The organism is Stagnihabitans lacustris (genome assembly GCF_025950525.1).
Lineage (GTDB): Bacteria > Pseudomonadota > Alphaproteobacteria > Rhodobacterales > Rhodobacteraceae > Stagnihabitans.
This window is the reverse complement of record NZ_JAPDGS010000002.1, coordinates 57,212-114,882: the sequence shown is the minus strand read 5'-3', so window position 1 is coordinate 114,882 and position 57,671 is coordinate 57,212. Positions and strand designations below refer to the sequence as shown.

The 57,671-nt window shown below is 64.8% G+C and carries 44 protein-coding genes and 1 CRISPR repeat array (2 of these 45 running past the window's edge); of the genes, 15 read left to right on the top strand and 29 right to left on the bottom strand.

What is annotated here, in order from left to right; all coding sequences use genetic code 11:
* Both NX862_RS05175 and NX862_RS05170 read left to right on the top strand, forming a co-directional pair.
* On the top strand, nucleotides 1-720 hold the 3' portion of the coding sequence (locus tag NX862_RS05175) for an NADH:flavin oxidoreductase/NADH oxidase (protein WP_264492824.1). Its footprint begins 369 nt before the window's first position; 720 of the gene's 1,089 nt are visible here — the last part of the coding sequence; its start codon lies off the left edge, out of view; its stop codon occupies nucleotides 718-720.
* Nucleotides 717-1,514: an SDR family NAD(P)-dependent oxidoreductase gene (locus NX862_RS05170; RefSeq protein WP_264492823.1), complete on the top strand. Its 798-nt coding sequence runs from the start codon at nucleotides 717-719 to the stop codon at nucleotides 1,512-1,514. Before NX862_RS05175 ends, NX862_RS05170 begins: the two co-directional genes overlap by 4 nt.
* On the opposite strand, the gene NX862_RS05165 is transcribed toward NX862_RS05170, so the two are convergent.
* The gene (locus NX862_RS05165; protein ID WP_264492822.1) at nucleotides 1,511-2,494 is read right to left on the bottom strand and encodes a LacI family DNA-binding transcriptional regulator; all 984 of its coding nucleotides are present in this window, start codon (nucleotides 2,492-2,494) and stop codon (nucleotides 1,511-1,513) included. The two genes, NX862_RS05170 and NX862_RS05165, sit on opposite strands and share 4 nt — an antisense overlap.
* A complete protein-coding gene (locus tag NX862_RS05160) occupies nucleotides 2,487-3,503 on the bottom strand; it encodes a Gfo/Idh/MocA family protein (RefSeq protein WP_264492821.1) in 1,017 nt (338 codons plus the stop codon). The genes NX862_RS05165 and NX862_RS05160 overlap by 8 nt, the downstream gene beginning before the upstream one ends.
* A gap of 151 nt (nucleotides 3,504-3,654) precedes the next feature.
* On the opposite strand from NX862_RS05160, the gene NX862_RS05155 reads away from it, so the two are divergent.
* The 6 genes from NX862_RS05155 to NX862_RS05130 all read left to right on the top strand — a co-directional run bounded on the left by NX862_RS05155 (nucleotide 3,655) and on the right by NX862_RS05130 (nucleotide 8,869).
* Nucleotides 3,655-4,941 (top strand): ABC transporter substrate-binding protein, encoded by a 1,287-nt coding sequence (locus tag NX862_RS05155; RefSeq protein ID WP_264492820.1) that lies wholly within the window; start codon nucleotides 3,655-3,657, stop codon nucleotides 4,939-4,941.
* A gap of 87 nt (nucleotides 4,942-5,028) precedes the next feature.
* Nucleotides 5,029-5,907, top strand: a complete 879-nt coding sequence (locus NX862_RS05150; RefSeq protein ID WP_264492819.1) for a carbohydrate ABC transporter permease — start codon at nucleotides 5,029-5,031, stop codon at nucleotides 5,905-5,907.
* 1 nt (nucleotide 5,908) lies between these two features.
* Complete coding sequence (locus tag NX862_RS05145) at nucleotides 5,909-6,793, top strand: carbohydrate ABC transporter permease (protein ID WP_264492818.1); 885 nt, start codon at nucleotides 5,909-5,911, stop codon at nucleotides 6,791-6,793.
* A gap of 11 nt (nucleotides 6,794-6,804) precedes the next feature.
* The gene (locus NX862_RS05140; protein WP_264492817.1) at nucleotides 6,805-7,533 is read left to right on the top strand and encodes a ThuA domain-containing protein; all 729 of its coding nucleotides are present in this window, start codon (nucleotides 6,805-6,807) and stop codon (nucleotides 7,531-7,533) included.
* 6 nt (nucleotides 7,534-7,539) lie between these two features.
* Nucleotides 7,540-8,610 carry an ABC transporter ATP-binding protein gene (locus tag NX862_RS05135; protein ID WP_264492816.1) on the top strand — a complete coding sequence of 357 codons (1,071 nt, stop codon included), beginning with the start codon at nucleotides 7,540-7,542 and terminating at the stop codon, nucleotides 8,608-8,610.
* 76 nt (nucleotides 8,611-8,686) lie between these two features.
* Nucleotides 8,687-8,869 (top strand): RrF2 family transcriptional regulator, encoded by a 183-nt coding sequence (locus NX862_RS05130; RefSeq protein WP_264492815.1) that lies wholly within the window; start codon nucleotides 8,687-8,689, stop codon nucleotides 8,867-8,869.
* Between the two features lie 126 nt (nucleotides 8,870-8,995).
* Here the strand turns inward: NX862_RS05130 and NX862_RS05125 are convergent, their stop codons facing one another.
* The 13 genes from NX862_RS05125 to NX862_RS05065 form a co-directional block, all read right to left on the bottom strand.
* Entirely contained in the window at nucleotides 8,996-9,622 is a 627-nt protein-coding gene (locus tag NX862_RS05125) for an FAD/NAD(P)-binding protein (RefSeq protein WP_264492814.1), read from the bottom strand.
* 126 nt (nucleotides 9,623-9,748) lie between these two features.
* Nucleotides 9,749-10,846: an MsnO8 family LLM class oxidoreductase gene (locus tag NX862_RS05120; RefSeq protein WP_264492813.1), complete on the bottom strand. Its 1,098-nt coding sequence runs from the start codon at nucleotides 10,844-10,846 to the stop codon at nucleotides 9,749-9,751.
* 746 nt (nucleotides 10,847-11,592) lie between these two features.
* Nucleotides 11,593-12,841: a CRISPR direct-repeat array (repeat unit 29 nt; unit sequence CGGGTCATCCCCGCGGGGGCGGGGAACAG).
* A gap of 326 nt (nucleotides 12,842-13,167) precedes the next feature.
* A complete protein-coding gene (cas2e, locus tag NX862_RS05115) occupies nucleotides 13,168-13,425 on the bottom strand; it encodes a type I-E CRISPR-associated endoribonuclease Cas2e (RefSeq protein ID WP_264492812.1) in 258 nt (85 codons plus the stop codon).
* Nucleotides 13,313-14,407 (bottom strand): type I-E CRISPR-associated endonuclease Cas1e, encoded by a 1,095-nt coding sequence (gene cas1e, locus NX862_RS05110; RefSeq protein WP_264492811.1) that lies wholly within the window; start codon nucleotides 14,405-14,407, stop codon nucleotides 13,313-13,315. The genes cas2e and cas1e overlap by 113 nt, the downstream gene beginning before the upstream one ends.
* Nucleotides 14,404-15,072, bottom strand: a complete 669-nt coding sequence (gene cas6e, locus NX862_RS05105) for a type I-E CRISPR-associated protein Cas6/Cse3/CasE (protein WP_264492810.1) — start codon at nucleotides 15,070-15,072, stop codon at nucleotides 14,404-14,406. The genes cas1e and cas6e overlap by 4 nt, the downstream gene beginning before the upstream one ends.
* Nucleotides 15,069-15,752, bottom strand: a complete 684-nt coding sequence (gene cas5e, locus NX862_RS05100) for a type I-E CRISPR-associated protein Cas5/CasD (RefSeq protein ID WP_264492809.1) — start codon at nucleotides 15,750-15,752, stop codon at nucleotides 15,069-15,071. The genes cas6e and cas5e overlap by 4 nt, the downstream gene beginning before the upstream one ends.
* On the bottom strand, nucleotides 15,752-16,819 hold the full coding sequence (gene cas7e, locus NX862_RS05095) for a type I-E CRISPR-associated protein Cas7/Cse4/CasC (protein ID WP_264492808.1): 1,068 nt from the start codon (nucleotides 16,817-16,819) through the stop codon (nucleotides 15,752-15,754). Before cas7e ends, cas5e begins: the two co-directional genes overlap by 1 nt.
* Nucleotides 16,816-17,337 carry a type I-E CRISPR-associated protein Cse2/CasB gene (gene casB, locus NX862_RS05090; RefSeq protein WP_264492807.1) on the bottom strand — a complete coding sequence of 174 codons (522 nt, stop codon included), beginning with the start codon at nucleotides 17,335-17,337 and terminating at the stop codon, nucleotides 16,816-16,818. The genes cas7e and casB overlap by 4 nt, the downstream gene beginning before the upstream one ends.
* A complete protein-coding gene (gene casA, locus NX862_RS05085) occupies nucleotides 17,334-18,803 on the bottom strand; it encodes a type I-E CRISPR-associated protein Cse1/CasA (RefSeq protein ID WP_264492806.1) in 1,470 nt (489 codons plus the stop codon). The genes casB and casA overlap by 4 nt, the downstream gene beginning before the upstream one ends.
* Before the next feature lie 399 nt (nucleotides 18,804-19,202).
* Nucleotides 19,203-21,671, bottom strand: coding sequence for a CRISPR-associated helicase Cas3' (gene cas3, locus NX862_RS05080; RefSeq protein ID WP_264492805.1), 2,469 nt, complete (start codon nucleotides 21,669-21,671; stop codon nucleotides 19,203-19,205).
* 359 nt (nucleotides 21,672-22,030) lie between these two features.
* On the bottom strand, nucleotides 22,031-22,231 hold the full coding sequence (locus NX862_RS05075) for a hypothetical protein (protein ID WP_264492804.1): 201 nt from the start codon (nucleotides 22,229-22,231) through the stop codon (nucleotides 22,031-22,033).
* Nucleotides 22,232-22,495: 264 nt separating this feature from the next.
* Complete coding sequence (locus NX862_RS05070) at nucleotides 22,496-27,886, bottom strand: hypothetical protein (RefSeq protein WP_264492803.1); 5,391 nt, start codon at nucleotides 27,884-27,886, stop codon at nucleotides 22,496-22,498.
* Complete coding sequence (locus tag NX862_RS05065; RefSeq protein ID WP_264492802.1) at nucleotides 27,876-36,026, bottom strand: hypothetical protein; 8,151 nt, start codon at nucleotides 36,024-36,026, stop codon at nucleotides 27,876-27,878. Before NX862_RS05065 ends, NX862_RS05070 begins: the two co-directional genes overlap by 11 nt.
* 366 nt (nucleotides 36,027-36,392) lie before the next feature.
* Here NX862_RS05065 and NX862_RS05060 point away from each other — a divergent pair, with 366 nt between their 5' ends.
* Complete coding sequence (locus NX862_RS05060; protein WP_264492801.1) at nucleotides 36,393-36,752, top strand: hypothetical protein; 360 nt, start codon at nucleotides 36,393-36,395, stop codon at nucleotides 36,750-36,752.
* A 306-nt stretch (nucleotides 36,753-37,058) separates the two neighbouring features.
* Nucleotides 37,059-37,649: a hypothetical protein gene (locus NX862_RS05055; RefSeq protein ID WP_264492800.1), complete on the top strand. Its 591-nt coding sequence runs from the start codon at nucleotides 37,059-37,061 to the stop codon at nucleotides 37,647-37,649.
* Nucleotides 37,650-37,804: 155 nt separating this feature from the next.
* Here NX862_RS05055 and NX862_RS05050 read toward each other — a convergent pair whose 3' ends face one another.
* On the bottom strand, nucleotides 37,805-38,698 hold the full coding sequence (locus tag NX862_RS05050; protein ID WP_264492799.1) for a LysR family transcriptional regulator: 894 nt from the start codon (nucleotides 38,696-38,698) through the stop codon (nucleotides 37,805-37,807).
* Nucleotides 38,699-38,805: 107 nt separating this feature from the next.
* Here NX862_RS05050 and NX862_RS05045 point away from each other — a divergent pair, with 107 nt between their 5' ends.
* The 3 genes from NX862_RS05045 to NX862_RS05035 all read left to right on the top strand — a co-directional run bounded on the left by NX862_RS05045 (nucleotide 38,806) and on the right by NX862_RS05035 (nucleotide 41,877).
* A complete protein-coding gene (locus tag NX862_RS05045) occupies nucleotides 38,806-39,153 on the top strand; it encodes a cyclophilin-like fold protein (RefSeq protein ID WP_264492798.1) in 348 nt (115 codons plus the stop codon).
* 14 nt (nucleotides 39,154-39,167) lie between these two features.
* Entirely contained in the window at nucleotides 39,168-40,184 is a 1,017-nt protein-coding gene (locus tag NX862_RS05040; RefSeq protein ID WP_264492797.1) for a zinc-dependent alcohol dehydrogenase family protein, read from the top strand.
* 76 nt (nucleotides 40,185-40,260) lie between these two features.
* The gene (locus NX862_RS05035; protein WP_264492796.1) at nucleotides 40,261-41,877 is read left to right on the top strand and encodes an MFS transporter; all 1,617 of its coding nucleotides are present in this window, start codon (nucleotides 40,261-40,263) and stop codon (nucleotides 41,875-41,877) included.
* Between the two features lie 10 nt (nucleotides 41,878-41,887).
* Here NX862_RS05035 and NX862_RS05030 read toward each other — a convergent pair whose 3' ends face one another.
* The 3 genes from NX862_RS05030 to NX862_RS05020 are packed head-to-tail and all read right to left on the bottom strand — an operon-like array spanning nucleotide 41,888 to nucleotide 44,937.
* A complete protein-coding gene (locus tag NX862_RS05030) occupies nucleotides 41,888-42,304 on the bottom strand; it encodes a cyclophilin-like fold protein (RefSeq protein ID WP_264492795.1) in 417 nt (138 codons plus the stop codon).
* 45 nt (nucleotides 42,305-42,349) lie between these two features.
* Entirely contained in the window at nucleotides 42,350-44,482 is a 2,133-nt protein-coding gene (locus tag NX862_RS05025) for a xanthine dehydrogenase family protein molybdopterin-binding subunit (RefSeq protein WP_264492794.1), read from the bottom strand.
* 8 nt (nucleotides 44,483-44,490) lie between these two features.
* Complete coding sequence (locus tag NX862_RS05020) at nucleotides 44,491-44,937, bottom strand: (2Fe-2S)-binding protein (protein WP_264492793.1); 447 nt, start codon at nucleotides 44,935-44,937, stop codon at nucleotides 44,491-44,493.
* Nucleotides 44,938-45,097: 160 nt separating this feature from the next.
* Between NX862_RS05020 and NX862_RS05015 the strand changes: the two genes are divergently transcribed.
* On the top strand, nucleotides 45,098-45,997 hold the full coding sequence (locus NX862_RS05015; RefSeq protein WP_264492792.1) for a LysR family transcriptional regulator: 900 nt from the start codon (nucleotides 45,098-45,100) through the stop codon (nucleotides 45,995-45,997).
* A gap of 20 nt (nucleotides 45,998-46,017) precedes the next feature.
* Here NX862_RS05015 and NX862_RS05010 read toward each other — a convergent pair whose 3' ends face one another.
* The 8 genes from NX862_RS05010 to NX862_RS04975 all read right to left on the bottom strand — a co-directional run bounded on the left by NX862_RS05010 (nucleotide 46,018) and on the right by NX862_RS04975 (nucleotide 55,370).
* Complete coding sequence (locus NX862_RS05010; RefSeq protein ID WP_264492791.1) at nucleotides 46,018-47,175, bottom strand: ABC transporter permease; 1,158 nt, start codon at nucleotides 47,173-47,175, stop codon at nucleotides 46,018-46,020.
* Nucleotides 47,176-47,181: 6 nt separating this feature from the next.
* Entirely contained in the window at nucleotides 47,182-48,717 is a 1,536-nt protein-coding gene (locus NX862_RS05005) for a sugar ABC transporter ATP-binding protein (protein ID WP_264492790.1), read from the bottom strand.
* 240 nt (nucleotides 48,718-48,957) lie between these two features.
* Nucleotides 48,958-50,394, bottom strand: coding sequence for an NAD-dependent succinate-semialdehyde dehydrogenase (locus NX862_RS05000; protein ID WP_264492789.1), 1,437 nt, complete (start codon nucleotides 50,392-50,394; stop codon nucleotides 48,958-48,960).
* A 1-nt stretch (nucleotide 50,395) separates the two neighbouring features.
* Nucleotides 50,396-51,379 carry an amidohydrolase family protein gene (locus NX862_RS04995; RefSeq protein WP_264492788.1) on the bottom strand — a complete coding sequence of 328 codons (984 nt, stop codon included), beginning with the start codon at nucleotides 51,377-51,379 and terminating at the stop codon, nucleotides 50,396-50,398.
* Complete coding sequence (locus tag NX862_RS04990; RefSeq protein WP_264492787.1) at nucleotides 51,376-51,921, bottom strand: carboxymuconolactone decarboxylase family protein; 546 nt, start codon at nucleotides 51,919-51,921, stop codon at nucleotides 51,376-51,378. The genes NX862_RS04995 and NX862_RS04990 overlap by 4 nt, the downstream gene beginning before the upstream one ends.
* On the bottom strand, nucleotides 51,918-52,790 hold the full coding sequence (locus NX862_RS04985) for a beta-keto acid cleavage family enzyme (protein ID WP_264492786.1): 873 nt from the start codon (nucleotides 52,788-52,790) through the stop codon (nucleotides 51,918-51,920). The genes NX862_RS04990 and NX862_RS04985 overlap by 4 nt, the downstream gene beginning before the upstream one ends.
* Before the next feature lie 10 nt (nucleotides 52,791-52,800).
* Entirely contained in the window at nucleotides 52,801-53,622 is an 822-nt protein-coding gene (locus NX862_RS04980; RefSeq protein ID WP_264492785.1) for an SDR family NAD(P)-dependent oxidoreductase, read from the bottom strand.
* Nucleotides 53,622-55,370, bottom strand: a complete 1,749-nt coding sequence (locus tag NX862_RS04975) for a flavin-containing monooxygenase (protein WP_264492784.1) — start codon at nucleotides 55,368-55,370, stop codon at nucleotides 53,622-53,624. Before NX862_RS04975 ends, NX862_RS04980 begins: the two co-directional genes overlap by 1 nt.
* Nucleotides 55,371-55,524: 154 nt before the next feature.
* Between NX862_RS04975 and NX862_RS04970 the strand changes: the two genes are divergently transcribed.
* Complete coding sequence (locus NX862_RS04970; protein WP_264492783.1) at nucleotides 55,525-56,331, top strand: aspartate/glutamate racemase family protein; 807 nt, start codon at nucleotides 55,525-55,527, stop codon at nucleotides 56,329-56,331.
* Here the strand turns inward: NX862_RS04970 and NX862_RS04965 are convergent.
* Nucleotides 56,328-57,596: an NAD(P)-dependent oxidoreductase gene (locus tag NX862_RS04965; RefSeq protein ID WP_264492782.1), complete on the bottom strand. Its 1,269-nt coding sequence runs from the start codon at nucleotides 57,594-57,596 to the stop codon at nucleotides 56,328-56,330. The genes NX862_RS04970 and NX862_RS04965 overlap by 4 nt on opposite strands.
* Nucleotides 57,593-57,671: the final stretch of a YciI family protein gene (locus NX862_RS04960; RefSeq protein ID WP_264492781.1), read on the bottom strand. 224 nt of this gene lie beyond the right edge of the window; 79 of the gene's 303 nt are visible here — the last part of the coding sequence; the start codon falls outside the window, past its right edge — the gene reads right to left on this strand; its stop codon occupies nucleotides 57,593-57,595. Before NX862_RS04960 ends, NX862_RS04965 begins: the two co-directional genes overlap by 4 nt.

Below are 57,671 nucleotides of genomic sequence, written 5' to 3'. Positions count from 1 at the left end.
ATGTGGCAGCCCGTGGCGCCCTCGGCCCTGGCGCATGGGCCCGACGCCCAGGTGCCGCGGGAGCTGACGGGGGATGAGGTGGCGGGCCTGCCGCAGGTCTTTGCCGAAGCGGCGGAGCGCGCGCTGCGGGCGGGCTTTGACTTCGTCGAAATCCACGGCGCGCATGGCTATTTGCTGAACCAGTTCCTGTCGCCCTTGGCCAATCACCGGACGGATGACTGGGGCGGGTCACGCGAAAACCGGATGCGCCTGCCCTTGGCCGTCATCGCGGCGGTGCGGGCGGTCTGGCCTGCGGATCGGCCGCTCTTCCTGCGGCTTTCGGCGGTGGATGGGGTCGAGGGCGGCGTGACGCTGGAGGATTCGATTGTCTTTTGCCAGAAGGCCGCGGCGCTGGGGGTCGATGTGTTCGACGTCTCGGCCACGGGCTTTGCGGGGGCCAAGGTCGCGCCGGGGCCGGGGATGTTCCTGCCCTTTGCCTCCGCCATCCGTCAGGCCACCGGCAAGCCGGTGATGGCCGTGGGGATGATGGATGATGTGGCCTTGGCCGCCGATGCCCTGGCCCGCGAAAAGGCCGATCTGGTGGCCATCGGGCGCGGCGCGCTGGATGATCCGAACTGGGCCTCTCATGCGGCCTTGGCTTGCGGCACGACGCCGCGCCAGGCCTGGACGAAACAAGTGGGCTATGCGCTGGAGCGCCGCCCTGTCAGGAGTGCGACATGACCTTTGCCATCGGACCGAACCAGACCGCCATCGTGACCGGAGCCGCCTCGGGCATCGGGCGCGCCGCCTGCATGGCCTTGGCCAAGAGGGGGATGCAGGTCGTGCTGGTCGACCTGCCCAGCCGGGCGCTGACCCAGGCCGCCCTCGCCTGCAACGGACGCGCCATCGCGGCCGATGTGGGCGACCGCGCGGGGCTGCAGTCTGTCGCGTCGCAGGTGGCCGACCTGCCGCCCGTGACCCTGGTGATGAACAATGCCGGCATGGGAGGGGACTCGGCCTGCCTGGGTGATCCGGGAGCCTTCGAGCGGACGCTGCGGACCAATCTTTGGGGGGTGATCAACGGGGCCCAGGTCTTCGGGCCTTTGGTCACAGAGGGGATGATCGTCAACACCGGGTCGAAACAGGGGATCACCACACCGCCCGGCAATCCGGCCTATAACGTCTCCAAGGCGGCGGTGAAGGCCTTTACCGAGGCCTTGGCCCATGAACTGCGGAACACAAGGCCCGAGGTCAGCGCCCACCTGCTGATCCCCGGTTGGGTCCATACCGGCATGACGGCGGCATCCGGCGCGCCGAAACCCGCTGGCGCCTGGACGCCCGAACAGACCGTCGATTTCCTGCTGGAAAGCCTGGCGCGGGGGGACTTCTATATCCTCTGCCCCGACAACGACACGCCCCGCGCGCTGGACGAGGCGCGGATCGCCTGGGCCGCGGGCGACATCATCCACAACCGCCCGGCGCTGTCGCGTTGGCATCCCGACCATGCCGAGGTCTTCAAGGCCAGCCTGGGCTAAAGCGTCGCGCCCCAGCGGACATGACAGTCGATCACGATGCGCGGGGTCTGATCGCCCCCCGCGCGTTGTTCCTCGATCAGGGACAGGATCGCGCGGACATAGGCCTTTTGGTCCAGCGCAAGCGACGTCAGGTCATGACAGGCCCAGCCGGCAATCTGGATGCCGTCCTGACCCACGATCCCCAGGTCGTCAGGCACCTTGCGGCCCATCAACCGCTCGGCCGCGTCGCGAAAGCCCACGGCCATGACATCATTGCCGCAGATCACCGCATCCAGCCTTTGACGCAGCATCACCACGGCCTCTTTATACCCGCTGTCATAGGTGTAATCGCCATGCCCCTCGGCCAGAAAGCCAAGGCCATGGGCGCCCAGCGCATCGGCAAACCACTGGCGGCGTTTCTTGTCGATATAGCTGGAGGCCCTTCCGCCCAGATAACCGAAGGCGCGGCGCCCCTGCGCCGCCGCCCGGTCGATGATGGCCCGCGCCGCCGCAGCGCCTTCGACCGCGATTTGCGCGGCCCGGGCGCTGTCCAGCGGCTGCGACGACACAATGATCGGCCGCGCGGTGCGAAAGATGCTGACCGCGTCATCCAGTGTCACCAGGTCGGAAAACACCACCACATGATCCACCTGATAGGTCGAAGCCAGCCGCATCAGCTGCAACCGGTCCTCATGCGCGCCACAGCACAGGACAATCGGCATCAGCGCCATCGCCTGCAGATGCACGATCAGCTCTTGCAGCTGTTCGGCCTCGGTCGGGTTCTGCACGGCATTGACCACCAAGGCCACAAGGCCCGAGCGTTGGTTGTTCAGCGACCGCGCCAGCGCATTGGGTTGGTAGTCATGCTGCGCCGCCAGCGACAGGATATGGCTGCGCGTCGCATCAGAGATCTTGGACTCCGGCGTGAAGGCCCGGCTGATCGTCGCCGAAGAGACCCCCGCCAGCCGCGCCAATTCCTTGGAGGTGATCCGCCTATTCATCCACCCGCACCGATTCCCCATCCCTGCTGGCCGAAAGCTTTATCGCATCCCAGAGCCTTGCGAAACGCAAGCCGTTCTGGATGGTCGAGGGGTTGGGGATCGCGCCCCGCCGCACCGCCAGAAAGGTGCGCATCGGGTTGTCGGTGATCTCGTCCTCTTCGCGGGTCCAGACACCGTTGCCATAGGAGATTTCGCGGCTGCCGCCCCAGGCGTCGATCCGCACCAGGGCGTTTTGGAAGAACAGCGTCATATGGCTGAAACAGCCCTTGGGCCCCTCGCCGGCCGCGTTCAGCGTTACCAAAACGCCGGATTTCGTCCGAGCGGATACCGCGCAGGTGATGTCCACCGGCTTGCCCCGGTTGTTCATATAGGCCGAGACGCGGTCGAAATCGGCGTCCAGCAGCTGACAGATCGTGTTCATCATATGGGCGCCGGTGTCGAACATGAAACCGCCGCCGCTGATGGCCGGGTCCTGTTTCCAGCCGCCGTTGTAGGCGTCCTTCCAGCCCTCCCAGATCGAACCCGAGACGCTGACGAGGGCGCCGAATTCGCCAGCCTCGATCCGGGCGCGGGTGTCGCGCACCAGCGGCGACAGCCCGCCGTTGAAGGCCACGACGATCAGGTTTCCGATGCGGTTCTGGGCGGCAATCAGCGCCTTGGCCTCGGCCACGGTCGTGACCATCGGCTTTTCCAGAAACAGGTCCAGCCCCGCTTCGGTCACGGCTAGGGCCTGTTCGCCATGCAGCACATGCGGGGTCGAGACATAGACCATGTCCAGATCCTTGCGACATTCCGTCAGCATCTGGCGGTAATCGGCATAGGCGCGGGGGCTGCCGCCGCTGACAGCGGCCAGCCGCGCGCAGGCCTGGGCCGACACATCCGCCACGGCCACAAAGCGCAGGTCCGGCATCTTGGCCCAACTGGCGGCATAGTCCACCGCCTTGCCGCCCGCCCCGATGACGCCGATGCGCAACTGCTCCATCTTCTCCCCCAGTGTAACCGTGTGCATGACCTTGGATAGGCGAAACTCGCGCCCCATCGCAAGCAAAATCAGGATAGGACAGAGGCTCTGACCGGGTTTCAAAACCCTCTTGTCAGATGATTGTAACCGTGTGCATGATCCTTGCGACTCGGAGGAGTCACCCAAGGGAGGAAATCACATGTTCAAGAAACCGCTTTTGGCGGCCGTGAGCCTTATTGCCCTGACCGCGCTTGCGGCTCAGGCCGAGACGATCCGCATCGCCGAACACCGCCAGGCCCGCATCGACGCGCTGAAAGCCGTGGCCCCCGCCATCGAGGCCAAGCTTGGGGTGACGATCGAGGTCATCGAATATCCGGCGCCGGAAAAGGACTATATGTCCAAGCTGCTGACCGAGCTGGGCGCGGGCAATGCGCCGGACGTCTTTACCGTGCCGGGCGACAGCGATGTGCCCGACCTGGCCACGGCAGGCTATGTCGCGCCGGTGACCGAGGCCTTTGCGGCCTGGGAGGGCGCGGCCCATACATTCGACGTGGCGAAAAGCCTGGCGACCGGGGCGGATGGCGTCATGTATGCCGTGCCGACCATGTTGTCGGTGCAGCAGATCTATTTCCGCCGCGATGTGCTGGAAAAGGCCGGGATTTCGACCGATCAGCCGAAGGATTGGGCCGACCTGATGGCCCGCGCCAAGGAGATCAAGGACAAGACCGGGCAATATGCGCTGCTGTTCCCGATGGGCGCCTCCTGGGGCGGCGGGGCCTTTGGCGAGGGGTTCCAATACATGCTCGCCGGCACCGATACGCCGCAACTGGTGGCGGCGGGTGGCAAGCTGGACCTGTCCAGCACCGGGGTCAAGGATGTGCTGACCTTCTATGCCGACCTGGTCAATGCCGATCTGATGCCGGTCGATCCCCTACTGGGGCCAGAGCCCTGGGTGATCCCGAAGTATGAGATGTTCCCGGCCGGTCAACTGGTTGCGACGACCTGCGGGACCTGGTGCTATATCTATGACTGGGGCCCCGAGTCCAAGAACCCGATCCCTGATGTGACCAAAGCCGTCGGCACCTGGGAGGTTCCGGGCAAGGCGGGCGGCAATGGCCATGTGATGGTGTCCTTGAACTCGCCCTGGTTGGTCAATGCCAATGCCTCGCCGCTGGCGACCCAAGTCGCGCTGGAACTGGGCTCGGTCGCGGCCGATGTCGCCTATGCCAGCCGTCTGGGCAATATCCCCGCCCGCCGCGATGCCGGCGACGACGCCGAGTTCCAGAAGCTGACGGCCCTTGTGCCGGTGCTGAAGGCGGTCGAGAACGGGACTTACCTGCAGGCCTCGGCGGGCTTCAGTGCGGTGTCCGAGGGCGTGGCGCGGGCGACCGAAGCCATCCTGCGCAAAGAGACCGACGGCGCGGGCGCACAGAAGATCCTGGTCGACTATGTCACCGACGTTCTGGGCCCCGACGCGGTCCAGTGACGTCGTAAGGCGGGCGCGGCTCCTCCCGCGCCCGCCGCTTTCTCGGCAAACCCCTATCTCGGCAAACCCCCATCCCCGGCAACCCTAGTGACCTATCAATCCCGCGCCCAATGGCAGCTGCGGCTGATCCTTCTGCCCTCGGCGGCGCTGCTTTTGGCGCTGGTGATCTGGCCCGCGCTTTATGCCGTCTGGCTTTCGTTCACCAATGCGGCGCTGGTCGGCCCCGGAGCCGCCAATCCCCGCTTTGTCGGTCTGCGCAACTATGCGCGACTGGTGGGAGATGGTGATTTCTGGAACTCGCTGATGGTAACGGGGCTTTTCGTCCTGGGCTCGGCCATCATCGGGCAATTCGTGCTGGGCCTGGTTTCGGCGGTGCTGTTGAACCGGCCTTTGCGGTTCCGCGCGGTGTTCAACGCGATCATCCTTTTGCCCAATGCGGTGCCCGAGGTCGTGGCGGGGTTCCTGTGGATTTCCATGCTGGCGGGCGGCGAAAGGGGCGTCCTGTCGCGGATCGTCATGGGCCTGGGGTTACAGCCGCAAGACTGGCTGAACACCTTCCCCCTGACCATGATCATCGTCGTCAACACCTGGCGCGGGATTGCCACGGCGATGATCCTCCTGACGGCGGGCCTCTCCTCGGTGCCGAAAGAGGTCCATGAGGCCGCCGTGATGGACGGCGCAAAGCCGGGGCAGATCTTTCGCATGATCACCCTGCCGCTGATCCTGCCGACGATCTTTCTGTATATGCTGATCTCGACCGTTTCGACGATCTCGATCTTTGGCTTCGTCTATGCCCTGACCCGAGGCGGCCCGGGCGGCGCGACCGAAATCTTGGGGATTTACCTGTATAATCAAAGCTTCACCGCCTATCAGCTGGGCTATGGCGCGGCTGTGGCCGTGGTGTCGCTGGTCTTCTCGCTGATCGTGGGGGTGATCTATGTCCGCGCCCTGAAGGTTGAGGTCTGACATGGCCAAACGCCCGCAGCTGATGGCCTATGCCACCTTGTCGCTGATCTCGGCCTATTGCGCCTTGCCCTTCTTTTGGGCGGCGCTGGCCTCGTTCGACGGCAACGCCAGCCTGTTCCTGAAATGGCCCGAGGATTGGACGACCGCCAATTACACCCGCATCTTCACGGTGGAAAACGGCCTGACATGGTTCATGAATTCGCTGATCGTGGTGGGGGCGGCGACCGTGCTGACCATGGTTCTGGGGGGGCTGGGCGGCTATGCGCTGTCGCGCAGCAACGCCTGGTGGAAGCGGCCCTTCCTGTATACGATCCTGCTGATCCGGGTCGTGCCGCCGCCCGCGCTGATCGTGCCGCTTTACAAGGTGCTTCTGACCGCCAACCGCGCCGTCCAAGAGGTCCTGCGCGCCGTCCTGCCGCCCGACATGCTGCGCCCGGCGATGCGGGTCTTTGGGCTGGTGGACGGCTATCTGGGCATGATCCTGATCCTGACCGCGCTGCAACTGCCGCTGGCGCTGTGGATACTCAAGACCTTCTTCGACACGGTGTCGCGCGATTACGACGAGGCTGCGCTTTTGGACGGCGCCAGCCTGATGCAGCGCATCCGCCTGGTGCTTTTGCCGCTGGCCCTGCCGGGCTTGGCGGCGGCGGGGCTCTTCGCCTTTATCTCGGCCTGGGGCGATTTCCTGATGCCGCTGATCTTCATCTCTTCGCCCGAGCTGCAGATGCTGCCCCTCGGGCTTTTCCGCGCGTTTTTGCGCGTCAACACGGTGGACTGGGGGTTCCTGACGGCGCTCGCGGTTCTGTATATGGTGCCTTCGGTCGTGGCCTTTGGCTTCGCCCGCGGGTTCCTGGTCCGCACCTTTGGGGGCGGGGTCAAAGGATGAAAGGAACCGACATGATCAACGTGACCATCTGGAACGAGGGCCGCCACGAAAAGCGCGATGCCCCGGTGGCGGCGATATACCCCGACCGCATCGACGGAGCCATCGCGGCGGGGCTGGTGGGCGATTTCGCCATCACCCGCGTGACGCTGGACGACCCGGAACAGGGCCTGCCGCAGGACCTTTTGGACCGGACCGATGTGCTGCTGTGGTGGGGGCATCTGGCGCATGACGAGGTGTCCGATGACCTGGTCTCCCGCATCCAGCAGCGCATCGTGGCTGGCATGGGGCTTGTGGTGCTGCACTCGGGCCACCACTCGAAACTCTTTGGCCGCATGATGGGGACCAATGCCAACCTGTCCTGGCGCGAATTGCCCGAAGGCGACCTGGAACGTGTCTGGGTCATCGACCCCGCGCATCCCATCGCCGAGGGCCTGCCGCCCTATTTCGAAATCCCCGCCTCGGAGATGTATGGCGAGCCCTTTGACATCCCCCAGCCCGACGAGCTGATCTTTCTGTCGTGGTATTCCGGAGGCGAGGTCTTTCGGTCGGGTTGCACCTTCAAACGCGGGCGGGGGCGGATCTTTTTCTTCAGCCCGGGGCATGAGACCTTTCCGATCTATCATGACGCGCATGTTCACCGGGTGATCAGCAATGGCATCCGTTGGGCGCATCAACCGCATCGGGATGGCCGCATCCTGGCCAATTGGCACCGCGCCGCGCCGCTTCACCCCAAGCCCTGAGGCATCATGACCGGCCTGCAACTGACCAACCTGTCGAAATCCTATGGCGGTCATCGGGTGATCCATGACGCCAGCCTGACCGTGCATCCGGGGGAATTCGTCGTCTTTGTCGGCCCCTCGGGCTGCGGGAAGTCGACGCTGTTGCGGATGATCGCGGGACTGGAAGAGATCACATCTGGAAGCCTGCAGATCGGCGGCCAGGTGATGAACGACGTCAACCCGGCAGAGCGCGGCGTGGGCATGGTATTTCAAAGCTATGCTTTGTATCCCCATATGACGGTGGCGCAGAATATGGGGTTTTCGCTGCGAGTGGCGGGCAAGCCCCCGGCCGAAATCGCCGCCCGTGTGGCAGAGGTGGCCCAGACCCTGCAACTGACCCCGCTGTTGGACCGCCGGCCTGCGGCCCTGTCGGGCGGTCAGCGTCAGCGCGTGGCCATCGGGCGGGCGATCCTGCGGCGGCCCAAGGTCTTCCTGTTCGACGAGCCCCTGTCGAACCTGGATGCCGAACTGCGCGTCACCATGCGGATCGAGATTGCCCGCCTGCACCGCCAATTGGGCGCCACGGTGGTCTATGTGACCCATGACCAGACCGAGGCCATGACGCTGGCCACCCGCATCGTCGTTTTGCGCGCCGGCCGGATCGAGCAGGTCGGCGCGCCCTTGGACCTGTATCACGACCCGGCCAATACCTTTGTCGCGGGCTTTATCGGCAGCCCGCGGATGAACCTGATCCCGGCCGAGGTTCTGGGGGTCTCGGCCGCTGGGTTGGACCTGGCGCTGACCGGGCTGGATGCGCGGGTGACGGTGCCGGGGCGGGCTGCGGTCGGCGACCGCGTGACGCTGGGCCTGCGCCCCGAGGATTTCGACCCCTTGGGCGCGGCCGAACTGACGCTAGAGGTCGATGTGGTCGAACACCTGGGCGCCGAAAGCTTTGCCTATGCAAGGGGCGGGGACCTGACCCTGATCCTGTCGGCCCGCGGGGTGCCAGAGGTCAAGCCCGGCCAGGGCTGCACCGCCCGCTTCGACCCCGCCCGGGCGCTTTTGTTCGACGCGTCGGGCCAGCGGCTGCGCCCCTGATCCGGGGCGCGGTTGACTTGGGCCAGGTCAGCGCAAAGTCTGCTTCCGGTTTCAAACAAGCGGCACCCTGCTGACGATGCGGGCGAAATACGGGTTGAAGGCCATGTCGGACCTTGCCCAACTGGACAGAGGCGCGGTCCTGCAAAGCCGCGAGATCGCAGAACGGCGGGGGATTTCCAAGAAATTCCTGAATGCGATCTTTGCCGATCTGCGGGTCGCGGGGCTGGTCTCCAGCCGCAAAGGGCCGGGGGGCGGCTAGATGCTGACCCGCCCGGCCAAGAATGTGTCGGTGGGCGAGATCGTGCGACTTCTGGACGGGCCGCTGGCGCCAGGGCATGACCCGAAGGCGCTGTGGCAATGCCCAGCCGCGTGCGGTCCGACCCGATCAGCCCCAGCCGCACAAGGCTGGCCCCGTGGCCAGAACGACGCGGTCGACCGTCAGGCGGCGCAACTCGGCCTGACCCCGCGGACGGACGGTCAGGCTCAGGTCCGCACGGCCCTCGGCCGAGATCAGCCGCGCGGCCATGGTTTCCAACGGCCCCGCGGCGGTCAGCGCCTCGGCGGCAGCCGCGGTTTGCGGCGCGATGCGAAAGCGGTGGATGTCCCACAGGCTGCGCAGGTGGCGGATCAGACGCAGGCGCTTGACCACGGGCAAAGCGCCCCAGACCGCGGGCCCCTGCGCCCGCAGCGTGGCCAGGATATCCGAAGCCGTCAGCCCATTGCCGATGATCGCCAGCCGGTCGTTCGCCCCGATGACCTCCAGCGCGCCGGGCGCCAGAGGGTCGGCCACATAATCGCCAAACCGCGCGCGGGAGGTAAAGGCATCGCCATTCGCCGCGCGGTCTGCCGGTCCAATCTGCGGCAAGGCCTGACGCTTCAGCCAACGGGCGTAGTCGTCGGGAATCTCGGTGCGCAGCGTCATCTTGGCATCGGGCACGTTCAACCTGTGCTCCGGGTCGGTGGCGGAATTGGCCAGGCCCGCCCCCAGCCGCGGCCTTGGTTCGACCTCCACGATGCGCAGGCCGAAATTGCCCTGGCCCCATTGTGCCGCGCCGGGTGGAAGGCGACCCCGGCGCCCGAAAGGCCTCCGCCCAGGATGGCCACGGTCAGGGGGGGCACACTTTGGGAGCCCATGTTTTCAGGACGATGACCGCGCGTTTGATCTCGGCCAGCGCGTCGGGCTGAAAGGCCGGATCGACCGAGCCGATCCTAGCCAAAAGCGGGCTGTCGCCGACGATCTCGGCAATCGTGTCATTGGGGAGATGCTGGATGGGCGTATGGCGAGACCGGCTTCAGCCAAGAGTTCGATGACATTCAGACGTGCGACCGGGTCGGCTACGGCCAAGTCCAGGATGAATTCGGGGACACCAAGGCGCTGATGCAGCACATCCAGCTCGGCGCGCACATCGGCGCTGGCGCCGGTCAGGACCGAGGGCTTGCGGGCCTTGACCCTATAGCTCTGGCCGCCCGACTGGCGCGCAAACTCGGCCGCGGCCTCTTCGCCCGGCAGGTTGACCTTGGTGCCATCGGCCAAAGTCACCTTCAGGATGCAATGGTCCGCACCCTGCGCTTCGGCCTCGGCGCGGGTCGGCGCGATGATGGCCGCCAAAGCCAGCGAGGGCTTGCCCCCAAAGGCCGCAAAAGCGCAGGAGATCGCCCCGGGATTGCCGTCGTGATGCCCGGCATAGGTGAAGCCCCAACCCAGCCGCGCAGCCAAGGCGGCGCTGTCCGACGAGGCGCCCAGAAGAAAGCGCTGCACCACGCCTTGCGGCTGCACCAGGGCGCCGTTCAGCGGATGGTCCGCCGGAAGGGTGCCCCGCAGGAAATGCGTGAGCTCCTGAAGCTTGGTCACGAAATCACGGCGGGTCCCGTGTTCGGACTGCGGCGCCCTTGTGCCATGCAGCATGCCGCCGGGTGCCTTGCCGATCCCCAGATCGACCCGACCGGGCGCCAGCGTGCCGAAGACCTCGGCCCCCTTGTAGGGGCTGTAATGCTGCAACAGGACCCCGCCCGTGCCGATGCGGATGCGCTTGGTGACGGCCAGAAGATGCGCCGCCCGGATATCGGGGGCCGAGCTGGCGCGTTGCGGCACGCCATGATGTTCGGCAAGCCACAGGCGGTGATAGCCCAAACGCTCTGCCGCCTTGGCGAAGGCGATCGAGGTTTGCAGGGCCTCGGCGGCGGTGCCCTTGGGGGCAACCGGGCCCTTGTCGAGGAGAGAGATGACATAGGGCATGACAGAGATGCTTTCGCAGCAGCTGGGGGGGGCGCGCTAAAAGTCTATCAATTTGGTAGACAGCTTGAAGGAAAGCATGAAATCAGGATTTTCTTTGTGCGGCCGATTTCTGTGGCGCTCTTCTGTTCTGGATGAGGTTTCGAGAATAAACTCCCCCATGCGGCGAATAATCCAAGTCGCGGGGGTTTCGCGCAGCTGACGGGAAGAGATGAGGGATGACGGAATAGTCTATATAAATGAAAGTCCAATCAGGGTCTTCGGGTGTCATCCCGGGGAAGCGGTGTGGAAATCTCTGCCCTTTCCCCGCGTCCAAAACCAAAGATCACCGAGCCGGAAAGAGGCGCCTGCCCTGGCTGCGACAGGATCACCCAACCTGTCCCGCCGAAACGCCCCCCGGAAACGCCTCATGAAACGCAACCCACCTCGTCCACCGACAGAAGCTTGACCGCAAGCCGAACAGGGCCGCCCGAAAGGGCCCAAGCACGGCGAAAGAGAGAGGTGGAGGTTGACCCAAGGCGATGCAACCGCAAGGCCTCGCCAAGGTTCAGACCAAAGACGCGCAGGAAACCTGTGCCCTCCGAGAGGAAATCAGACAGGCCCCCGACAATCGCGGGAACCAAGTTGCCCAAGCCCGACCGCGCAGGAGCAGACCGGGGTTCGTCCGTCACGACGCCATGATCCCCGCCCAAACCGCCCAATGGGGAAAGCGAACGAGCCAGGCGAAAGCCCAAACCTTTGAAAGCCACAACCTCATCCCCGCGGGGGCGGGGAACAGATTTTCGAACGGGGATCGACACCGGCCAGACCCGGGTCATCCCTGCGGAGGCGAGGAACAGGGCAATCCCTACCGGCTCAAGGTGTTCAAAGCCGGGTCATCCCCGCGGGGGCGGGGAACAGGCCCTCGGAGTCCGCGCCATTGTTCAGCGAGGCGGGTCATCCCCGCGGGGGCGGGGAACAGGGCAACCGTCGATTTGGGCGGTGGCGGCGGGTCGGGTCATCCCCGCGGGGGCGGGGAACAGTGCTGATCGACGGCGCAATCCTGATCCTGGTGCGGGTCATCCCCGCGGGGGCGGGGAACAGCTCGTCCAAACCCCAATCCAGTAGGTGACGCCCGGGTCATCCCCGCGGGGGCGGGGAACAGGCGGCACTCGGACACGACGTTTGGTCGTGCGACGGGTCATCCCCGCGGGGGCGGGGAACAGTGAGCGCAATCCACCGCGCCCCACCTGGCCCGCGGGTCATCCCCGCGGGGGCGGGGAACAGCGGATGGACGGGCGGCAACAATCGGCAGTCAGCGGGTCATCCCCGCGGGGGCGGGGAACAGGGGTTGCCTATCTCGCGCTTGAGGTCCGCAAGCGGGTCATCCCCGCGGGGGCGGGGAACAGTGCCCTGCGCAGCCTGTCCAGCACGGTCGGCTCGGGTCATCCCCGCGGGGGCGGGGAACAGGAGTGCTGGTTGGCCATTTCGTGTGTCTCGGGCGGGTCATCCCCGCGGGGGCGGGGAACAGGCAGTCATGCCGGGGAGCCAAGCGATATCCCACGGGTCATCCCCGCGGGGGCGGGGAACAGGGCCGAAGCGCCGCCAGAGGCCGCGCCTACCTCGGGTCATCCCCGCGGGGGCGGGGAACAGCCACGTCGCGCCGCCGAAATACTGCATGACCGCGGGTCATCCCCGCGGGGGCGGGGAACAGTGTGGGTGCCGAATGCGCTTTTGCCTGAAGGTCGGGTCATCCCCGCGGGGGCGGGGAACAGTTGTCCACGATGCGGGTCATTGCGGCGATCTGCGGGTCATCCCCGCGGGGGCGGGGAACAGCACCCCGGTAATATGGGTCATGGGGATTGCCTCGGGTCATCCCCGCGGGGGCGGGGAACAGTGCGCCCGCTCAGACTTGCTGATCCCGGACGTCGGGTCATCCCCGCGGGGGCGGGGAACAGTCCCTGCGCTGTCTTTATCCGTGACGTCTATGCGGGTCATCCCCGCGGGGGCGGGGAACAGTCTTCGTGGAAACTATTGATCTCACGTAATATTCACGATGTCAAAGAGCGCACCGAAATTTTGGCGTCGAAAACGGGCTTGCCGGGCGGCCCTCCGGACTTGGGAGTCACGGTCTTGGGGCTGGTCGTCCTCCCTCAAGGGGGGAGTTGTGTCCTGGTCAGGGGTTCATCCGGTCAAGAGGTTTGGGCCCCAGGCTTCCGGTCTCAGGCTTCCGGTCTCAGGCTTCCGGTCTCAGGCTTCCGGTCTCAGGCTTCCGGTCGGGGTCCGCATGAAGGCCCCCGCTTTCGGGGCCAGCTTTCGGGGCCTGCCCGACACCAGACTTGACGTCATCGCTTTCTGGCCTCCTCGGGCAGGAAGCTGACGAGGGTCATCCCATCGAAATCGGTGGGCACGCGGCGGTTCCGGCCATGGGTGCGAAAGGCAAAGCCCTGGTCGGTCGGTGCCTTCCAGGCCATCACCGCGTCGCCCTCGTCAATGAAGGACACGACCTGATCCCAGATCATCTCGCGGGTCTTGGCCGAGTAGTCGCCGACATAGACCCCGGCCCGCAGCTCGAGCAGCCAGGCGGTCAGGCGGCCGCGCAACCGGGGCGGCGCGTTTGTCACCACGACGACCATCACGTTGGGCCGCCCCCGCGGTGGCCTCATCCCCGGCGGGCTTGTCGGTGAAAGAGGGCGCGATGGCCTCGGGGGCGGGGTCGGGACGCGGCAGATCGCCGGCGGACAGGACCTCTTCGATGGCGGGGATGATCTTTTGCAACAGGCCCGTGCTGCGAAAGGCATCGCGGCAGGCCAGGCGGACGGCGCGATCCGGCGCCATGTCCAGCTTGCCCTTGGCGGCCAGCCCCGCGATGCGGAAGGCCTCGGGGACCACGGTCTGGAGTTTATACAGGTCGGCGATGTCATAGACGAAAGACAGCGGCCGGCCGCGGTGCAAAAAGCCGATGGCGGGGGCATAGCCTGCGGCAAGGACGGCGGCTTCGGTCAGGCCATGCAGGCAGGCGGTGGCGGCGGAGAGGCAGCGGTTGGGGATATCGCCCGCCTCCCAATCGGCGGCATCATAGGCGCGGCGCTTCCAGTCGACGCCGTATTGCCGGGCCAGAAGCGCATAGGTTTCGCGGACCCGGACGCCCTCGATGCCGCGCAGCTGATCGACCGAACGGCGCTGGGGCGCGTCCTCGCCAAAGCGCAGGGCGAACATCTTGCGCACGACACGCAGGCGGGCGGATTCGTCCAGGGCGATGGCGGCTTGCCACAAAAGGCGGTCGGCCCGGGCGCCTCCGGGTTGGCCGGCCGAGTAAAGCCGGACGCCGCCTTCGCCGACCCAGGTGATCAGCGTGCCGACCCGGGCCGCCAAAGCCACGGCGGCATGAGAGATCCGCGCGCCGGGTTCCAGCATCAGGCCCGCCAATCCGCCCACCGGGATCTGGGTGCGCGTGCCATCAGCGTTCACCGCCACAAAGGCGCCGTCCAGCACATCCAGTTGCGCGCGTTCCACAAAGACCAGCGAGGCGCGATCCTTGATCGGGATCGGGGCGGGGGGCGGCAGGCCTGCACCTTCGCTCATGCCCGGCGGATCAGCATGAGGCCGCAGCCATAGGACTTGGCGCGACCGAAGCCCTGCGAAAGCGCCGCGACGAAGGCCGCGGGATCGGTGACGGTCAGCATGCCGGTCATGTCCAGGATGCCGAACTGCGGCTGATCCTTGCGCGGGCCACGATGGCCCGGCAGGGCTGCGACGGAATAGTCGCCGACCTGCAAGGACAGGATGGAAAAGCCGGATTTCGCGCCCTGGCGGTCCATCCAGGCGCGGCCCTCGGTCTGGGCAAGCTCCATCCGCCGGGCGGCGCGCTCGGCCTGGGGCAGGCCATGCAGCGCATCCATCACCACATCGACGCGGCCCTTGCCCTTGCGGTCACGGGTCGCATTGGCCCGAAGCGCAAAGGCCAAGCGGTCGCCCTCGGCCAGCTGGGGGGCGAAGTCGCGGGTCTCGGGCGGGGCAAAGAGGTTTGACGGTTCTGGCGGGCGGGCGGAGAGGGTCATGAAGGCGCCGGGGGCCTCTTCGCGCCACAAAAAATCGCGGCGGCGGTCGGGGCCATCGGTGAAGGCCGCCCACAAAAGCCGGTGGTGGGCGTCCATGCGGCGGGCGGGGTCCTCGGGGTTCAGGATGGCGTTCAGCGCCGCCGTCTGGGGCGCCTTGGAGAGGGAAAGGCGCGAGAGGTAAAGCGTCATGCGGCACCTTTGGGCAAGTCGATGCGAGAGATAGCCACGCGGCGGGAGGCAAAGTGCCACAGGCCCCGGTCGATGGCGCGGTCGTGGCGGGTTTCGACATGGGCAGCGGCGTCGGCGGCGTCGGTGATCCATTGCGCCTGGGTCGGGCGCGACAGCCAGGCGGGCAGCTGCAGCGCGGTCAGCGCCTCTTGTGGGGTGGCGCAAGTCACGATCCGTGGCGCGGTCGGGGCTGAAAGCGGGCAGGATTTGCGCCCGAAATACAGGGTGAAATGCGGGTGTTGCAGGGCCTGGGCCAGGGGCTCCAAATCCCCACCCCAGACCACGACGCCACAGGCCACGCCCACCCGGTAATCGCGCAGGGTGATCGTCGTATTGGCGCGCAATCCGGCCTCGCGCAGCGCCTGGGGCCGGGAGTTCGGGCGTTTCACCGCCGCAGAGGGCACGGTTTGCACGGTGTGATAATCGCGCAACGGAGCGCCGGGATCGAGGACGGCCACAGCGACCGAAAGGGCCTCCAGGGCGCTGAAATCCTCATCGCGGCGGATGCCAAGCGCCGCGCCCAAGAGGCCCAGGACGGCAGAGCGCCCCGGCCAGACGAGAGAGCCGCGCCGCTCATGCCCCGCAAGGTCTCCCATCGCCGCAAGGGTCGCGGCGAGGGTAAAGACAAGATGGGGTTGCATCACGGCTCCCCGATGGAGGCGGCGGCAAAGGTGGCGATCTCGGCCAGGGTGCCGGACAGGCCCACCTGCATCACGGCGCGGTCGTCCCAGGTCCGGCCATAGGCCTGGTCGATGGCATCGGCAGTCTTTTCCAGTGCGGCGACCGAGGTTTCAAGCCAGGGCTGCGCCTTGATCGGGGCAAAGAAAGCGCCGGTCAGGTCGCGCGGCGCCCCAGTGCCCCGCTCGGCCCGGATGTAATGGGCGCGGGGGTGGTGGGCATGGGAATTCTGCTTGCCCTTGGGGGTCGAGGTCGCCAAGGCGCGGGCAAGCGCCTCCAGCCCCTTGGCGGCCAGTTCGCGGTCGCCGCCGAGGTTTTCCACCAGAAGGTCGACGTTGACGCAGACATATTGATAATAGATTCCCGAGCCGAAACCGCTTTCCCCCAGGTGCCCTGCCCCGGTGTCCTCGGCCTTGTTCAGGTCATCGACGGCGGAATACCAATCCTCTTCGGCCTGGGCCGCATGGGTGGTGATGGCATGGGCGACCTGCACCGCAGCATCGCGGTTGAACTCGGCGTCATCGGCCAGCATCCGGCCGAACATGGCGATATCCAGCGCGCCATCGGCCTTGCGCAGGACCAGCTTTTTCAGGTCCTTGTCCTTGGGCAGCGCCTCGCCGCTGGCGGCCTTGACCGCCAATTCCTCGGCCAGCGCCCATTCGGCGGGCGAGATGAAGGCGAGCGTCGTGGCCACGCGTTCCTCGGGGGCGTCCTTTTTCGGGGTGTCCAGCTTGCCAAAGATGCTGGCCACCTCTTCGGCGGCCTTTTGCACGGCAGCGGGGGGCAGGTCGCGGGCCAGAAGCGCGGTCTTCAGCTTTTCAAACAGCCGCTTGGTCCGCGTGCCCTGATGATCGGCCAGGTCCAGCGCAAAGAAGGTGCTTTCGCGCAAGGCCCGCTTCACGGACTGAGAGGACATGCGCAGGCGGGGGGCGCCGCCCACCATGGCCTGTTTCGGCCGCCCCTGGTCATCGCGGTTCGGGTTCGAGGGGCCATAGCTGGTCAGAATATGGAACTGAAGGAAGGTGGTCATTGGGAAATCTCCTCGGTCTTGTTGGCTTGAGGGGCCAGAATCTGAGGGGCCGGCGCCCCGTAATAGTGAAAGCACCAGCGCATGCGGGTGGCCTCGGACCAGTCCAAGAGGTCAGGGCCAAGGGCCGCCACGTTGCAAACCCCGTCGGCCATGGCGATGGCGCGGCGCATGAGGGCGGTCAATTCCGGCTCTTCGGCGCGGAGCAGTTTCTGGAAACGCAGGGTGGACAGGATGGGATCGGTGCCACCCAAGCGCTGCGCCAGGCTTTGGTTCGAATGTTCACGCACCTCGGCCAGAAGGCAGGCCAGCCGCGCCAGCGCCACGCCGTCGCGCAGGTTCAGCGCGCGGGACAGGTCGTGCACCTCGCCCTCGGCCAGGGCCGCCACCGGATCGGCGCGGCGCAGCCTTGCGGCCAGCGCCTTCGCCCGGCCGGTCTCGCGTTTGCCAAGATGGGTGGACCACCAGCCCAGGATGATGGCGCCCCGGGATTTTTCGGGGGATTGCGGGGGCTCGGTCATGCCGCTTTGCCTTTCTTGGGTTTTTCGGGCTTGGTCAGCTCCAGCGCCGTGAAAATCTTGTCACCATAGGCGCCATAGCCCTTGAAGGCCGCGCCCAGATAGCCACGCGCCTTGACGATGGCTTCGATCCGGTCGGTCTCGCGCTGATCCAGGCCAGGAAGCGCCAGGGCGTCAAATTGGCGCATGGCTTGGGCGGACAGGTCGGCAAGCCAGGCCTCGGCCACCGCAGCGCCACCTTTCAGCGCCGCGAAATGCGACAAAAAGGCCGCCTCGGTCGCCTGGTAAAAGGCCTCGCGTTCCGCCTCGCGGGCCTCGCCGCCGGCCAGCACGGGTTCCAGGGCCGAACGCAGGGCCAGCGCCGCCTGCTCCGCCGCCTGGATCATGCCACGCAGAGAATCGGTGCCTTCGGGCGACAGATCCACCATGGGCTGGACCGACCAGGTGAAATCGCGGGGCTTCATGTTGTCCATCGCCCAACCGGCCAGGATCACCTTGGCCGCGGCCCCGGTTTCCTTGGACCGCGAGTCCCAGTCGCGCAGGCAAGTGGCCAGATCGCGCAAGCCGTCCTGACCGACCTCGGCCAGGATGCCCAGCCAATGCCGATAGCCGAAGATCCCGGCGCGGGGATGGACTGGCAGCAGCTCGGTCCCTGGTTTCTGGCGGTAATAGGGCGTCAGAGGATGGGTCCAGAACGCGTAATTCGTGCCCCAGGGCTTTTGGACCACCCCATTCACGGCCGCCTCACCGATCAGCCGCAACCGGCGCGGCATGCCGAAAAAGGCCTCGACCGAAGGGGCTTTGGTGGGCGGCAGGGTCTCGGCGCCCTTGTCCGACACCCGGGTGGCGCGCGTCCAGGGCAGGTCGGCGGGTTTGCCGGGGGTGCCCTCGGGGACATTGGCCCAAATCAGCGACCACAGCCCCTGCCCCGGGTCGACCAGCGTCACCAGAGGCCCGCCGCCGCGCATCGAGGTGCGGTTGCCCGCGCCCCCGGCTGGCGCATGGGCCTGAAAGGCGAACAGCGCCATGGCAGCCAGCGGCAGGTCCAGCGACGGGTAGCGCGCGCGGTGGACCATCAGATCGGCGTTGTTCTTGGCCGCATTGGCCCCCGCGCTGTCGATGAACAGCATGTCGGGCGGGTTTGGCTCGCCCTCCAGCTTTTCCAGGTCTTGCAGGAAAAGCGGGCCGTCCCCCAGCAGGTTGAAGGCGGGGGCAAAGGGGGCGAGCCTTTCGCGCAGGCGGTCGGGGTCGGGCGGCTGGCGGGTGATCCAATCGCCAAGATCAGCGGGCGGATCAGCCATGAAAACCAGGCCGATGAGAAGCTCCAGGCAAGCGATGTTCAGATCGGCCCGGGGCCAATCGGGGAAAGACAGGCGCGCGTCGGCCATCTGCCAGGGGGCGATGAGCCGACGCGCGCCGTGCTGATCCAGAACGGGGATCCAGGCGTCGGAAATGAGGTTCAGTGACATGGGGGGCCTTTGAAATGCGCAATCTTCAGGAGAAGTTCACCATGACGAATCGCGTGAGGGAAGAGGGGGACATGGGGTGGATGACAGGATTTGTCGCGGATAAGGCGGCGCAAGTCCCGGGCTGCGCCTCAAGGACTTGTGCTGGATGGGGCAGAGCCTTGGGACGTTGTATCGGGGAGCGGGCTGGGTCAAACCCTGCCCTCCACGACCTTGAACAGCGGACTTTTGATCGACCCTGGTTCCGGTCCGTTCACGGCCAAGCCATCACCGGACCTGCTGCCGCGCCAAGACGGTCCTGGCCGCAACGCGTCTATGACCGGGCGGAGTGGGGGTCGGCCTGAGCGGATCGCACCGCGCCGGGAACATGCAAGGCAAATAGCCAACTGCGGGCCATCCCCGTCAGGACGGGGCCGGATAGACCATCCCCAGATCGGGGTCATAGCGCAAGCCCTCACAGATGGTGCCGTCGGCGGCCAGGGGCAGGACTGTCACCGTCTCTTGGCGCCATTTGGGCCAAGTGGCCCTGAGGGCCAGGATATCGGGGCGGGACTGATCCGGCACAGGCAGCGCGGCCAGCCTGCGGGTCGACAGGGTCAGTTCGGACAGCGCAAGCGGCTCGTCCGGGAAAAGCGGGGTCAGCGCCTCGCCTTGGCGCGCCAGCACCACGGTGGTTTGCGGCTCTCCCAAACGGGTGGGATAGCTGGCGTCGTCGTCGCCCCGCCCCTCGGCCCGGTAAGTTTTGCTGGCGTCCACCACATTCTGCCAGGCCAGCGCGCCCTTGGCCTGATCCTGGCCCCAGGCCTCGATCTCGGCGCGTTCCAGCAGAGGAGGAACGGCGGGTATGTCGCCATGCGCGGCCTCGATCAACCCGCGCAGGCCCGAAGGCGCGACAATCTGCCCCGCGGCAAAGAGGTGATGCGCCGTCCGCCACAGCAGGGCCTGGGGATAGACCCAGGCGCCACGGTCCAGCACCTGATGCAGCCAACGCGCGGTCGTGACCTGCGCCGGATCGGGCGAGACCACGTGCAGGACGGGCCGGGGCACAGGGCGGGTGGCCAAAGGTCGGCGGTCCATATGCCGCCAAAGCCGCCCGGCCCGCTGGATCAAGGCCGCCATGGGGGCGAGATCGCTGACCATCACATCGAAATCCAGGTTCAACGAGGATTCCAGAACCTGGGTCCCCACCAGGACACGGCCTGCCCTGCCCTCTCCGTCCGGGCCAAAGCGGCCCAGCTGATCCGCCTCGATCCGCTTGCGGTCCCCCAGGGCATAGCGCGCGTGCAAAAGCGCCGCCGGAACGCCCGCCGCCCGCAGCGCCTGCACCGCCGCGATGGCGTCATCGACCGCGTTGCGCACCCAGACGCAGGCGGCACCCTTGGCCGCGGCCTCGGTCAGCAGGCGGATCGCGGCATCGGCATCGGGCAGCCGCTCGACCGCCACCGCCCCCTTCGCGCCGGTCTTTTGCGGCAGATCGCGGCGGCGCGCGCCTTTGGCGATGGTCAGGGCGGGATAGGCCGGATCAGGGTCCGGCCCATGATCATAGATGTCCAACAGCGCCTGGCGCTGGTTCAGGGGCAGCGTCGCGGTCATCAGGATGGCAGAGCCCGCGGCCGCGCGGTGCATGGTCAGAACCTGGCGCAAGATGCGGTCGATATAGGGCTCTCCCATCTCGTGGACCTCGTCGACGATCAGGATCTTGGATGACAGGCCGTAATGCCGCAGCGTCTGCCATTTCACCGGAAGCGCCGACAAAAGCGCCTGGTCGATGGTGCCGACGCCGATTTCGGCCAGCAAAGCGCGGCGGCGGCTTTCGGCCAGCCATTCGGTGCAGCCCTGATCCTCGGGCGCGTTGGGCCGGGGCTGCACCAGATCGCGGAAGGTCTGGGACAGCGCCGCACGCCCATGAGCCAGGGTCAGGGTCGGGGCGCCGTGAAACATCGCCCGCAAGTGACGCGCCGAGCGGGCAAACATCGAATCCGCCGTGGCCATGGTGGGAAGGGCAAAGAACAGCCCCCTGCCCTTGCCTGCCAGAAGCATGCGTTGCGCCAGCAGCATCGCGGCCTCGGTCTTGCCCGATCCGGTCTCGTCCTCGATCACCGCCAGCATCGGACCTTCGGGCAGGGGAAGGCCGGCGCAGGCCTCTTGCATGGGGCGCAGGGAGGGCAGCGACAGAAAGCTGTGGTCCGAAGCCCGCGCGCCGCCCAGCCCAGCCCATTGGACAGCCACCATGGCCTTGGCGCGCGCCTGGGTCAGATAGTCGGCCAGGGGCAGCGGATCGGCGCAGGGCGGGAACCAGTCGACATTCGACCCGATCCAGTCCGCGGCCGAGGTCAGCCCCGGCAGCCACCAGGACAGCCGCCGCGCCTCGGCCTCGGTCAGTCCCGCCAGCGCGGCATCGGGCCAAAGGGCAAGGACCGCGTGCAGGAAGGCCAAAGCATCGGCCTGGGCCTCGGGTCCTGCATGTTTCAACGCTTTGCGCCGCTCGGTGTCGTTTTGCAAACCTGGCTCGGAGGGGCGCCCGTGATGGCCGGAGACGGCCTCGATCAGGGGGATCAGCACGGCGGTCCCCGGGCGCAAGGCCGCGGCAAGCACGGCACGGTTGTGCAGCAAAAGGACCTCGCTGACCTCCCAATGACGCCTGCCCTGAGGTCGCGCCCCCGCGATCATCGCCCGGAAGTCGGCGTTGAACTTGCCGATATCATGCAGCGCGACCAACACGGTGAGGGCGGATTTCAGCGGTGCCGCAAGGGGTTCGGGCGCAAGAAGGCGCTCGGCAACGGCGGCCACGTCCAGCATGTGATAGGCCGCAGGGTGCTGCGGGCCACCCGGGATCAAGGCGCTTTTACCGGGCCAGTCAAGGATTGCCACGGAATGTCTCCTGCAAATCGGCGGCGTGTCGGGGAAATGGGGCGGGAAGGGAAGCAGGGGTTATCGGACCAGGGTGGTCCGGCAGCACGGGATGTGATGATGGGGGGTAAAGGGTGACATTCCCTGTCATGTCCAGATCGGGTGGTCGCGTCGCGATGCCACGGCCATGGACGGATTTTCGGATGGACTGGCACAGGGCAATTCGACAGGCGCCCGACGAAGGCGTCGCGGTCCCGGCTTGTTCCCGTCTGAAAGTCGGGACCGCAACGCAATGATGTGGGGGCTGCAACCCGACCCTGAAAGACGGTGCAGCCCCCGGACTCGCGATGGCCGAAGTGACCCCGCGTTACTCCGGCTTGTTACTCCGGCTTGGCGGCGACCCATGTGATACTGCCGAGCTTTTGATCATCCACCGCAGAATCCACATGACCATCGCCGTTCTGGCCGGTCGATGCGTCAAACGAAAAGCCTTCGATCACCCAGCAAGGGGCCACGCCACAGCCCATGCCCTTGCCGGACTGGCCCGCAACAGTGAAGGGGAAAGAGCCGCCACCCGACATCAGGACATCAGGTGTCTGGCTCTCCCAGGTGTGAATCCCTGTGATGCTTTTGACCAGTTTGACATCGACCGTGTCGCCATCCGGCCATTGCAGCGAAACAATGATCTCTGTTGCAGAAGCTCAGGCCGGGAAGGCGATCAACACACAGCCCGCAAGCATCAATTTCAGCTTTTTCATCGCAAACTCCGTTTCAATACACGTCATCCGGGACACATCGGGCTGCCCCTTGCCCGCTTCATCCGCAAGGTCTGGCAGACAAAGGTATCAGTGATCGGCCACCTGATCGGTTTCGGACAGGCCCACCCAAGCCAGCACAGGTTTCAGATCAATCCGTTCCATGAAGCGCTCGCCACTGTCTTGCCAGTTCCTGGCATCGTTCAAGTCGTCGGGCGCGATGGGTTCATTGTCGTAGGTCCCTTTGCGAAACCTTTCGAACTCTTCGACGAAAAGCTGTGGGTCAGGGCCAGAACGGGCCAGCTGCGATCGGTTCAATTCGAAAGTCCAAGTCACCAGATTGCGCTGGCCGACGTTGATGGCCACGGCAGGCGCACCCGAAGGCAAAGTGTCGTCCGAGGACAGGGCAAGCCGCGTGGCGACCACCGAGCGGCCTTCGGCGTCCTGGCTGCGGGACAAGACGGTAAACCGCATCTTGGGGATGGCGTTTTCGGTATCTTTTTTCCCGTCGCTGCCATGGCGGCGGGTGGGGGCGGGGCCGCTGACTTGAACCTTCACGCCCCCACAGCCGTTCGGTCGCAGCATCACGCTGCGGTCGGGCATCTGCTGCGCCCATTGCACGACGGGGCTGGAGCAACGCCGTTCCGGTTCGGCATAGGGTTGATAACGCACCAGGCCAAACCGGATGAACGCATCGGGCGCAGACGACTCCGTCAGGTCAAGATCGACATACCACAGCTCGCGTTCCGGATCGAAACGCGGCGTCAGGGTCAGCAGCGACACCATCAGCCGTTCCGGCTCGGCTTGGCCGGCAGACGGCTCGGAGACCGGCATCAGCACCGATGGCACAAGCTTTACCCCGGGATCGCCGCGGGTGAAGTTGCGAAAATCGCCCGGCCTCAGGAAGAGGTTCATCTCTTCGCCCCCTCCGCGCACCGGGTCCCCGCCCCGCCGCGAAACGAACCGACCGCCCGGGCCAAGATCGCTGTCGCGGAAGTCCTTCAGGATGGCAATATCCCCATCGGGCAGCAAGACCCCACCCGGCGGCGGCGCGCCGCGGTCGTCGCCTTTGTCCACAGGGCCCTTGACCAATTGCACCGGAGGCCAAAGCACGATGCCCAGGACTTCGTCCGGCCCTGTCGTAAGCAAGCCGCGTTTAAGTTCAAGGCGCATCGCGCCCCGGCGTGTCGTCACAAGGCGCCAACCCATCGGCTCAGGAGTCAACATCACCGGTTCCCGGACGAAGACCGGCACCTGTCCCATGGCCACGACCGGGCCGGGAGGACTTGCCGAGGGGATCGCGAGTTCCTGCGCGGCAGAAAAGTGGCTTTGCTCTTTGGGCGACAGGGGCTGGGCTTCGATCATCTCGCCCAAAAGATGGCCTGTGACCGACTGCTGGTCGAACCAGGGATCGAACCGACCGACGATCCGGTCGATGGTCGTCAGGCGCGGAGCGGTCCGGGCGATGGCATTGGCCCGGATCTTCATCCGCCGGGCTTCGGGTCCGGGAAAGAGATGGCGATGCGTCACCCTTCCGCTGGTCGCGGGATCGGCAGTGCCCAGGAAATAGGGCAAGAGGTCAATACGCCCGGTTTCATCCCCAAGGCTAAGCGGAAGATCGTCGATCCGCAGCAAAAGCACCTCCTGTTCCGGCAAGGTGACGCTGTGATCGGGCGCGATTTCAAAGCCGAAGATATCCAGACCCTTGCGAAACGCGGGCGGCTGCCGCGTGCCGGCGGTCCAGGTCTGGCGCCGCAGGCTGACGGGCCAGGTTCCTGCGATCTTCATGTCGCGCGAACGCCCCCTGTCGGCGGAATCGAAGGCATCACTGGCGGGAAGCACGCCCTTGCCCCAGATTTCCAAGGCCCGGGTTGTGGCCAGATCAATGCGAACCGTGCCGCCGATCACAAGGCCAGTTTCCTTGGGGTCGGGACGCGGCAGGTCCTTGGGAAAGGCCTCGGGCGAGGATTTGATCTTGGCGCGCCAGGCATAGAGCGGGATATCGGATGCGCTGGCAGAGGGTTGCGGCACCTTCAGGGCAGGATGGTCAAGATGCGACAGACCGGGCTTGACCTTGAAGGACGGCGGCGTGGCGACTTGGTTCGTCGCATGGGTCAGGGTGATCGTCTTGACCGCCGAAATCTGAGCCAGGGGGTGTTGTCGGTGGAGTTTGGCCACGACGTCACCGATGGAAAGCAACACCTTGGTCGAGGGCGCCAGCGCGCCACCGGGGGCCACATAGGCAAAGCCTGTCTCATCGGCGCTGGTGCAAAGCTCTTTTTCAAGCATGCCGGCCAGATTCGAACCCAGCAGATTATCGGCGTCCTCGCGACATTTGGACAAACTGCGCTCACCGTCCAGCGCCTTGAAATCAAGAACGGTGCCGAGGCTTTGCAAAATGGCGAAATTCCGCGCGAGGCTTTCACCGGTCGGTGCCCACCAAAGATCGACCTCCCAGCTTTCCCCCGCATTCATCCTGATTTCGACGTCAAGGGCATGGTCACGACTTCCCTTGCGGATATCCCCCTCAAGGGAAGCATCGAAGCCTGTCTTGGCTGGCGATTTCTGGCCCTCGGACCAGATGATCGCAGTCTCTTCGCCAGGCTTGGCCGGCTTTAGTGTCAGCAATACGGGAAGCGGTTCGTCTGTAGGCCCTTTGCGCACATCACAAAGCACGGTTTTACAGGCCTTGCTTTGCCCCGGGCGGCGCAGGGCGATGACAAGGGTCGCGGCGCAAGGATCGGGAAACCAGGTGCTGGTCTGTCTATACCCCGCGTTCCGCCAGATTGCGTCGCCCTTCACCTCTTCGTCGGCCATGCGGGTTGGGGGGGCGTCGACCGAAGTGCGACGATCCAGCAGGAACTTGCGGCCGCTGATGCCCTTTTGATAGCGCGTCACCGTGACCGGAAAGCTTTGGGTCGGCCGCGAGAAGGTCAGCTGCGGATAGGCGCCGGAAGGCTGCTCCTTGCCCTCGTGACTGTCAAAGGCGCCGTGGCGGACATATTCATCCTGTGTGATGGTCGGCACCAGGATCAACCGCTGACACAGCGAAGGGGTTGCCCGCGCCGCAAGCTGTTTTTTGGCGCGCAGGCTGGCCTTTGGCTGTGTGGGGTCGTCAGAGGCAGGCTCACGCGTGGACCGGATCACCATCTCCGACGCGGCCTCTGCCCCCATCGGCCCGTTGGTTCGCGTCGCATGGCCAGAGGGCAGGAGGATCACCGGAGCGTCGATCCGTGCATGGCGCAAAAAGCGGACATAGGGTCGATACACGCCCCCCATCCCTGTCCCCGCCCCGGTCTGGGCGGCAACAAGCGCCTTGGCCGGCGGAAAGAACAAGTCGTCCGCCGTCTCGACCAGATGTTCCAAGGGCAAAGAGGCGCCCCCCGAAAAGACCGGCGTCAAGCACAGGCGATAGGCCTGGGAATACCGCAGGCGAAAGGGGCGATAGGGTTCGCGCGTGGGCAAGGTCAGAGAGCGGCCAAAGGACAGCACATCTTCAACCGGGGAATTGGGGTCGCGTGGGGCCGAGCAATCCACCCCCATGGGGGCCCCGGTCCAGACCGAGAAAAGCTGATCTGCAAAGGCAAGGTGCCCCTCGGTCCCGCTGAATGGGGAAGCCATGGTGCGCGTCGCCTGGGTCGTGAAGGTGGAATCCAGCGCGATCCTTCTGGCACTGTCCGAAGGGCCAATCAGGTGCTTCAGGGCGATTTCGACCGCATCGCGGTTCGGATCACCCGAGGTCCCGAAGGTCTGGATACGGGCCATCAAAGGCCGCCAGAGGGTGACATTCGGCGTCTGGCTGGGGCAGCCGACGTAAAGCCGCTGGCCGATGGTCAGATCCTCGGCATCAAGGATGACAACGCGCGTCTGGCCATCGAGCAGGCAGTGGGCCACGGGACTGTCGGCCGCCGGGTCGCATTTATGCTGATAGGAGGCAAGCTTGTTCACCAGCTCTTCGCAGGTGTGACGGTTGACCAGCGACAGGCCTGCGGTGTGAAAGGTGGTCGCTGCGCTGTCAGTGGCCAGCGGATCATCCGGGTTCACAGCCAGGCTGCGCGCCCGGTTGCCCGATATCGCTGCCCGCACATCCAGCGTGGTGATGTCGAAGCGGCGCGGCGAGCAATTGTCGCCGATCGCCCCGTTCGACAGGACCGTGATCGCATCGAACTGGGTCAGCGTTTCGGGCCTGGGTTCACCGCCTGTCACCCAGTTCAGGACCTCGGCCGAGGTGACGGGCCAGAAGTGCCAATGGCTTTGACCCTTGATGATGCGCTTTTCAAGCTTGCACAGCGTGACCAGGATTTCGTCCTTGCCCAGAGCTTTGCACCAAATATAGCCATAGGGTTGCTGGTCGGCCCCCATTGGCACCTTGAAATCCAGATCGACTGCAAATTGAAAGGCCCGCGCCAGAGAGGGCGTCGATTGCAGGGTGTGGAAGGCCTGTTTGGCATGGTCCAGCGCCAGTTCCAGTGCCGGGTCCAGCACCACGATGTCCGAAGTCTTGCCGGCCACCCGCTTTTTGGGCTGGGTCTCTCCGTGCTGCGGCCAGGTCGCAAGCTCTTCGCGGGCAAGCAGACCGTTCACCTGATCCTTGAGCCCGGACCGGGTGGCGGCCGTGAGCGCATCCATCTTGGGCGGACGGCAGTTGTCCGCCGCCGAGACGCCGCAGCGGCGCATCCCCCGAAGCGCAGCCGCATTTTGATCGCAAGAAAGCTGAAGGCTGTCAAAAATGGCCTTCTTGATGGACTCCAGCCTTTCCATGCGCATGGCTTTCAGCGCATCAGCAGGGGTATAGTCTTCTTTTACCGCCTTTAGCACCTTCGCCCCGGCGCTGGTCCCGTCCGGCACGGGGGCGGAGGTCGTGACGGCGGCCACAGTCGAAGCTTTCGTGCCGCTGATCGTGTCCAACAGCTCCAGGGCCCGCTGAGTTTCCAGCACGACGGCAAGATCGGCATGGGGCACTTCGACCACGTTGACCGTTTGGGGGGTCTCGGTCGTGGTGGCGGGAATGATTTGCCCGGCGTCGCCAAGCACCCCTTCTGCAACTTGCGTGCCCGTGGCGGGTGCTTCGGCCACCTTTGGGGATGTCTCATCCAGTGCGGTCCGCAGCTGCGCCCAGATGGTGCCACCATACGGGTTCGGAGCGATCGTGCTGACCCAAAGCTTGGTGAGCTTTTCCGTCTGCGATTTCGGCAAGTCGGTCTTGCGGATATCCGTGATCACCTGGCTATCCGGGTCAAGCCTCGGGAGCTCTGTTCCCCGGCCGATGGGCTGGAACCGGAGGTCCGGCGGGTTGGCCTCGCGCCAGTCTGCCATATCGGTGGGCCAATTGCGCAGGTTGATGGCGCCCCCCATCGCCGGCATTGGCGAAAACAGCAGCGTAGCCTTCAACCTGTCGCCCGTTCCCCCGCAGGGGATGACGCGAATCCTGGGCACCACACCGAAATCGCCCGTCTGATCCTTGTCCTTGTCAGAAGCCATCGGTCACCACCTTTTCCCGGGTGAAGTAGCTGTCATAAGTCTTCCAATCCTGGCCTTGGCAGACTGTCCCCGTCACGATATGGGCTTTGTGGACGGGCGCGCTGTCACCGCCGGCAACCAGATGGCGCAAAGCCAGGTCCACAGCGCGGCCAAGAGAGGCCTTGCGCCCGGGGCCACCACCGCCGCCACCGCCCGACACCTCGCCATTGCTGGAGCTCTCGGAATAGCCCTCTTCCTCCGATTTTTTCATGCGGACCGAATAGCGGAAATCGGCAAAGCCCATCGAGAAGCTGAAGTTGAAGATGGCCTCGCCTTTCATCCGCCCGTCGATCTGTCCCATGCGGACCATCAGCGAGGCCCCGAAAGAGAAGACCCAGATCTTGGCATCGCCCCCCAGATAGAAGGTCGCGGTGATTTCGGTCAGCTTCTTGTTCAGCGTCTTGTCTTCAAAGGTGCGGACATAAAGCCCCGCCATGGCGCGCCCCTTGCCCACCAAGGGGCCGAACTTGAAGATCGCGGCACCGCCGAATTCAAGCTGCAACTCCATGGACCGGATGCCATCCGCCGCGGCTTCGACCGCAAAGAAACCCGAACCGCCCCAGGGCAGGTAAGACACGGTGAAAGGCGACTCGCGCGTGCTGAGGGCCACGCGGAACGTGGCGTCGCCATCGCCAAAGGGCAACAGCACCGAACATGACAGGGCGACATTGGCGAAAGCGACCACGCCCATGGAAAACTCGCCGATGTTCAGCCGGTAGCCTGCCTCAAGCCGTGGGGGGGAAAGCTGGATGTCGACATAGGCGCCCGAACCCTCCGACGGGTTCATGATGTCTTGCAGCGGCTTGAGGAACTGCATCATCGGGCCGATTTCATGGCCGAGGTATTGCAAGTCGAACGTGGTATTCTGCCCGGAACCGGCCGAGAATTTCGCCCCGCCGAATTGCAGCGTCAGGGCCGTGAAGGCATTGCCCACCAGAACGATGTTGAAGGCCCCCAGCGTGCCCCCGGCACGAAACCTCATCGGTTTGTTGTCCAGCAGCGAAACACGGACCTCGCCATAGACATCAAGCCTGGGACTGCCCACCGGCACCAAAAGCCCCCCGGTGGCCGTGGCGACCTCTGTATCGGGCAGTTCCAGCGACGTGCCATGTTTCAGCACGACTTCGACGGGCAAAAGCGCCTTGATGTGCTGTTCGATCATGGCGCGCACTTCGGCGAGGTCGATCAGCTGCAAGACCTCGCCGCGCAGCAACGAGCGCAGAGCCGTATCCAGCCTGTCGAAAAGATACAGCGGCGACGACCGGCCCTCGCCCGCCCATTCACGCAGGAAGACCGGCAGGAATTCGGAGAACTTGTCCAGGCCTGCGGCATCGGGCGGCGGCAACTGCCGCAGCGCCTCGGTGTCGATGTCCAGCTGGTCGGCCTCTTCTGGCAATTCAAGTTCTTTGGCCAGCGCTTGGCGTATCGGGTCTGGAGCGATGGTCAGAGCCTCTTTCCCAAGCAGGGCCAGGCCGTTCTTTTCGGCTTGATCTATGATCTCCTGTCGGGCGGCCTGGATGGTTTTGTAAACACTGGCCAGCGTCATCGCCTGTTTGCCCGCGAAGGACACCTTGGCCTGCAGCACCTTGGTGATGACCGCGGCCAGCTCTTCCGTGGATTTCAGGACAGCCTGGGTCAGCGACCGGATGATCTCGTCGCGCAGCGTGGCAAGCGCGTCATCGACCTTGTCCTGAACTTCTTTCAGCCGGCTTAGGATGGGACTGAAATCCAGCTTTAGGGTAGCACCCGACGGATTGAACTCCACCATCAGCTTTCTGACCGCGTCGAGTGTCACCTTGGCGGTGGAGTCGTCCAGCAACGCCTTCGATTGGTTCGCGGCCCTTTCAAGCTTGTTTTTCAGAGTCGAGACATCATTGATTGCCGCGTCCAGAGTCTCGACCTTGACCCAGTCGCCCTTTAGCTTCTTGATGTCCTCCAGCGCCTTTTCGATCTTCTGCGTGACGGCGAGACCGTCTCGCAAAAGCGGGTCTGCGATGCTCAGTGTGCTGCGGGGCAGGTAATTGGCAAACTTGTCGACCTGATCAAACAGCGCACGTTTTGGCCATTTGCCAGCAATGGGCTTCAACAGCGCGGCCAGTCCCCCGACCCCCAAAGCGGCCTGGACCAGGGGCGAGTTGGCAAGCGTTTCAACGGCCGAAGACAGCCCTATCAGGCTGGTTTCGCTGCGGGTCAACATCTCCTTTCTTTGAACAAGGTAAAGGTCGATGTCCGTCGAGAGGCTGCGAAGGCTACCAACGTCCCCAGGGGTGGTGCAAAGAGTCCCTGCCGCGTCGATGGCGTCGGAGAGGCGTTTTTGCAGGGCCTGGGCCGCAAGACGCTCGGTGCAAAGTGTGGTAAAAAGCTGGCGGGCGGACTGTTTGACAGCGTCGATGGGGTCCTTGATATCGCCCAGGGCCTTGAGCGCATCCTTGATCGCATCCTTTTCGGACTGCGAGAGTCGATTGGCGTCAGACTCCAGCTTCTCGATCGCAGGCTTGGCGTCCAGCATGGCGTCATGAAGCTCTGCCAGCGCCAGATGCAGGCTTTCTGTGCCCGGCTTCGGGGCGGGCACAAGTTTACTGTCGAGACTGCCATTGGCCGTGATCTTGAAGGGCAAATCGGCGAACAACTTCAGGTCGCCCACATCCAGCGTTTGCAAAACCGGCGAAAGAGCCGCGTTGCACAGCGCGGTCAGACGGTCGACACCGGGGCCGCCGAAAAGCGCGGAAAGATCGGCGGCGGCGATCAGTGCGCCCCGCACATCCCCAGCCGTGAAGGCGGTCTGGAGCCTCTTCGCCGCATCCGCCACGCGGGACACCATGCGCCAGCGGGGCAAGCGCTGGTCAGTGACCACCCGGCGCAGCGCAGATGGGCTGAAGTCTTGCAGCGCTTTGATCTCTGCCACGAGGATCCCGGCGATGTCTTTGACTTCCGCGTCCAAAAGCAGGCCCAAATTGGCTTCTGCGTCTTTCAGGCGCCTCTGAAGGCTGGTGGTCAGTCGGTCAGAAACAAGCGGACCGCTGCCCTCAAGACCCTGGGGCGCCTTGGAGTCGAGGAAGGTTTGAACCAGATCTTCCGGCGTGCCCTCCGAATTCGCCAACACATGGGCGAAGAAGGCCACGGCATAGGGCCGCAAGTCTGAAGCTATCAATGTCAGCGGCTCCAGGGCCTTGTTCAGTGCTTCCTTTTGCGTGCCAGTAAGGCCCCAATCCGCCGGGATGGAGACGGCAAGGACGAGGTCCGCCGGGACGATCTTTTTGGCCAGCCATCCCGGCAACGCCGTGATGAGATCTTGGACGGCCTCACGCAGCTGGATGAACAGGCCTTGCACCAGGGTTTCGGCAACCGATTTGAAGAAAGCGCCGATCTCGTCCAGCTGCGTCTGAAGGGCCAGGGAGAAGCGCTCGACCGGATCGGAAAGGACACGCTGGATCGCATCAAGGAAGCGGCGGCCGGCCTCATAGACCACGCCCATGCTCATGGCGAAGGCGATGGCCTCGGTCTCTTGCATACCGCGTCGCAGGGCGGTTTCCAGATCGGTCAATCCGGCGTCGAGTTCAGGGAAAATGTCGGCCAGAGTGACATTTGCAACCACAGACTGACCGGCCAGCGCGGATTGCCTGGCCTTCAGCTTGGCATCGACCGCGGCCCAGGTTGCGCGGATATCCACCACGGCCTGAAGCAAGGGTCTCACAAGGCCATTGCGCAGATCGGCGACGGTCTGCTTGGCGCCCTTGTCGCCCTCTGCCATGCCATAGCGCAGGAATTCGGACATCTGGTTGGCGGCCTGACCCACTGAAGGCAGGCTGGACAGGACATTGATCAGGTCCGATATCTTTATGACGCCCATAAGCTTTGTATCGCCAAAAGCGCCGGACAGGGCTTCCCTGTGACGGGTCACTTTCCCGGGTTCGCCCGTTGGCGGCGGGGCGGGCTGGTTGGCAGGTTGATCCTCCAGAAGCCGGGACCAGGCCGGGAATGTGCCAGCAGGTACCTCATTGGGTAACTTTTCTTTCCAGAAGATCAGCCCGCGGCTGCGCGACAGGCCCAAAGGATAGCCCTGGGGCCGCACCATGCCGCCGACCCGGTCGCCGCTGTCGCCGACCCCCTGTTGACCGGCCCCCAGCAAGTCGAGGAAGATTTCCGCCCCCCGGCTCTCCGGTTTGTCGTCCTTGCCAAGAGGCGGCAGGCCGGTTTGCAGATAGCGGCCATCCAGCATGGCGTCGAAAGGGTCAAGCGCCTTGCCCGTGATACGCTCAAGCTGCCGCAAATGGACCCTGGCCTTTTGCAGGACCGGATAGAAGGGCGGCTGATTGGCCCCCAGCAGAACCGGCGTGGACTGGTAGTTCTCGTGCGAGAACGTCACGGTGTTGTCAGTGGTGTTGATCTGGGGCGGCCCCGCCTCGCGCCCGCAAACCGACAAGACCCAGGACTCGGTTTCCAAAGAGGCGGAGCCCGACTCCCTTTCATCGGCGTAGCGCATCTTGCGGGAATTCAGCTGCATCCGCCGCGTGTCGTCGTCCTGCTTGCGGTAATAATCCGCCAACTTGGACAAGGCCCCTGCATCACTGGCCAGAATGTTATCGACATAGATCAAAGGAAGATCGGTCTGCACGCCATCCAGGCTCTGCTTGAAGCGCAGCGTCCCGGCCGAGGTCGGCATCATCCGCGGCCAGAAGGCCATGCCATCCCCACCCAGCCCATCAATCCGGCCATTCGCGGTCACAGAAAAAGCCTCGCCCTTTTGGCCCTCGGTCGGATCGACGAGATCGGGCGTCACGGTCGTGATGATCGCCGCCAGGCGCACGGGAAAGGTCCGCCCATTCAGGGGCTGCCCCGGGGCGCCGAACTTCTTTTCGCCATGCTCGACACTGATGAACCGGCGCTTGTTGGTATAGGCCCGGATTGGCCAGGGCCCGAACGCGCCAGCCGTGCGGTCCTCGAGGAACACGCGTTCCGTGGACTGAACATAAGAGCAAAGATGCCCCGTGGGGAACAGATAGCCGCGCGACAAGGTTACGGTTTCAACATCGCGCCCGATTTCGATCCAGTGGTGATATTTCTCCAGATTGGTGCTTTCAGTGACCCGCACGCCCTTCAGATTCATGGCGCCGACGATGGGCTGAAACTGCGTCGTGTGCAGCAAGCTTCCCCCAAGGGTCGAAAGCATCAGGTAGACGACGTTCAGCGTGCGGGGCACATAAAAGGCGCTGCCCGCCCTGAGATCCAGAAGCATGTCACGCGGATCAGGCTCGGCCTGCGACGAATCCGCGGCAAGCAGCATGTTCGTGTCGCGCCGGCCCTCGACCGGAAGCCCCCAGACCGAGGACATGAGAACGATTTCAAAGCGCTGCCGGGCATCCAGCCCAGTGACGAAGCGCTTCACATCTTCGGACACCGGTTGCTTATTCAGCCGGTCGCATAGGACGGCAAAGAGCGCCGAGAACCTCTTGCGGCGTTCCGGTTCGGGACCAGTTTCCAAAAGCGCCTTGCAGAAGGCAGCGTCGTCCTTGCCCTCTGCCAGGGCCTTGGCCTCTTCGTCCCCCAATTCTTTCGCGGCCGTGACGGGGCTTGTGAACTCTGTTGGGACCGGGCCGCGCGGCAGGAACCAGGGCGCGAATGATCCCGCGGGCGGCGGCGCCCCGATGTCAAACAGCGGGTCCTTGCCCTGCGCTTCCTTGACCTGCCCTTCCAAACGGCCAAGATAGCGCAAGAGGAAATCGGGGTTGAAGTCCGGCGACGCAACGGCACGAAGCCCATGCGTATCGTCACCCGTGTAGAGCCGCGCGCTCCAGAGCCTTTGCGGCCGCGGTCCCCATGCTTGGCCCGGCCGAGTGGAGTAAACGTCATCCGGGACCGCTGTTTCGCCCTGGAAGACCCCGTTCTGGCTTGGCGAAAGGATCAGGCGGGTGGGCAGTTCGATCGCAGTCTCGAAGTCGCTTGGCTCTTTCAGGATGGCGCGGACCTTGGTCAGCCATTGCGTGGAAGTATAGGGGCCTGGGTCGGCGGGATCGTGAAAGCCCAGCAGATCTAGCATGGCGCCATTGTTCAGGTTGACCTGGCGACGAGAGGCCCGGTCGACCCGCCCTGCCTCATCGGGCGTATAAGCCACCCTTGCCCGGTTGATGACGGAAAGTTCCATGTCACCGAAGCGGGTCAAGGCCTCCAGGGTGAAGGCAAAGGTCTTGCGGCGCAGGCCGGGACGGTCAAGATTTGCCAGGCGTTCGGGGCTTGGATCAGCTGGCAGGGCAAGCAGGGTGGAGTCGGTTTCCAGACCGGGCACGGCAAGCCGAGCCGCCAGGACACCATCCCGACAGCCGATCCGATAGGCCAGGCGCGAGGGTTTCGACAGATGTCCCCGCATCAGGCCGCCTTCTGCTTCTGGATGCGCAACGAACTCTAAGAACGCGATCCATTTGCTCTGCGCCTTTTTCCACATGGCGCCCCAACTGGGGATATTGGTCTGGCCAGACCAGGGCGGCAGAAATCCGGTGACGGCCCACCAAGAGACCTCGGTGACAAAGGTCGACGGCGCGGCGTGACCCGAACTGATCTCTGACACGGCGTCTTCGCGATACCATGCCCGGAAATCGGCATAGAAGGGCACGGAGGCCTCAAGCATCCTCTCGATGGCGCTGTCCAGTTCGAACAGCTGGTCCCGGGACAGCGCCGTCCGATCCTGTTTATTCAAGAGCTCTTCGGCCCTTGACGTCACCTCTTTCAGCGCGGCCTTTGCGGTCTCTTGGACCGCAGCTTCTGCCAAGGTTCGGGCAAGCCTTCGCGCAACCGCCATGACATCGGCGCTCATGGCGAACGGACCAATATAGGTCCTTTCGTCCTTGGGGTAAGGCTTGGAGTTCAGTCGGTCAGAGCGTCGCGACAGAGCCCAGCGAAGCTTTTCGGCAAAGGTCTTGAAAGCGCTGGTTTGCGGAACGGCGGCCTTTTCCGCGATGATTTTGCGTTCGTGGATTGCCTTGCGGAATACGATCCTTTGCGCTTGACCCGGCAGGCAATTCAAGGCCCTCACGATCTCGGTCCGGCTGTTCAAGTCGATTGGCTTGCGCCCCTCGGCCGCGTCGTCGAACACTTCGCCACTGCGCAGGCAAAGATAGGCCTTCTGCTTGGGAAGCTCCACATCCGGAGGTATGGGATCGGTGCGCTGGGACAGCGCGGTTTCCATCAGATGCTGGGGCGGAAATTCGACGACAAGGATCGGATGCGTGTCCGCTCGGGTCTGGTGAGACGCGCCCGAAACCACCGGAGCAAAACATCGGTCGTTCAGGGCGACAAGCTCGGTCTCCTTGCCGTCGCAGATCAGGTAGATATCCGAAAACCGGAAGGCCAACCCAAGATTGCCCGCGACCCGGCGCGCCTTCAGACTAGCGCGGGCAAGGTCGATTCGGGCTCGCGGCTGGCCGCCCGTCTCACCCAGAAGGATCAGGCTTTCCAAGGAGGAGTCGGGCGGCTGTTCGCTGTAAAGCAGGGTAAGATCAGTGGGCTGGAACCGCAGATCACTGTAATCCGCATCCGGCAGCGCAAGCCCCAAACCCGTCAGGCGCGTGCGGATTTCAATGAAGCGCGTTTGCATCCGCAACGTCTTGCCGGCCTGCCACGTAGCATGAAACGTCAGCGGCGGCCGCGCGCCGGGCTCGAAGGGGTCGGGTGCGGAATCGGTCTTCGTGGCGGGCAGGATTTCGGCTTCCAAAGGGCCGATCGGGCTTGCTGCGGTCGATCGGGTGGCTGTGCCCGGCCCATTGCCCTCGATCGTCAATGTTCCGCCGGGCAAAAACGGTTCGCCACGACGATAGGCCGGGTCTGTCTCGGTCCGGGCAACAAGGCGCAAGGCTTCGACCGTGAAAGGCCCCGCGCCTTCGGTTGCCGAGCCGGTCACGCGAACGCGTTCAGCCGGCAAGTTGATGGCCATCCGAACCACATGGGGCCCCTCGGCATCCGCGTCGAACCTTTCGGCGCGCAGGTAGAGTTGGGCCGACTTGTCCTTATCGTGTGCAGAGGGCTTGTGCAGGTCGACCTGCAAGCCCGGCCCGACATCCGTCAGGGTCAGACTGCGATCATCGTTGCCCGGGGCCGGCGCAAATGCCACGTCGCCAACGGCTTCCAGATGGAGGCGGCGGACCAGTGTGGCGCCCGCGGCGTTCTCGGATCGAGCCCAGGCCAAATCGAGCTTGCGCAGGATAAGCCCGGGGATCAGCGCCCGAAGGCAGGGCGGGTCCGAGTCCCTGGGGGGAGAAATGGTCCAACTGGCGTCCTTGTTGAACGCAATCTTCAATTCCTGATTCCGCCGGTCGCGCGGCACGGCGATCATACTGTTGAACATCAACCGGAACGTATTGCTGACCCGGGCCGCCGGCAGGACCTCGGCCAGAATTGTCGGACGGCCGTCCGCAGCGTCCGGTTTTTTAGGATCTTCTGTTAGAAAATCTTCAAGTTGGACAAAGCGGAGGTCCCCTTGCGTTCTCCGGTTGCCATTCCTGTCAAAGGGCTCAAGGCTGAAGGCGTTTTCTTGATCGGGGGCCTTTTCGCTGCTCCACAGGTTGGTGTTCACCCCGACACCGATGCGATACTCCGGCTCGGTTCCTTCGGTGGCGCCATCTTTTGGCTGCTGCAGCAATTGCGTGAAAATCAGACTGAACTTGCGCGGCCTGGCCCGTCCCCAACTGGCATTGTCCACGCGAAGTTCGATCAGGAAGGGTTTCCCCGGACGAACAGTGGGTTTCTTCAATACGAACGTGGCGTCTGGCCCGAAACTTTCGGTCTTGAGCGTCCAGCCAGGGCTATCCGGGATCGGAGATTTCTGGGCCTGCTCTGAATCCGCATTCGGAGGGACTTTGGGCAGAACTTCTCGCCGCAATGGCTGGATGCGCAATTCGGTCCGATCTTCGTTCCAACTGAACGCGATGTCGAACTCTGTGAATGGCGGCACCTCGGCGGCAAAAGCGCCTGAGGCCATCGTGACGGCTTGGCTTAAAGGCGCCGCCACAGATCCGCCAAGGAATCCTCGGCGTGTCATGGTTAACGGCCCGGATGCACCAATTAACTTCCCGGACTTTTCGCGCGGTCCCATCAAATAAATTCTCCATGCCGGAGATTGATGAGATGAGGTTATCCAGCCTTCATGAAGAATCAACTGTTTTCTTGGGGACGGAGCGGTCGACCGGAAGGTGGATTGGGTTTTCCGCGGTGTTCATTGCCTTTGGTTTGTTATGTTCTGTTGCGTCTGGTTTATTGGTATTCGGTTTGTTGGGGTCTTGTGCCGGCGCTGAAGCTGGAAGGTCTCTATGACGCGATTGCCGAGGGTCTGCGGACGCCAGGGCTCAAGGAGCGGCTGGAAGGACTGGAAGCACGGCTCAAGGAACTGGGCGCGGACTTGGAGGCCCCTGCCCCGTCGCCTGTGCGGTTGCACCCGGGGATGGCGGAAGCCTATCGCAAGCGCGTTGGCGAACTGAGCGAAGCCCTGCGGGACCCTGAGCTGCGGGTTGAGGCCTTGGAGATCAGCCAAGGTCTGATCACGCGTGTGACGGTGACGGCGAAGGAGGATGGCGTGGCCCTAGGCCTGGAAGGTTCTTTGTCTGCCTTGATCGGGCTCGGCCAAGGAGCGATTGGCACGAATACCAAAAGCCACCCGAAGGTGGCTTGGTATGGCAGTTCTATGGTTCTGGTTGCGGGCGCGCGCAGCCGCCGTACCCAACCTGAATTGCGGTGCTAACTTTGACCTTTTGTCTTCTGCACTCTTCTGCGGAAGCTCGACTGAGCCCGATGTTGTCAAAGATGATCCGAACTCAGCGTGTGCAGGCGTCCATAGTGTGCCTGCATATCCGGGCTTGGCAAATGCCCTGTTGCCATCAGGCCCCCCCAAAGGCCCTAGGACCGAACCCGCAGCGCGGCCACGACGGCTGTGAAAACGGCCGAATTCTGATTGCGGCTGGGGTAATACAGAAAATAGCCGGGAAAAACCGGGCACCAGTCCTCTAGGCACGCAACAAGTGTCCCCTGTGCCAGGGGGGCAAGCACCAGGTCTTCGGGGACATAGGCGATGCCGTGGCCGTCGATTGCGGCCTGCACTGCCGCGCGCGAGGAATTGAAGGTCAATTGCCCCTCGACCCGCACCCGCATCTCTTGACCCTTGCGGGCGAACTCCCAGGCATAGGTGCCGCCATCGGCCGAGTGCCGGAAATTGATGCAATTATGCGTCATCAGGTCACGCGGGGTTTGCGGCGGGGTGCGGTCTGCGAAATAGCTGGGCGCGGCGACGGTCAACAGCCGCCAATCCGGGCTGACACGGACGGCGATCATGTCCTTTTCCAGCGCCTCACCCAAGCGAATCCCTGCGTCGAACCCCCCTTCGACGATGTTGCGGTGACTGCTGTCGATATGCAGCTCCAGTTTCAGTCCCGGATGGGCTGCCAGCAAAGGCGCCAACCGCGGCCAGATCACCCAGTCCAGCGAATGATCCGACACGGTCAGCCGCACCTGTCCCGAAAGCGCCTCGGTCTGGGCCATCATCTGCGCCAGATCGGCCTTCATCGCGTTCAACCGGGGTTCCACCGCGGCCACAAGCTTTTGCCCCACATCGGTCAAGGCCACGCTGCGCGTTGTGCGGGCCAAAAGGCGCAGGCCCATCCTTGTCTCCAGCCGCTTGATCATGTGGCTCAGCGTCGATTGTGCGATCCCAAGCTGAGCCGCCGCGCGGGTAAAACTTTTCTCGCGCGCCAGCACCAGAAACCATTCGAAGTCGTTCAGGTCGAAATCGGCCATTCATGCCCCCGGATGATAGGATCAAGCGATACTACCCGTCTAATTCAAAGCAATCACCTCTGATAGACTGCCCCTGCGCCAGAGCCGCCTCACATTTTGGTCAACCGATGAAGATCGCCTTTTCCTTTGCCACCTACCGCTTCACTGCCTCGCTTTTCGCCAATCCCGCGGCGCAAGAGCTTGTCATGATGCTGCCCTTGGACCTGTCGATCGAGGATTACGGGTCGAATGAAAAGATCGCCTATCTGCCCGCCAAGCTGAAGGCCAAGGCGGAACCTTTCGACAATCCGCGGATCGGTGATCTGTGTTACTACATGCCTTGGGGCAATCTGGTCTTTTACTACGACAGCTATCGCTATGACCCCGGCCTGTTGCGGCTGGGGCGGTTGGATGACGGCATCCAGCCTTTGATGACCCGCGGCACGCATCCCCTGCGCGCCGAGAAACTGCCCTGACACAGGAGACCACCATGTATGCCACCGTTCTGCACGGCCCCGGCGATATCCGCTATGAAAGCGTCGATGACCCCAAGATCCTGAAGCCCACCGATGCGATCATCCAGCTGGCCGCGACCTGCATCTGCGGGTCCGACCTGTGGCCCTATCGCGGGTTGCAGCCGATGGATGCGCCCATGCATATGGGCCATGAATACTGCGGCTATGTGGTCGAAGTGGGCTCCGAGGTCCGGACCGTCAAGAAGGGCGATTTCGTCGTGGGCTCCTTCTGCCTGTCCGACAACACCTGCCCGCATTGCGAGTTCGGCTTTCAGTCCTCTTGCGTCCAGCGTGAGTTCATGTCCGGCGCGCAGGCGCCCTATGCCCGCGTGGCTTTGGCCGACGGGACCCTGGTTGCGACGAAAGAGGCGCCTTCGCCGGGTCAGATCGTCGACCTGCTGGCCACCTCGGATGTCTTGGGCACCGGTTGGTTTGCCGCCGATGCGGCCGGGGTCAAGCCCGGCGCGACCGTGGTTGTGGTGGGCGATGGCGCGGTGGGGCTGATGGGCATCCTGGCGGCCAAGGAAATGGGCGCCGCGCGCATCATCGCCATGAGCGGCCATGCCCCCCGTCAAGCCCTTGCCAGCTATTATGGCGCGACCGATATCGTGGCGGAACGCGGGGCCGAGGGCATCGCCCGGGTGATGGAGATGACCAAGGGCGTCGGCGCCACCTCGGTGCTGGAATGTGTGGGCAATCAGGCCTCGATGGATCAGGCTTTGGCCTGTTGCCGTCCGGGCGGCACGGTCGGTTTTGTGGGCGTGCCGCATGGGATCAGCTTCTCGGGCGAGCAGATGTTCTTTGCGCAAAAGCGGATGCTGGGCGGCCCGGCCCCGGTGCGCCGCTTTTTGCCCGACCTGATGGACCGCGTGCTGTCTGGCCGCATCCAACCTGGACGCGTCTTTGACATGGATATCCCGATTGCCCAGGTGGCCGAGGGCTACAAGGCGATGGACGAGCGCCGCGCCATCAAGGTCCTGCTACGCGCATGAGTTTTGCGGGGGGCGAGACCCAGTTTCTTGCCCCCCGCTCTTGACCTTTCGGACCGACAAGTCCCCCATGGGCGCGATGAGTCCCTTTCTCCCCCTGCGTCACAAGGATTTCCGCAACTTCTGGGCGGCCAGCCAGGTGTCTAACTTTGGCGGGCTTGTGCAGGGGGTGGCGGCAGGGTGGCTGATGACCAGCCTGACCCGTGATCCGGGCATGATTGCCTTGGTGCAGGCTTCGACCTCCTTGCCGATCATGGTGTTTTCGCTCTTGGCGGGCGCCATGGCCGACAGCATGGACCGCCGCAAGATCATGCTGGCGGCACAGGGGTTGATGCTTGTGGCCTCGATTGCCCTTGTGGCTGCGGGCTTTGCGGGCGCGCTGACGCCTTGGTCGCTTTTGGGCTTCACCTTCCTGATCGGTGTCGGCACGGCGCTGAACAACCCGTCCTGGCAGGCCTCGGTCGGAGACTTGGTGCCGCGCGAAGAGGTCCCCGAGGCCGTGTCGCTGAACTCCATGGGGTTCAACATGATGCGGTCGGTGGGGCCTGCGGTGGGGGGCGCCATCGTGGCCAGCCTGGGCGCGCCCTTTGCCTTTGCGGTCAATGCTGTGACCTACCTGCCCTTTATCGGCGTGCTGGCCATGTGGCGGCCTGCGACACCCTTCAGCACGATCCCGCGTGAGGGCTTTGCCATCGCGGTCGGTGCGGGCCTGCGCTATGTCGCGCTGTCGCCCAACCTGTTGCGCGTGCTGGCCAGGGCCTTTTTGTTCGGCATGGGGGCGGTCAGCGCGCTGGCCCTGCTGCCTTTGGTCGCCCGCGATCTGATGGAGGGGGGCGCGCTGACTTTTGGCCTGATGCTGGGGGCCTTCGGCATGGGCGCCATCGGTGGAGGCGTCCTGAACCCCCATCTCCGCCGCAAACTGCAGGGCGAGGGCGTGGTGCGGCTGGCCTTTGTGGCCTTTGGACTGGCGATGCTGGCCTTGGGATACAGCCGCAGCCTGTGGACCGGCCTGCCGGCCATGGCTCTGGCGGGGGCGGCCTGGGTGCTGGCGCTGTCGCTCTTCAACGTGACGGTGCAGCTGTCGTCGCCGCGCTGGGTCGTGGGGCGCGCGCTGGCGCTGTATCAGGTGGCGACCTTTGGCGGGATGACGCTGGGGTCTTGGGCTTGGGGGAGCTTGGCGGGGGGCATGGGCCTGACCCAGACGCTGACGACAGCGGCGGGGCTCTTGTTCCTGGGGGCGGCCTTGGGCCTGCGTCTGCCCTTGCCCGACTTTGGCGCGCAGGACCTGCGCCCGTCAGATCGCTTCCATCCGCCGGAACTGGCCCTGGATCTGCAAGGCCGCAGCGGGCCGATCCTCGTGATGATCGACTACTTGATTGACCCCGAGGATATCCCCGAATTCCTGACCCTGATGACCGAGCGTCGCCGCATCCGCCGCCGCGACGGGGCGCGGCAATGGGCGCTGTTGCGCGATCTGGAACATCCGCAGATGTGGACCGAAAGCTATCACGTGGCGACATGGGACGCCTATCTGCGTCACAACATGCGCCGCACCGTGGCCGACACCGAAACGTCCGACCGGCTGAACCGCCTGCACCGGGGCGACGCCCCGCCCCGCGTCCACCGCATGATCGAACGCCAAAGCGTTGTCTCGCACGGGGATTTCGCGCTGAAGGACCACGGCCACCCCCATTGACCGGGCCACATCAACCGGACTGGTCGATCCGGCTGACCCGCACCGTCATCTCTCCCTTGATCCGCAAGGGATCAAGCGGCCCGTCAAAGCGGCCCATATAGACCAGCCCCGGCGATGGGTTCCAATCGGCATGAAACATCGCAAGGTTCCCCCAGGGGGCGAAATAGGCGATCTCTCCGGCCACGGGCGTATGGCTGTCGGGCGCGCCTTCGGTCGTCAGGTCGCGGGGCAAATAGGCGATCTTCTCGAAATGCATGAAGTCCTTGGCGGGCAGGTCAAGCGGCAGCAGGGACATCAGGTCGCGGGTGGTGGGATTGTCCTCCAGCGTGGCGGTGACATGATCCGCGCCAAGGTCGATGCGGATGTGAAAGGTCTCGGCAAAGGCGGGGGTCGACCACAGGGTCAGGGCAAAAAGACAGGCGCGCATCATGGTCCCATGGAAAGGAGGCGCCCTTTCGGGCGCCGCAAGGCTTCAGGAAAGATCGAACTGCGACAAGGGCAGGCTGCGCAGGCGGCGGCCGATCAGATGCGACACCGCATTGACCACCGAGGGCGGCACAGCCGCCACGGCCGGCTCACCGATGCCGCCCATCGGCGCACCGCTTTCGATGATGCGCACATGGACGCGCGGCATCATGTCGGGGGTCAGGATCGGATAGCCGTCATAGTTGCGCGCCACGGGCTGGCCGGCCTCGTAGTGATAGGCCTCGACCAGGGTTTGCGACAAAGCGATGGCAACCGAGCCTTCGACCTGCGCCTGCACCACCGCAGGGTTGACCACCGACCCCGGGTCGATGGCGACCCAGACATCATGGACCCTGATTTGGCCATCGGTGACAGAGACTTCGGCCATGGTCGCCACTTCGGTGCCAAAGGGCGAGGCCATGGCCACCCCCCTTGCCCGCTGCACGCCATCGACCGTGAAAGGCCCGCGCTGCCAGCCGCCCGCCAGATCGGCCACGGCACGCAACAGAGTCAGATGCCGCGGACTGTCGGCCAAAAGCGCCTCTCGCAGGGCAAAGGGATCGCGGCCCCCGGCATCGGCCACCTCGTCCAGAAAGCTTTCATAGAAGAAATCATGCTTGGAATGGCCGACCGAGCGCCAATAGGCGATGGAGGCCGGGTCCTTGACAGGAAGCTGGGCGATGCGGCGGTTGGGGATGGCATAGACCTTGCCCGAAAGCCCCTCGACCGCCGAACTGTCAGCCTGATCTGGGGCGCGGCCATACCAACGCTCGTTCGGGCCTTCGCCGACCGATACAGCTTCCAGCGTCACGGGCGCGCCTTCTGCATCGAGACCGGCGCTTAGGCGCGCCACGCTGATCGGGCGCAAGGCATCGCGCAGGAATTCTTCCTCACGCGACCACAGGACCTTGACGGGTTTGCCCACGGCCTTGGCCAGAAGGATCGCCTGCGGGAAGGGATTGGCCGCGCCATACAGGAAATGGCGACCAAAGAAGCCACCAAGCATCGGGGAGTGGATGCGCACGGCCTCGGGGGTCAGGCCCGCCACCGTGGCAGCCGAGGCCTGAAACATCTCGGGCGCCTGGTTGGGCAACCACAGGTCCAGCGTGCCGTCGTCATTGAACCGCGCCAGGGCCGAGGGCGGCTCCAGCTGGGCATGGGCCAGATAGGGCGCGTCATAGGTGGCCTCGATCCGGGTGGCTGTGGGGGTTCCGATATCGCCCGCCGCTTCGGCCGTCAGACTGTCGCCCGTGGCGGAGTGCAGGGCTGCCAAATGCCCGGCCGACGAGAAATCCTGGGGCAGACCGTCCGCGCTCCAGGTGACGGTCAAGGCCTCGACCGCTATGCGCGCACGCCACCAGCTGTTGGCCACAACGGCCACAGCGCCCGGCAGAAGATGGGCTGAGGCGACCCCCGGCATGGCCAGAACCTCGGCCTCGTTGGTCAGGGCCTCGGGCTCTTGGCCCAGACGCGGGGCGTGTTGGACGGCGGCATAGACCATGCCCTCGACCTTGGTGTCGATGGAATATTGCGCCTGCCCAGTGGACTTGGCATGGACATCAAGCCGCGCCAAGGGCTTGCCGATCCAGCGGAAGTCGGCCTTGTCACGCAAGGGCGCATCGGCGGGCGCGGGGAGCGCAGCCGCAGCCTCGGCCAGATCGCCATAGGGCAGGCTTTGGCCCGTGGCCGTGCGAACCACGCCATTGTCGGTGGTCAGCTCCGCCACGGGAACGCCCAAGCGTTCCGCCGCCGCCGCAAGCAGCATGGCCCGCGCCGCAGCCCCAAGCCGCCGCATCGTGTCATAGCTGCTGCGAACCGAGAAACTGCCGCCGGTAAAGCGCATCCCCGGCATCATCTGATAGACCGTCCCGGCCGGAGCGGTCTCGACCGTGAAGCGGGCGGGATCAAGGTCCAGCTCTTCGCCGACGATCTGGGCCATGGCGGTGTAGATGCCCTGCCCGCCCTCGACAAAGGGGCTGCGGAACAGGGCCGTGCCATCGGCGCGCAGTTCAAGGAAGGCCGCGACATCGGGGCCCGCGGCTTGCGCCTGCGCCCGGCCCATGGGCAAGGCCACGGACAGCACAAGCGCGCCCGTGCCGCCCAGGAAGGCGCGACGAGAGACGTTGACAGGTCTGGTCATGGCGGGCCTCACAGCGTCACAGCGCGGGCGACCGCGGCTTTGATGGCGTTATAGGTGCCGCAGCGGCAGAAGTTCACCATGGCGGCGGCGATGTCCGCCTCGGTCGGGGCGGCGTTTTCCTTCAGCAGCGCGGTGGCGGCCAGAACCTGGCCCGACTGGCAATAGCCGCATTGCGGGACTTGATGTTCGACCCAGGCCGCCACGACCTTGGCCCCCACGGGATCGGCCTCGGCGGCCTCGATCGTCGTGATCTGGGCGCCCACGACGCTATCTACCGGTGTCACGCAAGACCGTGTGGCCACCCCGTCAATCAACACGGTGCAGGCGCCACATTGCGCGACCCCGCAGCCATATTTGGTGCCCGTCAGCCCGATGGTATCGCGCAGCACCCACAACAGCGGGGTGTCGGCCTCGACATCGACCTGATGGGTCGCTCCGTTGATCTGCAAATCCATGACGCGCTCCTGTTTGGGTTGCCTCCAATATGGCGAAAGCGCTGCGCTGTTTTTAGGGGGCCCCGCTTGGTTGCCGCTATCGACCAAAGCCATAAGTGCGGACCTTGCATCTTTGCGCATCATGTCGGTAATGTGACAGCGGGACGAGGGAGACACTTCCATGGATGAAATGCTGACGAACCGGGCGTTTTTGCAGGTTGTCGAAAGCGGAAGCTTTTCGGCGGCCTCGCTGGAGCTGAATGTTTCGGTGGCCACCGTGGCGCGCCAGATCAACAGCCTGGAGGCGCGGTTGGGGGTTCACCTGCTTCATCGCACCACGCGGACCATGTCCTTGACCGAGGCCGGCAAGCTGTATCGCGACCGCATCCGCGACTTGCTGGGCCAGTTCGATTCCGTCAAACGCGAGATTGCGTCCTATCAAAAGGACGTCAAAGGCCTGCTGCGGGTGCATTTGCGCCATTCAGTTGGCAATCAGGTCATCGTTCCGGCGCTTCCGGCGTTCTTGAAGCAGAACCCGAACATCAAGCTGGAAGTGTCGCTGACCGACGAACGCCAGGACCTTGTGGCGCATGGCGTCGATGTCGCGGTCTGGTTGGGCAGCCTGGAGGATTCCAGCCTGATCGCCCGCAGGTTGACGCCCGGACGGCGCATGGTCTGCTGCAGCCCCGCCTATGCAAAAGAGCATGGGTTGCCGGAAACCCCGCAGGATCTGGCCCGCCACAACTGCATTGTCTACCGCGCCAAAAGCTATGACAGTCTCTGGCGCTTTGCAAAAGACGGTAAGATCGAGGCGGTCTCGGTCTCTGGCAATCTGGAATCCGAAAGCTCGGCGGTGTTGATGACCAGCGCGATTGCGGGGCTTGGGATGGTGATGCTGCAAGAGTCGATGGTGCGCGGCGCGATCACCTCGGGGCAGCTGATCCCGGTCTTTCCCGAATACCATGTCAGCTCGACTGATGCGGACACGGCCTTGTTCGCGGTCTATCCGGGGTCGAAACAGACCTCTCCCAAGGCCCGCGCTTTCATCGACTTTCTGGTGCGGCTGTTCAAGGAATACTGAAGGGCGCCGAAGCGCGCCCTTCAACTGGTCTTGGAGCGCGCCTTGCCATTGCCCACGGTATAGATCGCGGCGGCGGCGACGACGACGATGCCTTCGATCAGGCCCTGATAATTCGCGCCCAGGTTCAGGATGTTGAACCCATTGGTCAGCGAGAACAGCAGCAAGGCCCCCGCCACGGTCTTGATCACCGACCCCGCCCCCCCGAACAACGAGGTGCCGCCCAGGATGGCCGAGGCGATAACGGTCAGCTCCATCCCCGACAGCGCGGTGGGCGTCATGGACCGCAACCTTGCGCCAAACAGGATGCCCGCAAAGCCTGCCGTCGCCGAACACAGCACAAAGGCCCCAAGGCGATAGGCGGTGACATTGACGCCTGACAGCCGCGCGGCCTCGGGGTTGCCGCCCACCGCATAGACGCGGCGGCCCACGGTGGTAAAGGTCAGGACGAACCAGACAAGGCCCACAAAGACCGCCGTGATGACGACGGGGGCGCGCAGGACAAAGACCATCTCATTGGCCCAGGACAGGGCGGCCAAGGCCAGACCGCCAAGCGTCATGCCGATCTGCATAGGGACCAGACGCTTTTCGCGCAACAGGCTGACCCCCGCGACCGCCAGCATGACAAGCCCGGCCAGAAGCATGACGGGACCCACGTCAAACGTCGCCCCCTCCAGCGCCTTCAACTGCGCCACGGCCTCGGCCCCGCTGACCTGCAAGGACCGCCCGTCGGTATAGATCAGCACCAATCCCCGGATCGCCGTCAGCGTGCCAAGGGTGACGATGAAGGCGTTGATCCCCAGAAACATCACGATCGACCCGTTCAACAGCCCGCAGAGGATCGCCACCCCCATGGCCGCCCCAAAGGCCCCCGCGACGCCAAGGCTTTCGGCCGTGCCCACCATGACCGCCGCCGACAAAGCCGCGACCGAGGCCACCGACAAATCGAAATTCCCCGTGACAAGGATGACCGTCATCGCCGCCGCCATCATCGCGGTCAGGCTGGTCTGATACAGCACATTGGTCAGATTCTGCACGCTAAGGTAATTGGCCTTGCCCAGATAGGCGGTCAGGAAAGCCAAAGACACCACAAGCAGGATCAGCGCATAATAGACGCCCATTTCGCGCAGGCCGAAGGCGCGCTTCCAGTCGATGCGGGGCGGGTTCTTGGGTTGGGTCATCTTGGCTCAGGCTCCGATTGCGCGGTCGTGCGAGGAATGGGGGGAGGTGCTGTCCTTGCCCCCGGCAAGCAGCAGCAGTTCATGTTCATTGGTGTCATGGGCGGGTTTTTCGGCGACCTTGCGGCCATCGCGCATCACGATGATCCGGTCACAGGCAGCCATCAGTTCCTCGAACTCCGAGGAGACGATGATGACCGACTTGCCCTCTTCGGCCAGTTGACGGACCAGCCGCAGGATCTCGGTCTTGGCGCCGATGTCGATGCCGGCGGTGGGTTCGTCCAAAAGGAACAGCTGCACGTCACTGAACAGCCATTTCGCGATTGTGACCTTTTGCGCGTTCCCGCCGCTAAGATCGCTGACGATGGATTGCGCATCCGGCGCCTTGATTGCCAGCCGCTTGATGGCGGCTTCGCCCCGCGCGACCTCGGCCTTGTGATCCAAAAGGCCAAAGCGGCTGACACGGTCCAGAGCGGGCAGGGTCATGTTGCGCCAGATCTCGAAATCCGGGACCAGGCCTTGACCAAAGCGGTCCTCGGGGACCAAGGCCATGCCTGCGGCAACCGCGGCCCCGGTGGACCGCCGCATCAGCTGGCCGTTCAATCGCACCTCTCCCCGCGCAAAGCGGTCGGCGCCATAGATCGCATGAAGCAACTCGCTGCGGCCTGATCCCAAAAGACCCGCGACGCCCAGAACCTCACCCTTGTTCAGGGTCAGGTCTATCGGCGCCAGGCCCGGGGCCGAAAGGCCCGTCACCTGCAAGACCGGCTCACCGACATGGCGGGCGCGCGACGCCGTGGCCTTTTCCATCGCGGCGACCTCTTTGCCGACGATGGCTTCGGCGATCTGGGCTTCGACCAGCCCGCGGGTGGGCGAGCGGAACACCGTCGCCCCGTCGCGCAGCACCGTCACCTCGTCGGTCAAGGCTGTGATTTCGTCCAGGAAATGCGAGACAAACAGGATCGCCTTGTTTTCAACCTTGGACAGTTTGCGGACCGTGGCATAGACGATCTCGCGTTCGTCCGAGGCGAGGGAGGCAGTAGGTTCATCCATCACGATCAGGTCGGCCCCGGTGGCCAAGGCCTGAAAGATCGCCACCATCTGCCGCGCGCCGATCGACAGGTCCGAGACCAGCGCATCGGGGTCCAGCCTGTAGCCCACACGGTCACACAGGGCGGCAAAGCTCTGGCGCATCCCGGCGTTGACGCGCCACAGGCCAGTCTGGCCCAGAAAGACATTCTCGATCACCGAAAGGGTCGGCACCAAGGGGATATGCTGGTGGATCGTCGCCACACCCATGTCATTGGCCTGTTTCGGGCTGGACCAGCGCACCTCGGACCCGCGCCAGATCACCTGTCCCCCGGTGGCGGCATAGGCGCCCGACAGGATCTTGATCAGCGTGGATTTTCCCGCGCCATTGGCGCCCAAAAGCCCGTGAACCCGGCCCCGGTGGATGTCCAGATCGACGCCGCGCAGGGCGTGGACGTAAAGGCCGAATGTCTTGCGGACATTCTTCAACTGCATCAGTGGAACGTCATCTGCCATGACCCGACCCAAGCTCCCCCCGGTTCCTTGCGGCCTGTCGCCAGCCGCTTTGATATGATCCTGACTGCCACAATTCCCCTGTCCTGCCGCCTGAAAAGCGGTGCGGGTCGGGGTTGGGTCATAGCCTGGTGTTATGGATGCGGGCTCTCCCTTCCCGCATCCGGACAGACTAAGCCCCGGACCCCGGCCCAAACAGGACCGGGGCCGCGAAGCATTTTGACGCGGATCGCAAAGGTGACGTCAGACCCTGGCGCGGCGTTCGGCGATGGTCTTGGCCACGGTATAGCTGTGGTGCATCTCTGGCCCGCCCTCGCGGCCGATGCCGCTGTCGCGATAGCCACCAAAGGGCGCCTCGGCCCCCGGACTGGTAAAGCAGTTCAGCGCGATGGACCCCGCCTGCAGCTCATGGGTCAGGTGATCGGCCATGGCCATGTCGTTGGTGAAGACGAAGCCCGCAAGCCCCATGGGCAGGGCATTGCCGATCTGCAAAGCCTGGTCCATCGAGTCGACAGCAACGCAGGGCGCGATGGGGCCAAAAGTCTCATCTACCATGATCTGCGCATCCAGGGGCACATCGGCCAGAACCGTCGGCTGAAAGAACCAACCCCGGTTGCCAAGCCTTGCGCCCCCCGCCGTCACGCGGGCGCCGCGCGCGGTGGCATCGGCCACAAAGGCCTCCATCGCGGCCAGACGGCGGCGGTTGGCCAAGGCCCCCATCATCACGCCGGGGGTAAACCCGTCCCCGGTCTTCCAGTTCCGCGCCTCTTCGGACAGGGCCGCGACGAAATCGGCATAGACCGACTTGTGGACCAGAAACCGCGAGGCCGCCGAACAGAACTGCCCGCCCATGCGGAACTTCCAGTTGGCCGCCAGTTTCGCCACGCCCACTGGGTCGACGCCCTCGTCGATCAGCACGGGCGCATGGCCGCCAAGCTCCATCAGCACGGGTTTCATGGTTTCCACCGCCAGCCGCGACAGATGCTTGCCCACATGGGTCGATCCGGTCAGCGTCACCAACCGCGTGATGGGCGACAGGACCAAGGCGCGTGAGACCTCGTCGCTGTCGCCGAAAACCACGTTCAGCACCCCGGGCGGCAGGCCCGCATCCAGGAAGCATTGGGCGAACAGGCAAGCGGTGGCGGGGGTCTCGGATGAGGGCTTCAGGATGATCGAACATCCCGTGGCCAGTGACGCGCTGATCTTGCGCGAGGGCGCCGACATCGGCACGTTCCATGGCGTAAAGGCCGCGACTGGGCCAATCGGCTCGCGGATCACCATTTGGGTGAACTGCCCCTCGCTGGGGACGATGCGGCCGTAGTTGCGCTTCAGCTCTTCTTGGTCCCAGTCCAGGAAAGTGGCCGAGCGTTCGATCTCGTTGCGGACCTCGGTCAGGGTGCGGCCGGATTCGGCGACAAAGATCGGCGCAATGGCCTCGGCCCTTTCACGCACCAGGGCGGCGGCCCGGCGCATCAGGGCGGCGCGGGCGGCGGGCGGCGTCTTGCGCCAGATGTCAAACCCGCGGGCTGAGGAGTTCAGGGCCGCCGTCAGGTCCTCTGCGCTGGCGCGGGGGACGGTGCCGATGATCTCTTCTGTCGAGGGGTTTTCGACGTTGCACAGCGTCGGGCGGTCGTAAATCCATGTGCCGTCGATCAACAGGCCGATGCGGGGATAGGTCATGTCAGGCTCCAATGGGGATGCGATAGACGCGCGCCGCCGTGGCACACAGGACGGCGTGGCGGTCGTTCGGTGGGATCAGACGTTTTATGGCGTTCCAATAGGTCGCATAGGCATAGCTGCCCTTGTCGACCGGAAAGTTGCTTTCGGCCATGCAGCGGGTGGGGCCAAAAAGGTCGATGCAGGCCCCCACCCAAGGCGAGAACGCCCGGGCAAGATCGGCCGAGGACGGCGGCTTGGCCCGGCGGTCAAAGCCGAAGCCGGTCAGCGCCATGCCAAGCCCGCCGAGTTTCACCGTGACATTGGGACAGGTTGCAAGATCAGCCATGGCGGCGCGCCAGATCGGAAAGACCTGATCCCGGGGCGCCTGCACCCCAATGATGCCGCCGCAGTGGTTCACAACGATGGGCACCCGCGGAAAGGCCCGGGCCAGCGCCAGAAGCCGGGGCAGTTGGTGAAAATGCACCCAGGCGTCGAAGGACAGGCCCACGGCGTCCAAAAGCGCAAAGCCGCGGTGAAAGGCGGGGGTTGCGCTCAGATCCTCGGTCGTCGGATAGGCCGGGTTCAACAAGGATGTGTCGCTGTCCCAGGCCAGGATATGCCGGACCCCGCGAAACAGCCCCTGCCCTGCCGCCACATGGGCGTCCAGCAGATGTGCCACATCCGGCGCGGTCAGGTCGGCATGGCCAATGATGGCAGCGCATCGGGTCACGTCCTTGGTTTGGGCGGCATATTCCGTCTCGCCCACCGGATACAGGGTTTCGGGGCCCGACGTGCGGTAAAACCCGCGCGCCTGCACAAGGACCGATGCGATGATGTTATGGCCCGTGTTCTGGTCGGCGCGGAAATCGGCGGCCAGATACCGCGCGCCGGGGCGGTCATACAGATGATGGTGGGCGTCGATGATCGGCGCTTCGGGGTCGATCACCGGCTCTTGGTGCAAGGCCAGCCATTCGGGACGCACCCTTGGATGGGCCAGGCGGCTCATGGGACCAATTCGGCGGCGTGGCTTTCAGGCAGGCCGATGTCAAAGGCGTTCAGCGTCAGCGCCACCATCGAATAATAGCCCAAAAGCGCCACCAGTTCGACCATGCCGACCTCTCCCAAGGCGGCAAGACCTTGGGCATAAAGCGCATCGTCGATCCGGCCCTTTGCCAGAAGCCCATGGGAGACCGCATGGACCGCCGCCTGTTGCGGATCGTCAAAACTGGGCACCCGGCGGGCGGCGATCGCGGCGATGATCTGCGGGTCAAGCCCCGCCTCAAGCGCGATGCGTTTATGCGCCGTCCATTCGTGATGCGAAGTCCAGTGCCGCCCGCAGACCAGGATAGCCAACTCGCTGAGCCGGGGCGAAAGCGAGGTGTCAAACCGCAAGAGCCCGCCCATATGCTGCGCCCGCCGCGCCAGTTCGGGATTGCGCAGCCAGGCGATCATCGGCGCGGGCACCTTGCCGCGCTTGCCTGCAACGACCTCGGCCACCACCTCGGCCTGGGCCTCGGTCAGCGCCGGTGGCATCGTCAGGCGGGTCATGGCAGCCCCAGTATGGTGCGGGCCTGGGCAGGCGAGGCCACCTCGCAGCCGATCTCGCGGATCAGCCGGGCGGCACGGGCCACCATCGGCGCATTGCCCGGGGCCAGAACGCCCTTGGACATATAAAGGCTGTCCTCCAGCCCGACACGGACATGGCCGCCCATCACGACCGACATGGCGACCGCGGGAAAGTGCTGGGCGCCGACGCCAAAGGCGCTCCAGTTGGCATTGGGCGGCAGCATCGCGCGCATGGCCTGCATGGCCTCGGGCGTGGCGGGCGCGCCCCATGGCACGCCAAGACACAGCTGAAAGAAGGGCGGATCGGCGAAAATCCCTTTGGCATATAGTGACTTGGCGAGGGCGATGTGGCCAAGGTCAAAAACCTCAAGCTCCGGTTTCACACCCGCGGCCCGGACAGCGGTGGCGATTTCGGTGATATGGTCGGGCGTGTTCACAAAAGCATGTTTGCCGAAGTTCATCGTCGCCACATCAAGGCTGCAGATCTCGGGCGCCAAGTCCAGCACATGCGCCATACGGTCCATGGGCTGCGCCATGCCGGGGCTGGCATTGCGGTTCGGATCAACCGGATCGGGTGAAAAGCGCGCGCCGATCCCGGTGGTCAGGTTCAAGATCACCCCGGTTCCCGCGGCACGGATGCGGGTGACGACCTGACGGTAAAGGTCAAGGTCGCGGCTGGGGGCGCCGGTCTCGGGGTGGCGGACATGGATATGCACGACCGCCGCCCCCGCCGCATGGGCGGCCAGCGCGTCATCCGCGATCTGGGCGGGGGTCACGGGCACATGGGGGCTAAGCCCGGTGGTGTCGCCCGATCCGGTGACAGCGCAACTGATGATGACGGGACGGCTCATGAGACTTCCTTCAGGTGGACCTTGCGGCGGTCATGCCGCCATCGACCACCAATTGCGTGGCAGTGATATAGCCAGCCTCGTCGCTGGCCAGGAAGGCTACGGCATGGGCGACGTCCCAGGCATCGCCCATCCGGCCCATTGGCACGGCGGCATGGCGGTCAGCGATCAGCTTGGCCGCATCCCCTGCCCCCAGTTGGCGCACCAGCCGATGTTCGACCAGGGGCGTGTGCATCGACCCCGGGATGACGGTGTTCACCCTTATCCCCTTGCGGACATAGGCAATCGCGGTGGACCGGCCAAAGGCCACAAGCCCGGCCTTGGCCGCCGCATAGCCCGCGCTGACCCGCCCACCCAGTTGGAAGGTCATCGCCCCCACCGAGCCGATATTGACCACCGCCCCACCGCGCCCTTCACGGTCAAACTGCGCCTCCATCACCGGAAGCACATGTTTGCAGCCCAGGAAGGCCGAGGTCAGGTTCAAGTCCAGCTGCGCCTGCCAGACCTCCAGCGGCATCGAGACCGGATCACCCGGCGCGCTGCCGCCCACGTTGTTCACCAAGATGTCGATGCGGCCAAAACGGGCGACACAGGCCGCAACCGAGGCCCCCACCGCCGCAGAATCCAGAATGTCGCAGGTCAGCGGCAGCCAGGTCAGCCCCTCGGCCTGCATAATCGCGGTCGTGGCGGCCAAGGCATCCGCGGACTGGTCCAGCCCGCAGACCATCGCGCCTCGCCGCGCCAGCAGGACAGCGGTGGCCTTGCCATTGCCCCACCCCGCGCCGACCGAGCCCGCGCCGGTGACAAAGGCCACCTTGCCCGTGAAATCCAGCATCAGATCAGCCCCATTTCCCGCAGTTTGATCCCCATCGCGATGTAATGCGAGTAAATCCGGCAATGGGCGAAACCGCCACCCGAGAACCAAAGGCCGGGCTGCGGGGTGGCCACGAACATATTGGCGATCTCGCCGTTGGGCGCGATGCCCCAGATCTGGCCCACACGGTCGGCGATGGCATCGCCCAGCATCTCACGCACCACGGTTTCCTGGCTTTGATAGCCGGTTGCCGTCACCACCAGATCGGCCTGCAGGGTGCTGCCGTCCTTCATGCGCAGGCCATCGGCGGTATAGTGGTCGGTGTCTTCGGCCTGGACCACGGCGATCTCGCCCTTGGCGATCAACTCGGAGCAGCCGCAGTCAAGGTAGTATCCGCCATGACGGCGGCGGAACTTCATCTGGTGGCCGGTCTCATCCGCGCCGAAGTCCAGCTTGAAGCCGGCCTTCGTCAGGCCATCAAGCAGATCGCGGTCGATCTCCTTCATCTTGACCACGGCGGATTGATAACCCTTGACCAACAGGGGATAGCTGCTGGCAATGGCAATCCCGTCGCAATCCTCCAGCGGAATATCCTCTTCGTAATAGACCGAATGGACCAGGCCCGCGGCCTTGATGCTGGCCACCGTGGTCGCCCCGCGCTGGATCATCGTGACCTTGGCGCCATGGCCATGCAGGTCTTGGGCCACGTCATGCCCGCTGGTGCCCGCCCCCACCACAATGACATTGCGGCCGCGCCATTTCGCGCCCTCGCCATAGTCATTCGTGTGCAGGACCGTGCCCTTGAAGCTGTCCAGCCCCGGCAGCCGCGCCTTCAACGGCTTGCCCGCGATGCCATTGGCCATGACCAGATGGCGCGGCTTCATCACCCGTGTCGTGCCATCCTCGCGCCGCAGAGTGACCGTCCAACGGCCCTCGTCATAGGTCGCACCAAGGAATTCCGTGCTGGTCCAGACATTACATTCCATCGCCCAGGCATAGGTTTCCAGCCAGCCCGCGATCATGTCCTTGGGCAGATATTTCGGCCAGTTCGGCGGCCAGGGCAGATAGGGCATGTGGTTCAGCTTGACCTGATTGTGCAGCGCCAGACTGTGATAGCGGTTGCGCCAGACATCGCCCACGCGGGGGGTCTTGTCCACGATCAGCGTATCGACGCCCAAGAGCCCCAGGCGCGCGGCAATCGCCAGCCCCGCCTGCCCGGCGCCGATGATCAGCACCGCCGGGTCGCGGTCGGTGAAGGCCGCCTTCTTGGCGCGGATATCCGTCCAGTTGTCGCCGCCAAAGTTGCGAGAATAGGCCGAACCGGCCGGGCGGCGCATGTTGATGGGCTCTTCATGGCCCTTCAACTCGTCCAAACTGGTCGCCAGAACCCAAGCCCGGTCCGGCGCATCGGCCAAAAGCCGCAAGGTGCCGGAACAGCGCGCAAAGGTGGTTTCAAACGAAAAGAACGCCTCGATCGAGGCCGTGCCATGGCGCGTCACCCGGCGCGGCGCGGTCCGCGTCTCGGCCAGACGGAAGCTGTGCGCCTGCATTTTGGCTTGCGCCGCCAAGAGCCCCGCCACGGCGCTGTCAACATCGTCATGCGGCGTGATCGTCCAGGTCAGCGCCATCAGGTCGCGCCAATGGACCTGCGCGCCCAGGATGCGGCGAAGCGCTTCAGCGTCACCCGCCGTCAGCGCCGCTTCAAACGCCGCCAACCACCGCACGACGCATTGGGTCTCGGTCATGGCACCCTGGCTGATGTCGTTCATTGCTGCCCCTCCGCTTTGGCCCACAGGATTAGGGATGCGGACCCCGGTCGGATACGGGACAGGAAGCGAAGCTATTTGACGCCAGATGCAAAGATCACCCCATTGACCAAAGGGGGGGCGCGGGCGGATGACAGGGGGAACACAGGAGGGACCCATGCGCTTGTTCTATCAAACCCTTGGCATGTCGCGGGGATCAAAGACCGGCCATTATGGGCAGGTCCTGCAAAAGCTGATCGCGGCGGCGGCGGCGCCGGGCACGACGATTGATGTCTTTGGTCTGGCCCCCCACCGCGCCGTGGCCGACCAATACCGCTATCTTGAATTTCAGGACACGGCCGAGGTTCTGGAAAACGGCTTGCGCGCCGAGGCCGAGGGCTATGACGCCTTCCTGATCGGCAATATCTTTCAACCCGGCCTGCATGAGCTGCGCGAGCTTCTGAACATTCCCGTGCTTGGCCTGTCGGAAAGCGCGGTCCAGATGGCCTGTCTGATGGGGCCGAGTTTTTCGTTGATCAATGTGAACCCCAAGTTCAACCGCCGCGTGATCGAAGCAATCAAGCTGCAGGGGTTGGAAGGCCGGATGGTCTCGGTCGAGATGATGACGGTCGAACGGCCGGGGGTCTTCGATCTGGCCTTGCAGGATGCCGATGTGCGGGCGGGGATCGTGGATCAGTTCCGCGCCGTGGCCCGGGGTGCGCTGGACAAGGGGGCCGAGGTGCTGATCCCCGCCGGTGGCAGCCTGATGGCCACGCTGATCGAGGGCGGTGTGGCCGAGGTCGATGGCGCCCCGGTGCTGAACGGCATCGCGGCCCTGGTGAAAACCGCCGAGATGGCGGTGCAGATGCGGGCGCTTACGGGGGTGTTTACCAGCAAACGCCTGACCTATGCGCCGCCCACGGGTCGGATTTTGGCCGATGTGCGGGCGGCCTATGGGGCGGGCGTCTATCCGGGCGCGGTCTAGGCCTGATCATAGCCAAAGGTCAGTTGCCCCAGATTGGCCTTTGGTCCCAGCCACGACCGCGCGTCCTGCACAAAGGCCAGGGCGGTCTGGGTCAAGAGCATTGGCAGGCCCAGCCCCGCCGCACGGTCCTGAAGCGCGGACAAGGCCGCCTCTGCCTCGGGCAAGGTCCAGCGCAATTGGGCCGAGCGTCCTTCGGCCATGGCGGGCAAGATATCGTCGATCACCGCGCTCCAGGCGCTGCCCACAGCCAAGATCCGCGCCATTTCCGGCCCTGAAAGTCCATAGCGCAGCCCCATGGCGACACATTCGCTGATGGCGATCAGGTTGCAGGTGACGCAGGCCAATTCGATCTGAGCCATCAGGGCGGTGTCGGCAGACCCGTCGCCCGTCAGGGTTACGCCGGAGAGGCGCTCCGTCAGCGGGATCACGTCGTCCAGCTTGGCGCCCGGCCCCATCAGGTGCAGCCCCACCTGCATCACGCCGCGCGCCCCCGCCGTCAGGGGCATGGCCGACCCGGTGGCCGTGCCCAAGGTGAGGGCCTCGTTCAGGTCCTTGACCATCAGGGACAGCGCGAAATTCGTGGTGGACCGCCCCTCGACCAATCCGGCCAGCATGTTGCGGCTGGTGAAATTCGCGGCTGGGCCCGCGTTCAGCATGGCGACCAGGGGCGCCAGTCCCAAGCCCGCCGCCCGACCCAGCGCCACCAGTTCCAGCGTGGCCATGCGGTAGCCCGCGCCGATGGCATTGTTCACCAGCTTCAGCGCCTGGCCATCGCCGACCCTTGGGCTGCAATGAAAGACCTTGTCGCTGAGCGCCCGAAGGATCGGCTCAGCCCTCTCCCAGGCAGCGAGTGCCCCCGAGGCGATGATCGTCACCTTGCCCGCCTGCGCCGCAGGGATACCACCGCTGACCGGGGCATCCATCATCATCACACCCAGGCGCGCCAGGTCATCGGCAATCAGCGCCGTGGCCTCGGGGTTGCCGGAGGTTTGGTCGATGACCAGCTTGCCGGGGGCCAGACCCTCGGCCAGACCACCCGGAGCAAACAGCGCATCCCGCACATCGGACGTGCGCGGCAGGCACATGAGGATCACATCGCACCCCCGCGCCAGATCGGCAGGACGGGCCGCCTTGGCGCCCCGCGCCACCAAACCCGCCACCGCCGCCGGGTTGCGGTCGCAGACCGTCAGGTCCTGCCCCAGCAGATGCGTGGCCAAGGCCCCGCCCATCGCCCCCAGCCCCAGATAGCCGATCCGCAAAGTCACAGCCCTTCGATCAGCGCCGGGTTATAGCGGCCCTTGCGCATCCGGCGGATTGTGACCTTGGCAAAGATGCCGGCT

What these genes read in the sequence shown, in the direction of transcription:
- NX862_RS05165 (WP_264492822.1), bottom strand. Translation starts at nt 2,494, where the DNA reads ATGAATAGGCGGATCACCTCCAAGGAATTGGCGCGGCTGGCGGGGGTC.
- NX862_RS05020 (WP_264492793.1), bottom strand. Translation starts at nt 44,937, where the DNA reads ATGGATTTGCAGATCAACGGAGCGACCCATCAGGTCGATGTCGAGGCC.
- cas6e (WP_264492810.1), bottom strand. Translation starts at nt 15,072, where the DNA reads ATGACGCTTTACCTCTCGCGCCTTTCCCTCTCCAAGGCGCCCCAGACG.
- NX862_RS05035 (WP_264492796.1), top strand. Translation starts at nt 40,261, where the DNA reads ATGAGTCCCTTTCTCCCCCTGCGTCACAAGGATTTCCGCAACTTCTGG.
- NX862_RS04985 (WP_264492786.1), bottom strand. Translation starts at nt 52,790, where the DNA reads ATGAGCCGTCCCGTCATCATCAGTTGCGCTGTCACCGGATCGGGCGAC.
- NX862_RS05045 (WP_264492798.1), top strand. Translation starts at nt 38,806, where the DNA reads ATGAAGATCGCCTTTTCCTTTGCCACCTACCGCTTCACTGCCTCGCTT.
- cas5e (WP_264492809.1), bottom strand. Translation starts at nt 15,752, where the DNA reads ATGCAACCCCATCTTGTCTTTACCCTCGCCGCGACCCTTGCGGCGATG.
- NX862_RS05055 (WP_264492800.1), top strand. Translation starts at nt 37,059, where the DNA reads ATGAAGAATCAACTGTTTTCTTGGGGACGGAGCGGTCGACCGGAAGGT.
- NX862_RS05070 (WP_264492803.1), bottom strand. Translation starts at nt 27,886, where the DNA reads ATGGCTTCTGACAAGGACAAGGATCAGACGGGCGATTTCGGTGTGGTG.
- NX862_RS05155 (WP_264492820.1), top strand. Translation starts at nt 3,655, where the DNA reads ATGTTCAAGAAACCGCTTTTGGCGGCCGTGAGCCTTATTGCCCTGACC.
- NX862_RS04995 (WP_264492788.1), bottom strand. Translation starts at nt 51,379, where the DNA reads ATGAGCCGCCTGGCCCATCCAAGGGTGCGTCCCGAATGGCTGGCCTTG.
- NX862_RS05050 (WP_264492799.1), bottom strand. Translation starts at nt 38,698, where the DNA reads ATGGCCGATTTCGACCTGAACGACTTCGAATGGTTTCTGGTGCTGGCG.
- NX862_RS05170 (WP_264492823.1), top strand. Translation starts at nt 717, where the DNA reads ATGACCTTTGCCATCGGACCGAACCAGACCGCCATCGTGACCGGAGCC.
- NX862_RS05010 (WP_264492791.1), bottom strand. Translation starts at nt 47,175, where the DNA reads ATGACCCAACCCAAGAACCCGCCCCGCATCGACTGGAAGCGCGCCTTC.
- casA (WP_264492806.1), bottom strand. Translation starts at nt 18,803, where the DNA reads ATGTCACTGAACCTCATTTCCGACGCCTGGATCCCCGTTCTGGATCAG.
- NX862_RS05145 (WP_264492818.1), top strand. Translation starts at nt 5,909, where the DNA reads ATGGCCAAACGCCCGCAGCTGATGGCCTATGCCACCTTGTCGCTGATC.
- NX862_RS05015 (WP_264492792.1), top strand. Translation starts at nt 45,098, where the DNA reads ATGGATGAAATGCTGACGAACCGGGCGTTTTTGCAGGTTGTCGAAAGC.
- NX862_RS04980 (WP_264492785.1), bottom strand. Translation starts at nt 53,622, where the DNA reads ATGCTGGATTTCACGGGCAAGGTGGCCTTTGTCACCGGCGCGGGCTCG.
- NX862_RS05135 (WP_264492816.1), top strand. Translation starts at nt 7,540, where the DNA reads ATGACCGGCCTGCAACTGACCAACCTGTCGAAATCCTATGGCGGTCAT.
- cas1e (WP_264492811.1), bottom strand. Translation starts at nt 14,407, where the DNA reads ATGAGCGAAGGTGCAGGCCTGCCGCCCCCCGCCCCGATCCCGATCAAG.
- NX862_RS05030 (WP_264492795.1), bottom strand. Translation starts at nt 42,304, where the DNA reads ATGCGCGCCTGTCTTTTTGCCCTGACCCTGTGGTCGACCCCCGCCTTT.
- NX862_RS05140 (WP_264492817.1), top strand. Translation starts at nt 6,805, where the DNA reads ATGATCAACGTGACCATCTGGAACGAGGGCCGCCACGAAAAGCGCGAT.
- NX862_RS05000 (WP_264492789.1), bottom strand. Translation starts at nt 50,394, where the DNA reads ATGACCTATCCCCGCATCGGCCTGTTGATCGACGGCACATGGATTTAC.
- NX862_RS05120 (WP_264492813.1), bottom strand. Translation starts at nt 10,846, where the DNA reads ATGCCCTATGTCATCTCTCTCCTCGACAAGGGCCCGGTTGCCCCCAAG.
- cas7e (WP_264492808.1), bottom strand. Translation starts at nt 16,819, where the DNA reads ATGACCACCTTCCTTCAGTTCCATATTCTGACCAGCTATGGCCCCTCG.
- NX862_RS04975 (WP_264492784.1), bottom strand. Translation starts at nt 55,370, where the DNA reads ATGAACGACATCAGCCAGGGTGCCATGACCGAGACCCAATGCGTCGTG.
- NX862_RS05160 (WP_264492821.1), bottom strand. Translation starts at nt 3,503, where the DNA reads ATGCACACGGTTACACTGGGGGAGAAGATGGAGCAGTTGCGCATCGGC.
- NX862_RS05040 (WP_264492797.1), top strand. Translation starts at nt 39,168, where the DNA reads ATGTATGCCACCGTTCTGCACGGCCCCGGCGATATCCGCTATGAAAGC.
- casB (WP_264492807.1), bottom strand. Translation starts at nt 17,337, where the DNA reads ATGACCGAGCCCCCGCAATCCCCCGAAAAATCCCGGGGCGCCATCATC.
- NX862_RS04970 (WP_264492783.1), top strand. Translation starts at nt 55,525, where the DNA reads ATGCGCTTGTTCTATCAAACCCTTGGCATGTCGCGGGGATCAAAGACC.
- NX862_RS05025 (WP_264492794.1), bottom strand. Translation starts at nt 44,482, where the DNA reads ATGACCAGACCTGTCAACGTCTCTCGTCGCGCCTTCCTGGGCGGCACG.
- NX862_RS05005 (WP_264492790.1), bottom strand. Translation starts at nt 48,717, where the DNA reads ATGGCAGATGACGTTCCACTGATGCAGTTGAAGAATGTCCGCAAGACA.
- NX862_RS04990 (WP_264492787.1), bottom strand. Translation starts at nt 51,921, where the DNA reads ATGACCCGCCTGACGATGCCACCGGCGCTGACCGAGGCCCAGGCCGAG.
- NX862_RS05130 (WP_264492815.1), top strand. Translation starts at nt 8,687, where the DNA reads ATGCGGGCGAAATACGGGTTGAAGGCCATGTCGGACCTTGCCCAACTG.
- NX862_RS05075 (WP_264492804.1), bottom strand. Translation starts at nt 22,231, where the DNA reads ATGTCGGGTGGCGGCTCTTTCCCCTTCACTGTTGCGGGCCAGTCCGGC.